This is a genomic window from Pseudomonas sp. UBA1879 (assembly GCF_002338065.1).
Taxonomy (GTDB): Bacteria; Pseudomonadota; Gammaproteobacteria; order Pseudomonadales; family Pseudomonadaceae; genus Aquipseudomonas.
This window is the reverse complement of record NZ_DDHJ01000014.1, coordinates 1-57,671: the sequence shown is the minus strand read 5'-3', so window position 1 is coordinate 57,671 and position 57,671 is coordinate 1. Positions and strand designations below refer to the sequence as shown.

Sequence of the window (57,671 nt, the reverse complement as noted above, 5' to 3'; positions counted from 1 at the left end):
TGTGGGTGATGGTCGCGTGTTTTTTGGCGCGGCGCAGTGCTGCCCGGCGGGTATGCTTTGCAATTGGCTCAAAGCGACCGTATCTTGCGTCGCTGCGCCATCCGTAGACACTTTCGAGGTTCTTGCAATGAGTTTGACCGAAGCCCGCTTTCACGACCTGGTCGATACGACCCAAGAAAAGCTCGAAGATATCTTCGACGAGACGGATCTGGACCTGGACGTCGAAAGTTCGGCCGGCGTGCTCACGGTAAAGTTCGAAAACGGCACACAGCTCATCATCAGCCGCCAAGAGCCGCTGCGTCAGTTGTGGCTGGCTGCGCCCGCTGGTGGTTTTCACTTCGACTACGACGAAGAAGAAAAACGCTGGGTTTGCGACAAGTCCGAAGAGCTGCTGGGTGAGATGTTGCATCGTCTAGTGTTGAAGCAAGCCGGTGTCGAGGTTGAGTTCGATGCGGTCGACGGTCACGAAGACGGGAACCGCCAGTGACCAACGCCGCACTCGTGAAAGCCCCCAAGCCGCTGTTCAGCAACGTCAGTCCGGCGGTGCCATCACCGTGCATCAGCGTGTGCCGACTCGATGAGCAGAAAGTCTGCACAGGCTGTCATCGTCACGTCGAAGACATTCGCGAATGGCGTGCGGCGACGGATGAGCGGCGGCGCGAGATTGTGCGCCAGGCGGATCAGCGTCGGGCACAGGGTTGAACTGATCGCCGCACCGGGGTTGCTCACGCCTCTTCCATCGCATCGTTCAGCGACTTTTCAAGCTCGGCCTTATAACGCAGGAACAGGATCGTCTGGCCCCGGGTGTCCGCCAAAATCGCTGACAAGTCCAGGTCTGTGATGTAGCAGCGATAGCGTTGCGGCTCCCGGCGCTGATCGAGAATCTGCCGCGCCACGACACTGAACAGCTGTTCGCCGAATTCCAGTTCTGAAAACTCCATCCCATCGCAATACAACGTGACGCTGACCTGTCCCGGCGAGGCTTCCTCGACAATGGCCTGCACATCGTAGAACGGCTTGTCCGTTGACAGGACCGGCCCGAGCCGTTGCTCGATCCGTCGCGCCCGCCCAGCCCCGTCCGGCGTCACGCGGTAATACAGGGTTTCGAGCAGGTGCGGATCGAGCGGGTTGTCTAACGGCACCAATGCGCCGCGCCGGAACATCAGCGAGTGCAGGAAGCGTTGCACCGGCATCAACAGGCTGGGCTCGTCGTGGTACGGCAGGCGCTGATGCCACAGCGCGTTGTGTTCATCCAGCACGTACAGATCGGCGTGGGGCTCGTTGACCCGGTAGAAGACCTGGATGCATTCCGGCTGACCATGGGGAATGATCAGCGAAAGATCGCTGTCGTCCAGCGCCTGCGGGTCCAGATGAATCGGGCTGTAACCGGGCAGCTCTTCGCCGAGGTAATCGTAGAGCGCGGGCAGATCGTTGAGTGTGACATGGGCGACTTGGCCGGGCTTCATCTCCATGACGTGATAGTGATGCTGAACTTGAATCAGGTACCGATGATTCAGGCCGCGAGCGAGCAACAGCTGCGCCGTCTGAATCAGCTCTTCGACACGCTGGGCAATGGCCGGAGCTCGGTTATGGCAGAAACAGCGGACGTTGATGACCGGTTTCGGCGACGTGGCGGGCAGGTTATTGAGCAGGTCGGTCAGGCAGTCGAGCAGGGCGTTCGGACCCTCGAAGCGGTTGACCAGTACTTCGTTCCAGCTGTTCAGGGTGATCTGGTCGAAGGTCAGCACCAGGTTTTCCCTGACCCCGGCGTAACTCAGGGAGTCCGTGCGCTCGGTGGTCATCAGGATGTTCAGGTCCTTGTGATGCTTGAGCGGATCGACGCCGACATTCACCAGCAGCAGGATTTCGCTCGGCGCGCTGGGCCGCAGCAGAACGTCTTCAGGCACTGTGCCCAAGGGCATGGGAATGCTGTGTTGCAGCGCGCTTTGCAGGTTGAACAGCTCGAATTCGGTCAGGTCGCTGGTACCGGGATGCAGGGCGAGGCGGGTGCTGCTGTCGATCACGTTATTACGATGGCACCAGGCGAGCAGCTCCAGCAGCTCGCGACTGCGCTTGATCGGGGCGAAAGACTCCCACTCGTGGGCACCCAGATTGCCGTTGTACAAGCCCCATTGATACTTGCCGGGCTCGCGCTTGTTCGGTGACTGCACCAGCGTCAGCGTGTCTTCGGCCAAATCCGGTGAAATTCCCGGATTGATGAACTCGACCTTGCCGGCCTTGCGTTCGAACGCGGCGTAGAGCCGACGACCCAGGATGTTTAGGTCGCGTCTGTTGATTGAATTGATCGTGTTTTGCGTGCGAGCGAACTGGGTCAGGAAGCGATAGCTGTAATTCAGCTCGCTGACCAGCGCACGGCGCTCGCTTGAAACCTGGCGCACTTTCCACTGACTGCGGCTGTCCAGCAACGCCAACTGGCGCTCATCCCACTTCCATTCTTTGGCCAGACGCTCCAACAGCAGCCGCTGCCAGCTCGTCGTACGCTGACGTCGCAGCCCGGTGAGCTTTTTGTTCACCTTCAGGTACAGACAGCGGCGTACGAGTTCGAGCCGTTCAGGTTCCCCCCGCGCCAGCAGGTATTCCTCGATCCGGCGATACACCATCATGTACGGATCAAGCTCGTCGAGATCCACGCGATTGGCAAAGACCTCCTTTTTCAGGCGCATGCTCAAGCACTGCACCTGGGGATGCTCGCTGGCATAGGCTTCGGTCAGCAGCAGTTTAAGGACGGATTTGTAGGGCGATTCAATGCCCTTGAACAGCTGCCAGAGCCCCGCACCGAGGAATTCTCCAGGGGGAATGTGGGACATGTTGCCCAGGTCCAGCACTTCATCCTCCCGAATGAAGCGTTTGGACAGCAGCGTATGGGTGTACTGCGCGTAGCGTGTCTCGTCGTAAACCGGCACCCGCCACCAAATAGGCGTTCGTCCGGCCAGCCAGATCGCAGTGCGGTAGAACTCGTCGAGCAACAAGTAATGCTGAGTCGTTCCACAGTCCTCACCACTGAGCTGCGCGTCCCGTTCGCCAAGGACAAAGCGCTCAGGGTCGATCAGGAAAAAATGCGCTTCGGCGCCCATCGTGGCGGCCCAGGCTTCCAGCGCTTGGCATTTTTTGCGCAGTTCCAGGATTTCGTCAGCCGAAAGCTGGCTGTCGTGGCAGATCCACACGTCCATGTCGCTGTGGTCGGCTTGCGCCAGCGTGCCGAGGCTGCCCATGAGAAAAATGCCGTGGATCGGCTGCGGTGGGTTACCTCGCCGCGGCTTGTAGGAAAACGAGCGTGTGAGCCGTTGTGCTTCGGCGAGTGCCAGGGTGTCGGGTTCGTAATGTGACACCCCAGCGGGCGTTGCGCTTGAGATGTAGCCGGGCAAAAGCGGGTGATTGACGTGGAAGAACAACGGCAACAGCGCTAACACCGATTGTTGGCGGGTGGACAGCCCTTCATTGGCGCGGCTGAGCCGCCCTTCATTGAGGGTCAGGAAACGGTTACGCAACTGGCTGAGGACCTTGCGGTCGATGCCCTCATCCAGATCAGGGCGGATCTCGAAACTACGGGTCATCGTGACTCAAAGCCGACGAACGGCACTGCTGGGGTGACGAGGATGGCGACGGCAAGAAGATCCAGCATAAGACGACGGCTGTGTTTTTTTTGGCGCCAGAATTTTATCGGCGCAGCATCTTACAAATGAAGGGTTCGCGAAACCTTTATTTGATGGGGTGGATAAAGGTTTCGCGACGGCGCGGTATCAGGCCGCTTCCTGTGCCGTGGAGAGGATGATCAGCAGCGATTGTGCGTGTTCGGCGGCATCCAGTCCCAGACTGGTGAGGTAGCCTCCGTCGACCTGAGTCGTCAGGCCTTTCTCGAAAAGACGTTTGGCGGCAGCCACGGCAGTCGGCGCGGCCACATGATGCACCTTCAGGCCCTCCTGTGTATTGCGCAGGTTAAAGAGGGACAGGATTTCCAGTTCGGCAACCAATTCAGGGGTAAACGACATAGAGGCTCCAGACTTTTTGTAATGGATGACCCGGCGAAGGAATCGCAAACGTGTTTGCCCCGAAGGTCAAGCGGCAGCGAGGCACCTGGAGTGTAGTTAGCGTCTGGACATTTTGCAGGAAGTATCTGGCCGGTCGTCAGGTGGGAGGGCTTAGCGAAATCTGTAGGAGCCGGCTTGCTGGCGAATGCGGTACATCTTTCAACATTGCAATGTCTGAAAGGACTCATTCGCCAGCAAGCCGGCTCCCACGGTCTTCAGCCAGAATCAAACCGTGATCGCCGGAAGAACAGTTGAGGGTTGTTTACTCGCCCTCGTCCAGCCTCACACCTGGCGGCATTTCAGGCAGAGCGCGCAGGGCTTTTTCGTACCATTCGGTGTTGAACGGGCGATCGTCTTCGAGAATGCCGTCGATCTCGACGGCCAGGACGTGGGCCATCATTTCGAGAATGTCGTCGCGCTCGTAACCCACCAGGGTCAGCTTGTTGAACGTGGCTTTGGCCGCAGGTGGGTTGTCACTTTCGATCTGGTTTTCGATGGCTTGGATCAGGGTCGATTCAGCGAACGCTTCGTCGTCATTGTCGATGTGGTCGCTCATGGCGGACTCCTCGGGAAAGGCTGGCAGTTTAACTGCAATCGCGGCTCAGGTGATCGTCCCGGCGCATGATGCACGTCAAGTTCAAAGGCGTAACAGGTTGTTAGGGTCTGCTCGCTCGCGCCTGGTACGCATGTCGGTCCGGGTTGAAATGACCGCTTCAAGAAAGGCCAAGGAGGCCTGTCAATGTTCAAGCTCTACGGATTCGCCTCAAGCAACTACTTCAACATGGTCAAGCTGGCATTGCTGGAGAAGCAACTGCCGTTCGATGTCGTGTCCATGCATGGCTGCCAAAACCCGGAAACCCTCGCAGTCAGTGCGCGGGGCAAGGTGCCGGTTTTGCAGACGGAAGAGGGATTCATCAGCGAAACCGACGTCATCCTGCGTTACCTCGAAGACACTCACCCTCAGATCCCGTTGCTGCCTGCCGACCCGTTCCGTCGCGCACAGGTGTGGACGACGGCGAAGGAAATCGAACTTTACATCGAGCTGCCTGCGCGACTGTGCTACGTCGAAGTGCTGTTCGGCGGGCGAGCAACGCCGGAAGCGCTCAAGGCGAAAGCCAGGCGCGACCTGATCAAGGGCTTCGCCGCGCTGGCGAGGCGGGCACGCTTCAGTCCCTTTCTCGCAGGCACTGAATTCACCTTGGCCGATATTTATTTCCTGTACAGCGCGGATCTGGCGCAACAGGTGGGCGAGCGCTTGTTTGGCTTGAACCTGATCGATGAGGTGAGCGGCGCGAGGGATTTACTGGAACGGCTGAACGAGCGGCCGAGCGCCCGCATCGTTGCGGCAGACCGGGAAGCGGACTATCCGGCGTTTCTGGAGAGGGTAAGGCCTGCAGGGAGCGCATGACTGCGCTTTTGTAGGCCTGCTTGCCCGCGATTGCGGCGTGTCACCAACGAACGGATGATGACACGCCCTCATCGCGGGCAAGCGCGCTCCTAAGATTCGAAATCAGCGGGTCGCGAGCAACTGCTTGCCGCGTCCCACCGCAGCCTTGACCTGCGCCGGTGCGGTGCCGCCGATGTGGTCCCGGGCGTTCACCGAGCCTTCCAGCGTCAGCACGGCGAACACATCCTGCTCGATCTGATCACTGAACTGACGCAGTTCTTCCAGCGTCATTTCTGCCAGGTCCTTGCCAGTCTCCACCCCGTATTTGACGGCGTGGCCGACGATCTCGTGGCAGTCACGGAATGGCAGGCCACGGCGCACCAGATAGTCAGCCAGGTCGGTCGCGGTCGAGAAACCGCGCAGGGCCGCTTCGCGCATGATCGCGTGTTTCGGTTTGATCGCAGGGATCATGTCCGCAAAGGCCCGCAGCGAATCGCGCAGGGTATCGGCGGCGTCGAACAGCGGCTCTTTGTCTTCCTGATTGTCCTTGTTGTACGCCAGCGGCTGACCCTTCATCAGCGTTAGCAGGCCCATCAGCGCGCCGAACACGCGGCCGCTCTTGCCACGGACCAGCTCCGGCACGTCAGGGTTTTTCTTTTGCGGCATGATCGAGCTGCCGGTGCAGAAACGGTCCGGCAGATCGATGAACTGGAATTGCGCGCTGGTCCATAGCACCAGCTCTTCGGAGAAGCGCGACAGGTGCATCATCGCCACGCTGGCAGCGGCGCAGAATTCGATGGCGAAATCGCGGTCGGACACGCTGTCCAGCGAATTGCCACCCACGGCTTCGAAGCCCAGCAGCTGGCAGGTCAGTTCGCGATCGATCGGGTACGTGGTGCCCGCCAGCGCTGCGCTGCCCAGCGGCATGCGGTTGGTGCGCTTGCGGCAGTCAACCAGACGCTCATAGTCGCGGCTCAGCATTTCGAACCAGGCGAGCATGTGATGCCCGAAGGTGACCGGCTGCGCGGTCTGCAGGTGAGTGAAGCCCGGCATGATGGTCTCGGCTTCGCGTTCGGCCAGGCCCAATAGACCTTCTTGCAGGCGCGTGATTTTGGCCAGGATCAGGTCGATTTCATCACGCAGCCAGAGGCGAATGTCAGTGGCCACCTGATCGTTACGGCTGCGACCGGTGTGCAGTTTTTTGCCGGTGATGCCGATGCGGTCGGTCAGACGCGCTTCGATGTTCATGTGCACGTCTTCCAGGTCCACGCGCCAATCGAAGGTGCCCGCTTCGATTTCACCCTGAATGGTCTTCAGGCCATCGATGATGGTGTCGCGCTCGGCGTCAGTCAGCACACCGACTTTCGCCAGCATCGTGGCGTGGGCGACGGAGCCCATGATGTCGTGGCGGTAAAGGCGCTGATCGAAGGTGACGGAGGCGGTGAAGCGTGCGACGAAGGCGTCGACGGGTTCACTGAAGCGGCCGCCCCAGGACTGGTTGGTCTTGTCGGTGCTCATGGTTTCGCTCGCTGCTCTGATGATGACGGTGCTGATTTAAAAGGCGCGGCGATGATAACAGCATTGCTGCTTTTTTATCCCGGACAGCTTGCCCGACAAGGGACGAGCGCAGAGACTGAGGCCATGCAAACCGAGCGCAATAAACCGGGTCAGAACGCTGCTCCCGGCAAAGAGTTCTTCCTTCCGGAACTGTGCCTGCCGCAGGCGCTGCTGGTGCTGATCGTGCTTGCCGAACTGTTGGTCTTGGTGCTGGTGTTGGTAGAGCCGATGCGCCCGGGCTTCGACTGGGTGCGACTGGCGCTGATTTCGCTGTTCGTGCAATGGATCGTGTTGCTGTCTGCGGCGTTGCTATGCGGTTTGCGCCCGTGGCTGGCGCGCCTCAAACCCGGGATGGCGGGCGCCATGGGCTGCCTGCTGGTGGTGGCGGTGACACTGGCCTGCACAGCCGTGACCGACTATTGCCAGCTGGACGGCGCGCTGCCAGTCGACAGCGACGTCCAGCGTTATCTTCGCTACGGTTTGATTGCGTTGATCATGTCGGCGCTGATGTTGCGCTACTTTTATCTGCAAAGTCAGTGGCGCAAGCAGCAACAGGCCGAGTTGCGAGCCCGTATCGAATCGCTGCAGGCGCGTATCCGGCCGCACTTTCTGTTCAACACGCTTAACAGCATCGCCAGTCTGGTCAGCAGCGACCCGGTCAAGGCTGAGCAGGCGGTGCTCGACCTCTCCGACCTGTTTCGCGCCAGCCTGGGCAAACCCGGCAGCCTGACGACATGGGGGGAAGAGCTGGAGTTGGCCCGACGTTATCTATCGATTGAGCAATATCGACTTGGCGAGCGTCTACAGTTGGACTGGGATGTCAGCGCAATTCCCGACGACTTGCCGATTCCCCAGCTAACCTTGCAGCCATTACTTGAGAACGCGTTGATCTACGGCATTGCGCCCCGTGTTGAAGGCGGCGTGGTCAGGGTCGAGGCGCACTACGAACGGGGAGTATTCATATTGCATGTCAGTAATCCCTACGAAGAAGTCGCCTCCCGGCAGACCTCAAATGGCACTCAGCAAGCCTTGGCAAACATAGGCGCCCGGATCACGGCACTTTTTGGACCTCTCGCGAGTCTGACCGTGGAGCGCCGTGACGGTCGTCACTTCACCTGTCTACGCTATCCTTGTGCGAGACTCACGCAGGAAGCCAGAGCAATATGAATGTCCTGATCGTTGATGACGAACCCCTAGCCCGCGATCGCCTGAGCCGTCTGGTTGGCGACCTCGAGGGTTATCGGGTCCTGGAACCCAGCGCCACCAATGGCGAAGAAGCCTTGACGCTGATCGATAGTCTGAAACCCGACGTGGTTTTACTCGATATCCGCATGCCGGGCCTTGATGGGCTGCAGGTTGCGGCCAAATTATGCGAACGCGACACACCACCTGCCGTGGTTTTCTGCACGGCCCACGATGAATTTGCGCTGGAAGCCTTTCAAGTCAGCGCCGTGGGGTATCTGGTCAAACCGGTGCGTCCTGAAAATCTGCTTGAAGCATTGCGCAAGGCCGAACGGCCAAATCGCGTGCAACTGGCGGCAATGACTCGCCCTGCCGCCGAAAGCGGAAACGGACCTCGTAGCCATATCAGTGCACGCACGCGCAAAGGCATTGAGCTAATCCCGCTGGACCACGTGATCTACTTCATCGCGGATCACAAGTACGTGACCTTGCGCCATGAAGATGGCGAAGTCCTGCTCGACGAGCCGTTGAAGGCACTGGAAGACGAGTTCGGGGATCGCTTCGTGCGCATCCATCGCAACGCCTTGGTAGCCCGTGACCGTATCGAGCGTTTGCAGCGCACGCCCTTGGGGCATTTCCAGCTCTTCCTGAAAGGGCTGAATGGCGACGCACTGATCGTCAGCCGCCGGCACGTAGCCGGGGTGCGCAAGATGATGCAGCACTTGTAGTTTTCAGTCGGGTCTAGCCTTTGTAGAAGTGAGCTTGCTCGCGATTCGATTTGTCAGCCGCCGAGGTCTGTGCCGGGTGCACCGGCCGCATTGCGAGCAAGCTCTCCTGCACAAGCAGGGTCTCGCACATGCCGCTGCCGGCAAGCCGTGCTGTTAAAACGATGTCCGGTTGTCACGAGCGACACGCCGTCGCATGGCCTCCGTGCATCGATTGAGAACATGATGCGCGCAGATTGATGACAGTCATTCGGCCCGATTGGGCCTAGCTGTTATCATCCGCCGCATTCACTCAGTACGGATCGATTCATGTCCACTCGCGAAATCCGCATCGCCACGCGCAAAAGCGCGTTGGCACTCTGGCAGGCCGAATACGTGAAGGCTCGCCTGCAAGACGCTCACCCCGGCCTTATTGTGACGCTGGTTCCGATGGTCAGCCGGGGCGACAAACTGCTGGATTCGCCGCTGTCGAAAATTGGTGGCAAGGGCCTGTTCGTCAAAGAGCTGGAAACCGCGCTGCTGGAAGACGAAGCGGACATCGCCGTGCATTCGATGAAAGACGTGCCGATGGATTTCCCACAGGGCCTGGGCCTGTTTTGCATCTGTGAGCGAGAAGACCCGCGCGACGCGTTCGTCTCAAACACGTTCGCCAGCCTCGAGGAGCTGCCAGCGGGCAGTGTCGTGGGCACGTCGAGCCTGCGTCGCCAGGCACAATTACTGGCGCTTCGCCCCGATCTGAACATTCACTTTCTGCGCGGCAACGTCAACACCCGTCTGGCCAAGCTCGATGCGGGCGAATACGACGCCATCATCCTTGCGGCGGCGGGCTTGATTCGTTTGGGCTTCGAAGACCGCATCACCTCGGCGATCAGTGTCGACCATAGTCTGCCTGCGGGCGGGCAGGGCGCGGTCGGTATCGAATGCCGCAGCCTCGACACCGAGCTGCACGCGCTGCTGGCCCCGCTTCATCACACCGACACCGCCCTGCGCGTTACGGCCGAGCGAGCGCTGAACAAACACCTCAATGGTGGTTGTCAGGTGCCGATCGCGTGTTACGCCGTTCTGGAGGATGACCAACTGTGGCTGCGCGGCCTGGTGGGAGATCCCACAGGTAGCGTGCTTCTGCACGCCGACGCCCGCGCGCCACACGCCGATGCTCAAGCGCTGGGCGTGCAAGTCGCTGAGGCGTTATTGGCGCAAGGCGCTGCGAAAATCCTCAAGGCGGTTTACGGCGAGGCGGACGAAGCGTGAAGGGGTGGCGTCTGCTGCTGACCCGCCCGGCCGAAGAATCCCGAGCCCTTGCCGAGACACTGGCGCAGGCGGGCGTGTTCAGCACCAGCTTGCCTCTGCTGGAAATCGAGCCGTTGCCGGTGTCCGAAGAGAGTCGCTCGATCATTTACGACCTTGCGGCCTATTGCGCCGTGATCGTCGTCAGCAAGCCTGCCGCGCGGTTGGGGCTGGAACGGGTCGACGAGGTCTGGCCGCAGCCGCCGATGCAGACCTGGTTCACCGTGGGCGCGGCCACTGCGCAGATTCTCGATGATTACGGCCTGCGCGTGTACTTCCCTGAACAAGCCGAAGACAGCGAAGCATTGCTCGAACTCCCCCAACTTCATGACGCCCTCCGCGGCTACGACCCCAAGGTGCTGATCATGCGCGGCGAAGACGGTCGCGAATTATTGGCCGAGCGCCTGCGCGAACAGGGCGTGACGGTCGATTATCTGCCGTTGTATCGCCGCAATCTGCCGCAGTATCCGGCTTTCGTCCTGCCGCAACGGGTGGCGGCGGAACGCTTGAACGGGCTGGTGGTCAGCAGTGGACAGGGTTTTCAACATCTGCGCGAGTTGGCTGGTGACGCGTGGCCGGAACTCGCACAGATGCCTATATTCGTACCGAGCCCGCGGGTCGCTGAACAGGCGCGTGAGGCCGGAGCTCTGACCGTAGTGGACTGCCGGGGCGCCAGCGCTTCGGCCTTGCTGGCAGCGCTGCAGGCTCATCCTGCACCTGCCTCTCAGGCGTAATGATCGACGGGTCGGATTACGCGATTACGCCCAAATGCATAGGATGGATACGTGAGCGAAACAGTCTTGCCTAATGATGGCGTTGAACCGGTACTGGCCAAATCCGAACCATTGCCGGATCCGGCGCGAAAAGAACCTTCCCCGCGCCGTTCCAGCAACGGATTGGCCATTCTGGCACTGCTGCTGGGCGCTGCGGGCGTGGCTATCGGCGGCTGGAGCGTGTGGCAATTGCGCGCAATACAGGTCGGCCATCAGCAGCAGTCCGGGCAGTTGGATGACCTCGGTTCGCAGACCCGCACCTTGCAGCAGAGCGAGCAGCAATTGGCCGCGCGGCTTGCGCAATTGCCCCCTGCTCAGGAGCTGGAAGACCGTCGTCGACTGGTCACGCAGTTGCAGGGCGATCAGCAACGTCTGAGCCAACGTCTGGAAACCGTGCTCGGCGCCAGTCGCAAAGACTGGCGTCTGGCCGAGGCAGAGCACCTCCTGCGGTTGGCAAGCCTTCGCCTGTCTGCGCTTCAGGACATCAACAGCGCACAAGCCCTGGTGCAGGGTGCCGATGAGATTCTGCGCGAACAGGACGATCCGGGCGCCTACGCTGCACGTGAGCAACTCGCCAAGAGCCTGGCAGCGCTGCACAGCGTCGATCAACCTGACCGCACCGGCCTGTTCCTGCAGCTGGCAGCCTTGCGCGATCAGGCGACTCAGCTGACGGCCCTGGCACCCGAATACAAAGACAAAGGCGAGTCCCTGCTGGGGCTGACTGATGGCCAGGAAGACAGCTACTGGGCAAAGTGGTGGGACAAAATCTCTCAATACATTCGCCTCGACTTCCACGCGGACAAAAATGTCCGCCCGTTGCTGGCTGGCCAGAGCCTGACTCAAGTACGCCTGGCGTTGAGTCTGGCGCTGGAACAAGCGCAGTGGGCCGCGCTCAACGGCGAACAGCCTGTCTATGCCAAGGCGGTGACCGAGGCGCGTAGTGTGCTGGACGCCAATTTCAATCAGGACAACCCCCAGAGCAAAGCGCTGGGCGAGCATCTGGACGAACTGGCCAAGCAGCCGGTGGCGGTGATCACACCTGATCTGACCCCGAGCCTGAGTGCAGTGCAAGCCTACCTGGAGCAGCGCCACACGCCGGTGGGCGGTGCGCTGGATAAACCCGCTGAAGGGGCCCAGGCAGGGAGCAAGCCATGAAGCGCGGCTACGTCATCGTCTTTTTCCTGATCGTGCTTGCAACGTTGTTGGGGCTGGCGATTTCTCGTCACACCGGCTACGTGCTGATCGCTTACGACTCGTTCCGCTATGAGTCCAGCCTCTGGGCAGCCCTGGCGTTGCTAGTGTTTGTCGCGTTTGTGCTTTGGCTGGTGCGGGGACTGATTCGGCTGCTGACGACCTCCGGCGGCGTGGTCAACCCCTGGTCCCGGCGCAACCGCAGCCGTCGTGCGCAGATCGCGATCGAGCGCGGCCAGCTAGACCTTGCAGAGGGCCGTTGGGCCAGCGCGCAGCGTTATCTGCACCGCGCCGCGGAGGCCGAGCGAGAACCGTTGCTCTACTACCTTGGAGCCGCTCGTGCTGCCAATGAGCAGGGCCGTTATGACGAGAGCGATAACTTGCTGGAGCGCGCACTTGAGCGTCAGCCTCATGCTGAATTGGCGATCGCGTTGAATCACGCCCAGCTCCAACTGGACCGCGGCGACAACGATGGCGCGCTGGAAACCTTGCACGCGATGCACGAGCGTCATCCGCACAATCCGCAAGTGCTGCGTCAGTTACAGCGGCTGTATCGCCAACGTGGACAGTGGCCTGAGCTTATCCGTCTCATGCCTGAACTGCGCAAGGACAAAGTCTTGCCTGCGCAGGAACTGGCTGAACTGGAAAAACGCGCCTGGGGCGAAAACCTCTCGTTAGTCGCCTATCAGGGTGCCGACAATGAATCGGGGCCTGCCGGCTTGCCTGCGTTGGAAACCGCATGGCAGCAACTGACCTCGGCGCAACGTCAAGAGCCAGCCTTGGTACTGGCCTACGCAGAGCAATTGCGGCGTCATGGGGCTGATGTGCAGGCCGAGGAGATCCTGCGTAACGCGATGAAACGCGATTACAACAGTCATCTCGCCAGACTTTACGGGCTGGTGCGCGGAAGTGATCCCGGCAAGCAATTGCAGACCGCCGAGGGCTGGCTCAAGCAGCATCCGGACGATCCGGGCCTGCTGCTGACATTGGGCCGTCTCTGCTTGCAGAGCAGCCTGTGGGGCAAAGCTCGCGATTACCTCGAAAGCAGCCTCAGACTGCAACGTAATCCTGAAGCCTGCGCAGAGCTTGCACGTTTGCTTGGTCAACTGGGTGAAACTGAACGCAGCAATCAGCTCTTCCAAGAGGGGCTCGGCTTGCTGGACGAGCGTTTACTCGCTCGTCCGCTGCCTGCGCTCGCCCGGGCCTGAAGCGCAGCAGCGTCATTGTGAAAAGGCCCTGAATACGGGCCTTTTTGCTGGGAAATCCATAACGCGCGTAAGACCGTTCCCAAAATTCGTACAGTTTCTGTCTCCATCACTGCCAGAAGAGCGCGATTTCCTACCTGTGCGGTCGGTGAATCCCTACTCACGCTAAGAAATATCCTCCTGCGGTCGCCTTGAAAGCGGGTCTCGCTTTCCTCTACCGTAACCGCCTTCGTCTTTTGTTACGGATTTTCCATGCATCTGGCTCGCACACGCTTTCTTTTCTTTCTGGCATTTTTCGCCTGTGCGCTGATTGTGGGTGCGACGTTTTATCTTGAGCGCGTGGTAGGTAACGCCCCATGCCCGCTTTGTCTTGCACAGCGAGGCCTTTTCCTCGCCTGTGCTGTCATCTGTTTAGCGGCGGTGCTGCACGCGCCGCGCATGTCGGGGTGGCGCGTTTATTCCGGGCTTTTGCTGCTGCCATCGCTCACGGGGGCTGCATTGGCAGGGCGGCAGGTCTGGCTACAAGCAGCGCCGCCGGAGAACCTGGCGGCTTGCCTCGTGAATCAACAGTATTTACTCGATACCCAGCCTTGGCTGAAGGTGCTGTGGATGATTCTTGCAGGCACTGCCGGGTGCTCTGAAATCACCTGGTCACTGTTTGGCATCAGTCTCCCGGAGTGGAGCCTGCTGGCGTTTGCAGCCGTTAGCCTATTCGCGATGTACCACCTGTTGATCGACTTTTGCCAATTCAGATCAATAGATATCGACGCCAGCGATTAAACACTTGTATGAACTTTATCGTCTGCGTACCTTGATGGCCTCGACGCACGGGCATAATCTGGCCCGCACGCGTTATCGGAATAATGCTGCTGTCGACGTATTTCAGAGCCGGTTTTTGCACGCATCCGGCCTTATCGCCAGTCGATCACCAGCAGCATGCCCCTGAAGGGAAGAGAGAACATCATGCTCGAAAGTTGTCAGAACGCTCAGGAACGCTGGGGTGGGGTTCACAAATTGATCGACCGTTGGTTGCTGGAACGCAACGAGCTGATCAAGGCGTACGATGTACTAGGCGCCGAGCCCGAAGCGTTGTCCGAGACCACCAAACAGCTGCAGGAATTTTGCGGCACGCTCGTCGACTACGTATCGGCAGGTCATTTTGAAATCTATGAGCAACTGACGGGCGAGGCCAAGGCATTCAACGATCAGCGCGGCCTGGAACTCGCCGATACGCTTTATCCCCGCATCGATGTGATCACCGAGAAGCTGCTGGCCTTCAATGATCTGTGTGACGAAGGTAAATGCGTGGCGGAGAAGTTCAAGGAGCTGGGCTGTTTGCTGCACGAGCGTTTCGAGCTGGAGGATTGCCTGATCGAAGTCCTGCATAACGCGCACAAAGAGCAAGATGCCGTGCAGGCCTGAGTCGGTTCAGGCTTCAAGAAGGGCGCCATTGCGGCGCCCTTTTTGTTGTACCAGCATTTTTACTGCGACACCGCCAGCAGCTCGATTTCGAACACCAGCGGGGTGTACGGGTCGATCAGGTCGCCTGCGCCTTCCGCGCCATAGGCCTGCGCGGACGGGATCACCAGGCGCCATTTGGCACCCACTGGCATGTCCACGAGTGCGGTGGTCCAGCCGGCGATCACGCTGTCGAGGCGGAACCATTGTGGCTGCTGGCTTTGGTCGAAGATCGTGCCGTCAGGCAGGCGGCCAACGTATTTCACTTGAACACGGCCATTGATATCAGGTTTGGCGCCACTGCCCGGGGTCAATTCGGTCATCAGGATACCGTCGGCAAGCTGGCGAACACCGGGCTTGGCTTTTTCGGCGTCCATGAACTTGCGCTCTTCCTTCAGCGCGGCTTCGGTCTGTGGTTCGGATTGGCCGGCGTTTTCCGCTTGCGCAAGCGCTGCATCATGATCGCTGAGGATTTGCTCCATGCGTTCCTGTTTGATGGCGAGCGGTTTGTTTTGATACGCCTGTTGCAGGCCTTCGATCAGGGCAGGCAATTGCAAATCTGGGGCTTCCTGGCGCAACCGTTCACCCAGGCTTGCACCCAGGCTGTAGGACAGATCATGGGTGTTGTTAGAAGGTGCAGCATCGGTCGCGTGTGCAAGGTTTACCAAGAGGAACAACGACATTAAGAAGTAGCGCGACATGAATGCTCTCCGGCCTGGGAAGACGCGATTATGCCAGCGCCCGGCAGCAAATGTGATGACGATGTGAAGGGATTTTGGCCGACGTGCAACAGCGCGCGATTTGCAGTGTCAAGTGGAAAGGGTTACAGCCCCTAGCGGCAGTGCGGGCAGAGGTCTAGTATGAGCCGCATTCAAATCAGCCAGGAGGTAAATCATGTCGGCCAACAAGAAGCCAGTAAACACTCCCTTGCATTTGCTCCAACAGCTTTCGAGCAGCTTGCTCGAACACCTTGAAGATGCCTGCTCGACAGCGCTGGCTGATGCCGAAAAGTTGCTCGCCAAGCTTGAAAAGCAACGCGGCAAGGCACAGGAAAAACTGCACAAGTCCCGCACTAAATTGCAGGATGCCGCCACTGCCGGCAAAGCCAAGGCCCAGACCAAGGCTAAAGACGCAATCGCTGAACTTGAAGCGTTGCTGGACGCGTTGAAAGACCGTCAGACCGAAACCCGCACATACATTCTCAACCTTAAGCGCGACGCTCAGGAAAGCCTGAAGCTGGCGCAGGGCATTGGTCGTGTCAAAGAGGCCGTGGGCAAAGCGCTGAGCGATCGCGCAACCAAGGCGCCGACCAAAGTGGCCAAGCCTGCTGCTAAAGCGGCGACCAAGCCCGCTGTAAAGGCACCGGCGAAAGCACCTGCCAAGTCTGCCGCTGCCAAGCCCGCCGTTGCCAAACCTGCTGCGAAAGCCCCTGCTTCCAAACCTGCTGCTGCCAAAGCGCCGGTGAAAGCCGCTGCGGCCAAGCCGGCCGCCAGAACCACCGCCGCTAAGTCCGCCGCCGTCAACGCGCCGGTCGCGGCCAAGACTGCGGCTAAGCCTGCCGCCAAAGCGGCCAGCAAACCCGCCGCAAAACCTGTCGCGAGCACATCGGCCGCTGCGAAGGCACCTGCGAAAACTGCCGCTGCAAAACCTGCTGCCAAGCCAGTGAGTTCTGCTGCGAAGCCAGCCGCTAAACCGGGCCCCAAGCCATCGGCTGCCAAGCCAGCCGCCGCTAAACCTGCGGCTAAACCTGCCGCTGCGAAACCCGTGACTGCCGCCGCTAAACCCGCAGCATCGAAAGCTGCCAAGCCAGCGGCTGCTAAACCTGCCGCTGCAAAGCCGGCCGCTAAATCCGCCGCTGCCAAGCCAGCCGTGAAGCGTGCTGCGAAACCCGCTGCCGCCAAACCTGCTAGTCAATCGACTGCCAAACCTGCCGCTCCGGCAGCTGCTGCCAAGCCTGCAACGCCAGCGCCAGCGTCGTCCACTTCGACTACGCCTGCCCCAGCCGCTCCTGCTGCGCCAGCTGCTACGCCAGCGACCGGTTCGTCGTCTAACAGCGCTTCCTAAATAAGATCGACCCCGACCCGTTGCAGGACCTGCAGCGCGTCGGGGGCTTTCTCTGCCGCTTCGCCTGCGAGCGCTCCTAGCCACACCCCTGAATGCTCAGCCGCGTGCTCAGGCCAATCCTGAATCAAGCGCTGCAACCGCACTAACAGCTCCCGCTCGGCGTCCAATTCCAAGCCCTTCACCCGCTCACGTAGCGCGCTGAGTTCTTCGTCTGTCGCTGCGGCGGCCTTCCATTGTGTGCGCACTGCGCGGAGCGGCCCGACGACCTGGTCGTGCCAAGGCGTGGCCAATTGTCTGATTTCCTCGGCGCGCTGCGGGTTGAACGGGATGTTGCGCTGATCAAGCCAGACGCCGCATAACAAGGCGCAGACGTTGCCGCCTTTGGCCTGCAACGTCAGGCAGGCTTGCTCCACGCCTGGTCGAGCGTAGAAATCGAGGGTGAAACTCCAGAGGTCGGAAGCCATAGTCATCTACCTGTTTTGGACGAAGCTGGTAGACTCCGCCGCCATTATGATCAGACTTCAAAGCCTTACCTTACAGCGTGGTCCGCAACGTCTGCTAGAAGACGCCGAGCTGACCCTGCACGCTGGCCAGAAAGCCGGCCTGATCGGCGCCAATGGCGCCGGCAAATCCAGCCTGTTCGCCTTGCTGCGGGGTGAACTGTCCCCCGATAACGGCGATTGCTCGCTGCCTGCCGATTGGCGCATCGCCCACATGCGCCAGGAGGTCGATACCCTCGAACGCCTGGCTGTGGACTACGTGCTCGATGGCGACGTGCGTCTGCGTCAGGTCCAACAAGACCTGGCGGCCGCCGAAGCGGCTCACGACGGTGCTGCCCAAGCCCGTCTGCATTCGGAACTCGACAGCGCCGACGGCTATACCGCCGACGCCCGCGCGCGCAAATTGCTCGCCGGACTGGGCTTCACCAACGAGCAGATGGAACGTCAAGTCGGCAGTTTCTCCGGTGGCTGGCGGATGCGCCTGAACCTGGCGCAGGCCCTGATGTGCCCGTCGGACCTGTTGCTGCTCGACGAGCCCACCAACCACTTGGACCTCGATGCCATTCTCTGGCTCGAAGACTGGCTGAAAGGGTATCCGGGCACGCTGCTGTTGATTTCCCACGACCGGGATTTTCTCGACGCCGTGGTTGACCATATCGCTCACGTCGACCAGAAAAAGATCACGCTCTATCGTGGCGGCTACAGTGCGTTCGAGCGGGCCCGCGCCGAACGTCTGGCCCAGCAGCAACAAGCCTACGAGAAGCAGCAGGCCCAGCGTGCGCACATGGAAAAATACATTGCGCGGTTCAAGGCTCAAGCGACCAAGGCGCGTCAGGCGCAGAGCCGGATCAAAGCCCTGGAGCGGATGGAAGAACTCTCCGCTGCCCATGTCGATTCCCCTTTCAACTTCACCTTCCGTGAGTCCGACAAGATTTCCAGTCCGTTGCTGGACCTGTCCGATGCGCGTTTGGGCTATGGCGACAAGGCCGTGCTGCAGAAGGTCAAGTTGCAACTGACGCCGGGTGCGCGGATCGGGCTGCTCGGGCCGAACGGCGCGGGTAAATCCACCCTGATCAAAAACCTCTCCGGTGAGCTTGAGCCGTTGAGCGGGCGCTTGCTGCGCGGCGAGAACACAGTCGTCGGCTACTTCGCCCAGCATCAGTTGGATTCGCTCGATGCCAAGGCCAGTCCGCTGCTGCACCTGCAGCGCATCGCGCCAACCGAGCGCGAGCAGACGCTGCGTGACTTTCTCGGTGGTTTCGACTTCCGGGGTGCGCGTCTGGAAGAGCCCGTACTGAATTTCTCCGGGGGTGAAAAGGCGCGTCTGGCGCTGGCCTTGATCGCCTGGGACAAGCCAAACCTGCTGCTGCTCGACGAACCGACCAACCACCTGGATCTGGAGATGCGCCTGGCCCTGACCATGGCCCTGCAAGAATTCAGTGGCGCGGTGTTGGTGGTGTCTCACGACCGTCATCTGCTCAAAAGCACCACTGATAATTTCCTGCTGGTCGCGGATGGCGTGGTCGAAGAGTTCGATGGCGATCTGGACGACTACACTCGCTGGCTGGCTGATTATCGGCAACGTAATGCCCCGGTCAGCAACACGTCGGTCAACGCCGACAAAACCGACAAAAAGGCCCAGCGCCAGCAGGCAGCAGCTTTGCGTCAGCAGCTTGCGCCGCACAAACGTGAAGCCGAGAAGCTGGAAAAGGAACTCGGCACGGTTCATGAAAAGCTGGCCAAGATCGAGACAGCGTTGGGCGATAGCGCCATCTACGAAGCCGCGAACAAAGACAAGCTGCGCGACGTGTTAGCGGATCAGGCCAAGCTGAAGGCGCGTGAATCCGAGCTGGAAGAGGCGTGGATGGAAGCGCTGGAACTGCTGGAGTCGATGCAGGCCGAGCTGGAAGCGTTGTCCTGATGGAATCGCTGGCGTTACCGGTTCCGGCGTATTGGATCGAGCCGATCCTCATTGGGTTGCAGATTCTGTTGATCCTACTGATCGGCTACACCTTGCAACGGTTCGTGGCGCGGTTCCTGAACCGAATGGCCGAACGTTATCCGTTGTTACCGCCCGAGTTGTTGGTAATGGTTCGTGGCGGGTTGCGCTGGCTGATCATGGGCACGGCGTTCGTGGCCGTGCTGGGGCGTCTGGGTGTTTCCGCGTCGGTGCTGTGGGCGGCGCTCTCGGGGTTCGTGGCCGTGGCGGCGGTGGCGTTTTTCGCCATGTGGAGCGTGCTCTCAAACCTGCTGTGCGCCGTGTTCATCTTCACCATGGGGCCGTTTCGCATCGGCGACGTGGTCGAACTGGTGGACACTACAGACAAGCCTGGCATCAAGGGCCGCGTCACGGCCATCAACCTGATGTTCACCACGCTGGTCGAACCGGCCGAGTTGGGCGGCACGCTGGTGCAAGTGCCCAACAGCCAGTTCTTCCAAAAGTCGATTCGCCGCTGGCGCGGCAACGATGGCATGGCAATCATTTCCGGCGAGAAGCGCGCCGACGATCCCGCGTCGAAATAGCCTCACAGTTGCGAGCGAAGGCAGCGTAACAGTTAGAAATAATTGGTCTTTCCCCTGAGCAAACATTAGGTTAGACACAGTTCCCGTTCTGCCTGAGGTGTGTCATGTCGCTCGAAACGTGGCTGGCGTTTTTCGCTGCCTGTTGGGTCATCAGTCTTTCGCCTGGCGCCGGTGCCATTGCATCGATGTCCAGCGGTCTGCAATACGGATTCTGGCGCGGCTACTGGAATGCGTTGGGCCTGCAAGTGGCGTTGGTCGTCCAGATCGCGATCGTCGCCGCAGGCCTCGGTGCGGTGCTGGCCACTTCGGCGCTGGCCTTCACGATAATCAAGTGGTTTGGCGTCGCCTACCTGGTGTACCTCGGTATCAAACAGTGGCGGGCGATGCCGAGCGATCTGTCTGACGACGCGGCCATCCGCCCGGTCGGCAAGCCGCTGGCGTTGGTCACACGCGGTTTTCTGGTGAACATTAGCAACCCCAAGGCTCTGGTGTTCATGCTCGCGATCCTGCCGCAGTTCATCGACACTCATCTGCCGCAATTCCCTCAATACATGACGATCGGCGTGACGATGGTCTGCGTGGATCTGATCGTGATGGCGGGCTATACCGGGCTGGCGTCGAAAGTGCTTCGAGCACTCAAATCGCCCAAGCAGCAACGCCGTATGAACCGCACGTTTGCCGGTTTGTTCGTCAGTGCGGCGGCGTTCCTTGCAACATTGCACCGCGCTTGATGCCGGGCCAAGGCTGGTTGATGTGCAAACTGTGGGAATGAGCTTGCTCACGAAGGCAATCAGGCAGTCACATCGACAGTGACTGATACAACGTTTTCGTGAGCACGCTCCCTCCCACAATTGATTTGCCAAGGCCTTAAAGCTCAACGCAAGATTTTCGGCGCTTCGTCACGCGGCAGGTTGTGCCGAGGCGCAGGTGGTGCCTGATACTCGACTTCACCCCTTAGTTGTTCCCCCAACTGCCGCGCCACATCCAGTCCAATGGACTTCGACACATCTTTCACCACCCGACCCCGGTTCGGCGTGACGCGCAAGTCATTGCCGTTGACCAGCTTGGTGTCCTGACCTTCGCCCATTGCTGTGAACGCCGACGTGATTGCGAACGTGCGGGTGTTGATCAGACTGAATCGGCCACCAGTGCCAAGCCCAGCACCGAAGAGTGGGCATGGGTGTTGGCGATTTCATTGATGTCCTGGCGAAAGTCGATGTCCGACACCGTGCCGAACAGCACGTAATCAGCCCCTTTAAAGTCGCCATTCTTGATGCGCGCGATGACGTCGTACACGTCTTCGTTCGTGCTGGCCCTATACGGCGTGCCCTGCACCAACTGGAACATTCCCGACTTGAGGATCTCGCCTTTGATGTCCCCGCTGAATTTGCGCAGCTCGCCCTGCTCGATGTAAGTGGTACGGGCTTCGTACTCGTTGTAGCTGGCGGAGCCGCTGGCGCTGTAGGCGTTGGCCTGAGAGCGGCTTTGCGCTGACACCGTGTGGATGTATTCCTCCACCTGCCGCTCGAACGCCATGTCGGTGACCGCGATTTTCGGCGCGGCCTGGGCGCCAAATGCGCACACCAGCCCGAAGATGCTGATCCATGCACGCATTGTTAGCGCTCCGTGGTTTTGCGGATTTCTTTTTCGTCCATCCATTCGGCCAGTCCGCTTTCGACGTCGATCAATTGCAGGCTGAATTTGTAGAAGACGTCCTTGTAGTCGCTGCTGCGCTTGACGATCGAACTGATCGAACCTTCAAGGCGGTATTTGGCGGCGACCATGTTGCCGGTCTTGCTCACCGTGGACTGTCTGTACAGGCCGCTCTGGTTTTGCAGCTTCAACTGCTCGACCTGACTCTGCATGTCGGTGTTGTCGCTGGCGAAGCGCGCAGTACCGGACTTCATTAACTGGGTTTTGATCGACGTTGTGATTTCGCGGGTATCGATGTACTCGCTGGTTTTGTTCTTCACGTCATAGACCTGAACCACCGGGCGGCCCTGCAAACTGCCGGACTGGGCCAGAGAGCGGGTCATGCTTTCGGCGATCAGTTGCAGATCAGTAGAACCGAACTCGTTGGTCACGGTTTCCACGGCCTTGGTGTCGCCGTAGCGGATATTTTTGCTGCCCAGCGTGGGCGAGTTGTTGGCGCATCCGGTGGCCAGCAGGGCAACGGCGGCGAGCAGGGAGAGGCGAAAGAAAGGCATGCAAGGGGTCTCGTTTGCTGAGCGAACAGGGCACATCAAGGGGTTTTGACTTCGAGGCGCAAGTCTGTGGCTTTGGCCACAGGCGCGATGGCGGGCAGGAAACTGCGTTGCGAGCCATACACCATCAGGCTTTTCCAGGCTTCGGGCTCGGCCACCGGAAAGCCGTCATCGCCCAGCCAGGCGAAGCGGTAATACATCGTTTTGGTGTAACGGCTGGTGTTGTTCAGCGAGACGTTGACCGTCATGAGGCCGTTTTCCCGGGCGACCCGCATTGGGCCGATTTCGATATGTTTCAGGTCACCAAGGGCGACCACCTTGCTGGCGGCACTGCCCGGTGCGGGAGGCGGTGGGGTGGTGCAACCGGCCAGCATGGCCACGGCCATCAGGGCGCACATAGTACGAAGCATGTCGTGTCTCGGTTAGGGGGTGTTGATCGCCACGGCCTGCGACGGATTCGACGGCATCACCTGAGCCGCAAGGCCGCTGGTGAACACCTGATTGCCGAGGGCACGCAGGGTGACGACTTGGTAAGGACGGTCAATCTTGAGTTGCACGTGGGTGCCGCCCAGTGAAGAAGGCAGTGTGACGTAATGCTCGCCCGGCTTGAGGCGTATACGGGCCACCAGCGTGTTGTCCGGCAGCGTGCGCCACGTACGTGTGTCAGCGCCCTCGGTCACGGCGGAAGCGATGCCGACGGCCAATCCTGCGAGCGGGTTGACCTCATTGAGCTTCTTCTGCGCCACGCCTCGACTGATGGCGCGCACGGTGGTACGCAGCAGAATGCCGGGCATGTCGTCACGCAGCGCGCGGCGGGACATGGCGTTGGTGCTGTTGAGAGCAGTCAGATTAATTGGCTGACCGTCCACACCCACCTGGTTGAAGAACGGCGTCGAGTCGTCGGCCTTGATCACCGGAAACGAAAGGGTGGTGATGATCAGGTTGTTGTCGATCGGCAGTGGCAGCGGGATCCGGATCGAATCACGTGCCGGTGCGAGGCCGGTCTGGACCACCAGCAGTACATCGCTACCCTCAGTGGTGCTTTTGCTGCCCGAGGCGTCGAGGTCGAGCAATGCCTGGTCCAGCAGTGGGGTGTTCGGACGCAATTCTGCCGCCTGGCGATAGCCCGGCGCGGCCAAGTCTTTTTCGCCCAGTGCCTCGTACACGAAACCCGCGAGGTAATGGCTGAATGCACTTTGATAGCTGTTCTTCAGGTTCACGACTTCCGGGGCATCGAGGGTTTCGACCGGATAGCCCTGAAGGTCCTTGTACTGAAACATCATGCCCTGGCTTCGGGCATCGTCTTCGCTCTTGAGGTATTGCTTGTCGCGCAGCTCGGCGATCACGGCTTCGCGTTCATGGGTTCTCTTGATCTCGGTGCGGGCACCGTCGAAATCGTTTTGAGCCAGCCGGTTGAGCGCCATCTGCGTGGTCAGCATGACTTTTTCGTAGTCATAGCCTTCGTAGCGGCGCACTTTGTCGTTCACCATATAGCTGCCGAACTGGGCCAGGTACTTATCGCTGTCCAACCTGACCGCGTCTTCCCAGGCAATAACGGTTTGATCGGCGCGACCCCACGCCGCCTGGCTTCCGGCCAAGTCGCCTTTGGAGCGCAGCAGTTCACCCTTCTCGAAGTAGTAGAGAAGATCCTTGTCGTCGCCGGTGTTGTGTTTTTCCAGCAGCATGAGTGCGCCGTCGACATTCCCGGCGGTAAGTTGCTGGTTGGTTTGTCGCAGCTCGGTGTCGTAGCTGCGGAATACGGCACAGCCGGTCAGTTGCACAGCCACGATCAGCAGGAGCGTGCCGAGGGCGCGAGGTCGCATCGAATCTGTCCTTGAGAGCGTCAGCCGGTGCCACGGCATCGGGCTGTGCAATTCCATTTGGAGGAAAGCGGGCCGCTTTCACTCGTTCAACCATCGCGTGATGGCCGGGTGCTACTTATGGGCGGCGAGGATTATCGAGGATTATGAGGACCGAGGCGGGTGAAACAATGGCTTTTTGATGTCGCACGGTGTTTTCAGAAGCGTCCGACATAAGGATTTATATTTTTCTGAATGGCCAGGCCTGAGCGTTTGGACAATCGAGGAAGAAGTGATCAACTGTCGCCAAGTGAGAGGTGTTGATGTCGATTTTGATGAGGGAGTTTTGTTGATGCGGGTCTGGATCGATGCTGACGCTTGCCCGAAGGCAGCGCGGGATCAGGTGGTCAAATTCGCCCTCAAGCGCGAGTTCGAGGTTGTGCTGGTAGCGGGGCAAGCCGTGCCCCGGCCTGCGTTTGCGCGGGTCAAGCTGATCGTTGTCCCCAGTGGGCCCGACGCGGCTGATGATTATCTGGTGGAGCATGCCGTGCCCGGTGAGCTGGTGGTCTGCAGCGACGTGCCGTTGGCCGACCGATTGGTCAAGAAAGGCGTTGCTGCACTGGATCCGCGGGGCAAGGAGTTCGATGCGCAGAACATGGGCGAACGGCTGGCGGTGCGCAATCTGTTCACCGACCTGCGCGAGCAGGGCCAAGCCGGCGGCGGTCAAGGGACTTATGGTGATCGCGAGAAGCAGGCATTTGCCAATTCGCTGGACCGGATATTGACCCGGCTGGCTCGCAGTTAGGGCGTCGTTGCTTGCGCGTCGTTTTCTTGCACCAACTCCAACACCCGATCCACCAACTTGTTGATCCCCGAAGCTGCTTCGCCGATGGATGAGGCCAGCATGTACGCCGGGGTGCTGACCAGTTTGCGGGCCTTGTCCTCAACGATGTCGGCCACCTCGCATGCTTCGTGCCTGCCACCCATCTTGGTGATTTTGGCAGCGGTTTCGGAGCAGTTACCGATGGTGCAGGTCACGCCAGGGCCATAGATTTTGGCGGCCAATGCCGGGGACACACAGATCAGTCCGATCGGTTTGCCGGCGCTGGCGAAAGCTTCGGCCATGGCCAGCACTTCTGCCTGAATCTGGCAATCGGGCCCCTGCGTCGCGAAGTTCGACAGATTTTTTGCAGCGCCAAATCCGCCGGGAATGATCAATGCGTCAAATTCAGTGACGTCGGCTTCGCGAATGTCCTCGATGGCGCCGCGAGCGATGCGCGCCGATTCCACCAGCACATTGCGGGTTTCGGGCATTTCTTCGCCCGTGAGGTGATTGATGACGTGGTGTTGGGAGATGTTCGGTGCAAAGCATTTCACGTGCGCGCCGCGCTGATCCAGGCGCAGCAGGGTGAGCACGCTTTCATGAATTTCCGCGCCGTCCTGGACGCCACAACCGGAAAGAATAACGGCCACTTTTTTGCTCATGCCTGTGCTCCCTCTTGAGCGCTCCAAAACCGGGGTGATCACTTGGAGCGCTAACTCAATGTGCGTTGGGCAGCAAAGTAGCGGGGCAGGTTCATTCGTCCGGCTGGTTCTTGGCCTCGGCCTCTGCAGTTGCAGGCAGCGTCTTGGCCTGTTTGGCCTCTCGCTCGAGGCGAGCAGATTTGATGCGGCGCCAGATCCACAGCAAACCGCCGATCACCAGTAGCGCACCTAGCACCCAGAGCTCGTATTTCTTGACGTTGCCCAGCAAACCTTCCAGTACGGCACCGAATTTATAGGCCGCTGCGCCTAGCGCCGCTGCCCAGATCGCGGCGCCGATGCCGTTGAGTAATAGGTAGCGTCCCGGCGGGTACCCGGAAAGACCAATGGCTACGGGCATGACCGTCCGCAAACCGTAGACGAAACGAAAGCTCAACACCCAGATGTCCGGATGCTTGCGAATGTGTTCCAGCGCACGATCACCGAGCATTTGCCAGCGCGGTTTGCGTGCCAGAAGCTTGCGGCCATGCTTGCGCCCCATGAAATACCAGAGCTGATCGCCTGCGTAGCTGCCAAAGAAGGCAACCACCACGACCAGGTTGATGTCCATGTAGCCTCGGAACGCTAAAAATCCAGCGAGGACCAAAATGGTCTCACCTTCAAAGAAGGTTCCGAGGAAGAGGGCGAAGTAGCCAAATTCTTGTAAAAAATGCTGGAGCATCATATGGGTGCTGGCGAAATGAACGCGCAGCCTAACGCGCCGGACACATTCAGGAAAGTGTCCAAATGTGTCACTACGTTAAAGTTTCTTACGTTTCACGCGGAAATGCCGTCTAGAGAGCGTGTTTAAGTCCTACGGCGTATGGTGGACACACAACTGTCATGCGCGAGTCACAATGCTGGCTTATAACTGTCACGTTTGCCCGCACGCACGGGCTCGCAGGTGTCCGGTGTGACTGCTCTGCGCTGCTGATCGTCCTTTCTGTTGTCGTGAAGGGACTGACAGACCGATCTCTTCGGCCGTCCTACCGGCCCAACTGTTACAGGGCAAAAGCCTTACAGGATTATTCATGAGTACCGAAGGAAGCACCGAAGCCTCAATTGAACTTGAACCCCAGGCCATTTCCCAAGAAGTCACGTCCGTGGTTGAGCCGACCATCGAAGTACTGCCTGCCGCTGAGCCGCAGCCTGTCGTCGCACCGACGATCGTGATTCCCAACCTGGATGACAGCAGCCTTTATATCCATCGCGAGTTATCGCAGCTGCAGTTCAATATTCGCGTACTCGAGCAGGCGCTGGATGAGTCCTATCCGCTGCTCGAACGCCTCAAGTTTCTGCTGATCTTCTCCAGTAACCTGGACGAATTCTTCGAAATCCGCGTCGCCGGTCTCAAAAAGCAAATCACCTTCGCCCGCGAACAGGCGGGTGCCGACGGCCTGCAGCCTCATCAGGCGCTGGCACGCATCAGCGAATTGGTTCACGGCCATGTGGACCGCCAGTACGCCATTCTTAACGACATTCTGCTGCCCGAGCTCGAAAAGCATCAGGTGCGCTTCATTCGCCGTCGTTACTGGACCACCAAGCTGAAAACCTGGGTGCGTCGTTATTTCCGCGACGAAATCGCGCCGATCATCACCCCTATCGGCCTGGACCCGACGCACCCGTTTCCGTTGCTGGTCAACAAATCCCTGAACTTCATTGTCGAGCTGGAAGGCATCGACGCCTTCGGTCGTGATTCGGGTCTGGCGATCATCCCGGCGCCGCGTCTGTTGCCGCGCGTCATCAAGGTGCCGGAAGACGTGGGCGGCCCTGGCGACAACTATGTGTTTCTGTCCTCCATGATCCACGCGCATGCCGATGACCTGTTCCAGGGCATGAAGGTCAAGGGCTGCTACCAGTTCCGCCTGACCCGTAACGCCGATTTGGCGCTGGATTCCGAAGACGTCGAAGACTTGGCCCGCGCGCTGCGGGGTGAGTTGTTCTCCCGTCGCTACGGCGATGCGGTGCGTCTGGAAGTGGCTGACACTTGCCCGAAACACTTGTCCGACTACTTGCTCAAGCAATTCAACCTGAGCGAGAGCGAGCTGTATCAGGTCAACGGCCCCGTCAACCTGACGCGCCTGTTCAGCATTACCAGCCTGGACAGCCACCCGGAGCTGCAATATCTGCCGTTCACCCCGGCGATTCCGAAGCTTTTGCAGAACAGCGAAAACATCTTCAACGTGATCAGCAAGCAGGACATTCTGCTGCTGCACCCCTTTGAATCCTTCACGCCGGTGGTGGATTTGCTGCGTCAGGCCGCGAAAGACCCGCACGTGCTGGCCGTGCGTCAGACGCTGTACCGCAGCGGGGCCAACTCGGAAATCGTCGACGCCTTGGTCGATGCCGCGCGCAACGGCAAGGAAGTGACGGCGGTCATCGAACTGCGGGCGCGGTTTGACGAAGAGTCCAACCTGCAACTCGCCAGCCGCCTGCAAGCGGCGGGGGCGGTGGTGATCTACGGCGTGGTCGGCTTCAAGACCCACGCCAAGATGATGCTGATCCTGCGTCGCGAGGCGGGGGAGATCGTGCGTTACGCGCACCTCGGCACGGGTAACTATCACGCCGGTAATGCGCGGCTTTACACCGACTACAGCCTGCTGACTTCCGACGACGCCTTGTGCGAAGACGTCGGCAAGCTGTTCAGCCAGTTGATCGGCATGGGCAAGACGCTGCGCATGAAGAAGCTGCTGCACGCGCCGTTCACGCTCAAAAAAGGCATGCTCGACATGATCGCCCGCGAGACGCAATTCGCGACCGACGGCAAGCCCGCGCACATCATCGCCAAGTTCAACTCGCTGACCGATCCGAAGATTATCCGCGCGCTGTACAAAGCCAGTCAGATGGGCGTGAAGATTGACCTCGTCGTGCGCGGCATGTGCTGCTTGCGCCCTGGCGTTGCGGGGGTGTCCCACAACATTCAGGTGCGTTCGATTGTGGGCCGCTTCCTGGAGCACACCCGCGTGTTCTATTTCCTCAACGGCGGCGACGAGCAGATGTTTCTGTCCAGCGCCGACTGGATGGAGCGCAACCTCGACAAGCGTGTCGAGACCTGCTTCCCGGTGGAAGGCAAAAAGCTGATTCTGCGCGTGAAGAAGGAGTTGGAGGGGTATCTCACCGACAACACTCATGCCTGGTTGCTACAGCCGGATGGGCGCTACATCCGCAGCACCCCGACCGGCAACCAGAACGCCCGCAATGTGCAGGCGTCACTTCTGGAGAAGTTAAGCAACCCGGTCCTCAGCGTACGCTGAGGACGATGCCGACTCGGGTCAGCCACTCCGCTTCGAGCGCGAAGTCGGCCTGAGTCAGCTGGTTGTTTTCCAGCCAGCCATCGGGGAAGAGGATGTCGAGGTTGTTGCCATCCGCTTTCAGCACAGGTTGCGGCATCTCTTGGGTGCCGCGAATGTGATGAAACAGGATCGCGAAGCGCAGTAGCACGCACAGACGAATCAGCTTTACGCCTTCATCGCCGAATTCGGCGAACTTGTCCTTGGGAATGTTCCGACGATGACCGCGCACCAGCAGCGCGAGCATCTGTTGGTCTGCCCGCGAAAAGCCCGCCAAGTCCGAGTGCTCGATCAAATACGCGCCGTGCTTGTGGTAGTGATAATGGGCGATGTCCAAGCCTACTTCATGCACCTTCGCGGCCCAACTGAGCAGCTCGCGATACAGATCGTCTTCCAACCCCCACGCCGTTGCGACCTGCTCCAGCGCTGACAGCGCTTTGCGCTCGACCCGTGCGGCCTGTTCCAGATCGACGTGATACCGGTCCATCAACGAGCCAAGGGTGCGCTCGCGGACGTCTTCGTGGTGATGACGACCCAGCAGGTCATACAGCACCCCCTCACGCAAGGCACCGTCGCAGTGATCCATGCGTTGCAGATCGAGGGCGTCGAAGATCGCTTCGAGAATCGCCAGACCCGCCGGGAAGATCGCGCGTCGGTCAGGCTTGATGCCGTCGAAGTCGATCTTGTCGACTTCGCCGAGCTTCATCAGTTTGCGTTTGAGCCAGGCGAGGCCTTCGGCATTCACCTCGCCGTTGCCATGGCCGCCCGCTTTCAAGGCCAGGCCGATGGCGCGGATGGTGCCGGACGAGCCAATGGCTTCATCCCACGTCAGACGATGCAGGGCGTGTTCGATGCTCATGATCTCTAACCGCGCAGCCGTGTACGCCTGAGCGTAGCGTGCGGGGGTGATCTTGCCGTCTTTGAAATAGCGCTGGGTGAAGCTCACGCAGCCCATTTGCAGGCTCTCGCGCAGCAGCGGCTCGAAGCGCTGGCCGATGATGAACTCGGTACTGCCGCCGCCGATGTCCGCCACCAAACGTTTGCCCGGCGTATCGGCGAGGGTGTGAGAAACGCCCAGGTAAATGAGGCGTGCTTCTTCGCGACCGGAAATCACTTCAACGGGGTGTCCGAGAATGGCTTCGGCACGGTGGATGAATTCGTTGCGATTGCGTGCTTCGCGCAGGGCGTTGGTACCCACGATACGCACGGCGCCCGATGGCATGCCGTTGATCAGTTGCGCGAAACGCTTGAGGCAGTCGAGCCCGCGCTGCATGGATTCTTCGTTGAGCTTGCGCTCGTCGTCGATCCCGGCGGCCAACTGCACTTTCTCGCCGAGCCGCTCAAGGATGCGGATTTCACCTTGATGCGCTTTAGCGACCACCATGTGGAAGCTGTTGGAGCCCAGGTCGATCGCGGCGATCAGCGAAAGGTTTTTGGCTGTGGATGGCGACATGATCAAAAGGTCTCGGTCGATAACCCCGCCATCGTGCCACGAACCGCCATCGTCGCCAAACACGACGACACATTTGCGCTACGGACATTGTGGGAGCCGCCTTGGTGGCGAAGGCAGGTCAGCCCTGAAGATGTTGACTGACACTCCGCTTTCGCCACCAAGGCGGCTCCCACTGATAAGCATGCGACAACGAGTGACCGGTCAGGCGTGCTCGACCGAGCCAATGAAGTTCGCCAGTTCAGGCGTTTTCGGGTTGGCCATCAATTCTCGCGGATCGCCCACCTCATGCACTTTGCCCTGATGCATGAACACCAGTTTGTCGCCGACTTCCCGGGCAAAACGCATTTCGTGGGTCACCATGATCAGGGTCATGCCGTCTTTGGCCAGTTCCCGCACCACGCTAAGCACTTCATTGACCAGTTCCGGGTCCAGCGCCGAGGTGATTTCGTCGCACAGCAACACTTTTGGCGACATCGCCAGGGCCCGAGCAATCGCCACGCGCTGTTGTTGCCCGCCTGACAAACGATCGGGAAACGCGTCGAACTTCTCGCCCAGGCCCACCCGGTTGAGCATCTCTTTGGCCAGTTTGGTCGCTTCGGCCTTGGAGGTCTTCTTCACCACCTGCGGCGCAAGCATGACGTTTTCACCCACGGTCAGGTGCGGGAACAGGTTGAACTGCTGAAACACCATGCCGACCTTCTGCCGCAGGCTGCGCAGGTCGGCGCGTGCGGCGTCGAGGTATTCGCCATCGACTTCGATCACGCCGTCGTTGATCGACTCCAGCCCGTTGAGGGTGCGCAACAACGTGCTTTTGCCCGAGCCACTGCGACCGATGATCGCCACGACCTGACCCTCCTCGACGCTGAGGTCGATGCCTTTGAGTACATGGTGATCACCGTAGTACTTGTGCAGGGCGGAAATTCTAAGCAGAGGCATGCAGTCTCCTTTCCAGATAGCGGGCGCTGAGCGACAGCGGGTAACACAGCAGGAAGTAGCCCAGCGCAACAAAGCCGTAAACCATGAACGGCTGGAACGTCGCGTTGGCGAGCATCCCGCCGGTCTTGGTCAGTTCGGTGAAGCCGATGATCGATGTCACGGCGGTGCCTTTGACGACCTGCACTGAAAAGCCCACGGTGGGGGCCACAGCGATGCGCAGCGCCTGAGGCAAAATCACGTAACGCAGCTGTTCGAAAGGGGTGAGGGCCAGGCTCGCCGAGGCTTCCCACTGACCGCTGGAAATCGACTCCACGCAGCCTCGCCAGATTTCGGCGAGGTAGGCGCTGGTGAACAACGTCAGGGCGAGAGCGGCCGCGACCCAGGGCGAAATGTCCACCCCCATCAGCGCCACACCGAAGAACACCAGAAACAGCTGCATCAACAACGGCGTGCCTTGAAACAGCTCGATGTAGCAACGGGCGAGCCTGCGCCAGAACGCTTTTTCAGAGATGCGCATCGTCATCACGATCAGGCCGATCACCCCGCCGCCAATGAACGCCACCAGCGACAACGCCAGCGTCCATTGCAGCCCGGTGAGCAGATTGCGCACGATGTCCCAAAGCGTGAAATCCATCAGCGACTCCTCGCGATGTAGCGACGACCAACCCACGCCAGCAACTGGCGAATCATCAGCGCCATGAACAGGTAAATCAGCGTGGTGATGATGTACGTCTCGAACGCGCGGAAATTGCGTGACTGAATGAAGTTCGCGGCAAAGCTCAGCTCCTCGGTCGCGATCTGTGAACAGACCGCCGAGCCGAGCATCACGATGATGATCTGGCTGCTCAGGGCCGGCCAGACTTTGCCCAGCGCGGGAATCAGCACCACGTGGCGAAAGGTTTCGAAACGCGTCATCGCCAGCGCTGCGGAGGCTTCCAGCTGACCACGGGGGATCGCCTGGACGCCTGCGCGAATGATTTCGGTCGAGTACGCGCCCAGATTGATCACCATCGCCAACACAGCCGCCTGCCATTCGGAAATCTGCACGCCCAGCGACGGCAGGCCGAAGAAGATGAAGAACAGTTGCACCAGAAACGGCGTATTGCGGATCAGCTCGACATAGACCCCGAACAGCGCTGAGAACGGCTGAATCTTCCATGCCCTGACGATGGCCCCGACAATGCCGACACTGACGCCTAGCAAGGTGCCGATGGCCGTGAGTTCAAGGGTGAACAGCGCGCCACGCAGCAGCAGGTCGGCGTTTTGCAGGACCGGAATGAAGTCGAATTTATAGGCCATCTGAAAACCCCAGCAGACGCGATGACTGAAAAGCCGCCATCAGAGATCGGCAGGCAGCGGCTGCTTCAGCCAGGTCTGTGAGTTCTTCTCTAGCGCGCCGTCTTGCTTGGCCGCGTCGAGGATTTCGTTGACCTTGGCCAACAGCTCCGGCTGGCCCTTGTTCACGCCGACGTAGACCGGCGAATCCTTGAGCTTCACTTTCAGCGACGGGATGCGTTTCGGGTTTTTCTCGCTGATCGCGACCATCACCACGTTGCCGCTGGCGATCAAGTCGGTCTGGTTGGCGAGGTAGGCGGCGATGGTCGAGTTGTTGTCCTCGAAGCGCTTGATGGTGGCCTCTTTCGGCGCAACGGCGGTCAGCTCGATGTCTTCGATGGCGCCACGGGTCACGCTGATGGTTTTGCCCTTGAGGTCGTCCACGCCGCTGATGGCCGCGTCAGGTGGGCCAAATACCGCGAGGTAGAAGGGGGCGTAGGCACGTGAGAAATCGATGACCTTCTCGCGATCCGGGTTTTTGCCGAGGCTGGAAATCACCAGATCGACCTTGCCCGTGGTCAGGAACGGGATGCGGTTGGTGCTGTTGACGGGGGTGAGTTCGAGTTTGACGTTGAGTTTGTCGGCGATCAGCTGCGCTGTGTCGATGTCCAGACCGCGCGGCTTCATGTCTGGTCCGATGGAACCGAACGGCGGGAAGTCTTGCGGTACGGCGACTTTCAACGTGCCGCGGGCAGTCACATCATCCAGCCCGTTGGCATGGGCAGGAGCCTGGCCGAGAAGGAAGCTGGCAAACAGGGCGGCAAGCAGAGCGCTGTAACGCTGGGTCATGTGACGTCTCCAAATCAAACGAATAGGCAGGTGAGGCCTGTGTGATGGTTCATGGCCAGTGCACAGCCCATGCCATCGCTGAAGGCTTGACCATGGAATGCGGGCTGGCGCTGCAATCCGGTCTAACTGGTCTGAACAGTGAGCACCGCGCTCGCCCTGCTTTGGCGCGCCTGAAAGCCTCGTCGCCCCTTGCCTGGGCGTCGCTTGCCGAATTCACAGGATGACTATAAAAGAAGGTTTTCTCCGGTCACTGCGCCTGAAAACCCATGCACCCAAGTCCGATTGCTGTACCCGAAGCTGCCTTCCAGGCGATCCGCAAACTGATCGCCGAGCAGGGCTATGGTCCCGGCGACAGCCTGCCTTCGCAGCGGGATCTGGCGGTTCGTCTGGGCGTCAGCCGGGCTTCGTTGCGCGAAGCACTGTCGTCGCTCAGCGCATTGGGGGTGGTCAGCGTGCAGCCGGGCAAAGGGGTGTTCGTCCAGGCCGTTTCTGAACCACAACAGCGCACGAGCGGCTTTTCATGGCCTTTCGCGGCTCACGCCTCGCCGTCGGAGACGTTCCAGTTGCGATACGCGCTGGAAGGGTTTGCGGCAGGCCTTGCAGCGGTAACCTTGACCGCTGATGAGCGTGATGTGCTGGAAGATAACGTCGAAGCCATGCGACTTGAATTGAAGGCCGGGGATTTCGACAGTGCCGCCAAGCTGGATTTCGACTTCCATCGACGCATCCTGGTGGCCAGCGGCAATCAGGCAATTCTGGGGATCATCACTGCCAGCGCCGACATCTTTCTGGAGAGTCAGAAGTTGCCATTCATTCGCGCGGGCAGAGCGATGGAAACCTGGCAGGAACACCGCAAGATCCTCCGCGCCCTCGCACGCAACGCCTCCGGTCCGGCGCAGAAGGCCATGCAGGAGCATATAAGAGGCGCAGCGTTGAGGACCGGTATCGTGTTCGTCGCGCCTTCGGCCTGATGCCTGCCGTTCGCACAGGTATGTTTGTGAGGCAAATGGGTCACTTCGATATAGCTAGTCAGCCAAACCCATAGCAAGAGACAATCGCCCCCGCCTTCCTGTCACGACCTGACACAGTTATGATGGGGCACGTTTTTTTGCCTATGACCTCGGAGAAATCTCATGAGTAGCGACCTTATCAAACACGTCAGCGACGCGAGCTTCGAAGCCGATGTCCTGAAGGCACAAGGCCCTGTGCTGGTGGATTACTGGGCTGAGTGGTGTGGCCCGTGCAAAATGATCGCCCCGGTTCTGGACGATATCGCTGGCACCTACGAAGGCAAACTGACCATCGCCAAGCTGAACATCGACGAAAACCAGGAGACTCCAGCCAAGCACGGCGTCCGTGGTATTCCGACCCTGATGCTGTTCAAGGACGGTGAAGTCGCTGCCACCAAGGTTGGCGCGCTGTCCAAGTCCCAGTTGCAGGCGTTCCTCGACGCCAACATCTGATGGCGCAAAAGCCCCGCAAATCGCGGGGCTTTTTTCTGGCGTTGCACTAGACGCTTGGAAAATCAAGTGGTACATTCGGCCCCGCAACGGCTTCTCCGTTGCCCCCTGCTAGCCGTCGCCGACGCTCTCCTTTCGATTTGTACGCGATCCTGTCGCCTTCTCTGCGGCGCGGCCTCATTAAGCCAAAAGCTTAATTTCCCCCTCATACACGATTACGTCATTCCTATATGAACCTGACTGAACTCAAGCAAAAGCCTATTACCGATCTGCTCGAAATGGCCGAACAGATGGGCATAGAAAATATGGCCCGTTCGCGCAAGCAGGATGTGATCTTCTCCCTGCTGAAAAAGCACGCTAAAAGCGGCGAGGAAATCTCGGGTGATGGCGTGCTGGAGATCCTCCAGGACGGCTTCGGCTTCCTCCGCTCTGCAGACGCCTCTTACCTTGCTGGCCCGGACGACATCTACGTCTCGCCGAGCCAGATCCGCCGCTTCAACCTTCGCACCGGCGACACCATCGTTGGCAAGATCCGCCCACCGAAGGAAGGCGAGCGTTACTTCGCACTGCTCAAGGTCGACACCATCAACTTCGACCGTCCGGAAAACGCGAAGAACAAGATTCTCTTCGAAAACCTGACGCCGCTGTTTCCGACCATTCGCATGAAGATGGAAGCCGGTAACGGTTCCACCGAAGACCTCACCGGTCGCGTCATCGACCTGTGTGCCCCTATCGGCAAAGGTCAACGGGGCTTGATCGTCGCGCCGCCAAAAGCGGGCAAGACCATCATGCTGCAGAACATTGCGTCGAACATCACTCGTAACAACCCAGAGGTTCATCTGATCGTTCTGCTGATCGATGAGCGTCCGGAAGAAGTGACCGAAATGCAGCGCACCGTGCGTGGCGAAGTGGTTGCCTCAACATTCGACGAACCTCCGACCCGTCACGTGCAAGTCGCTGAAATGGTCATCGAGAAGGCCAAGCGCCTGGTCGAGCACAAGAAGGACGTGGTCATCCTGCTCGACTCCATCACCCGCCTGGCTCGCGCCTACAACACCGTCATTCCGAGCTCCGGCAAGGTGCTGACCGGTGGTGTCGATGCTCACGCGCTGGAAAAACCGAAGCGCTTCTTCGGTGCCGCTCGTAACATCGAAGAAGGCGGGTCGCTGACCATCATCGCCACCGCGCTGGTTGAAACCGGTTCGAAGATGGACGAAGTGATCTACGAAGAATTCAAAGGCACCGGCAACATGGAACTGCCTCTGGATCGCAAGATCGCGGAGAAGCGCGTCTTCCCGGCCATCAACATCAACCGTTCCGGCACGCGCCGCGAAGAGTTGCTGACGGCCGACGACGAGCTGCAACGCATGTGGATTCTGCGCAAGTTGCTGCACCCGATGGACGAAGTCGCTGCCATCGAGTTCCTGGTCGACAAGCTGAAACAGACCAAGACCAACGATGAGTTCTTCCTGTCGATGAAGCGCAAGTAACGCGCTCCACGGCACGGGCTGAACGGCGGTAGAAAAGTGGTGTCCCTTTGGGGCACCATTTTTTTTGACTTTTTTCTTACACGAGAACGCGGACAAGGAGCGTCATGCATACGTTTGGTAATCGTCGGGATATCGACGGACTGAGAGCTTTGGCCGTCATTCCAGTGGTGCTTTACCACTTCGGATTTGGCGTGTTCAGCGGCGGGTTCGTGGGCGTCGATGTATTCTTCGTCATCTCCGGTTTCCTGATCACCTCTATCATCTTTCGGGAAATCAGCGCGGGACGCTTCAGCTTTGTCGATTTTTGGGCCCGCCGCGCCCGACGCATCATTCCCGCGCTAAGCATCATGATGCTTGCCGCCCTGCTGGTAGGCTGGGTGCTGATGCCCGCCAACGACTATTCGCAGTTAGGCCGCGCTGTGCGGTATCAGGCGATGTTCGTCTCCAACATCCTGTTCATGCGCCAGGACGGCTATTTCAACCCGGCTTCCGATTTCAAACCGCTGCTGCATACATGGTCGCTCTCGGTGGAGGAGCAGTACTACATACTGTTTCCGCTGTTGATGGTGCTGCTGACTCGCTACCTGCGGCAGTGGCGCTGGGTGCTTTTCGGCCTGTTAGTGGTGTCGTTCGCGCTGAATGTCTGGGTGATCAAACGCAACCCTGACGAAGCATTCTTCCTGCTGCCCATGCGTGCGTGGGAGTTGTTGTGCGGGGCGATGTTGGCGGTGCTTCCAGTCTCGGATCGCCAGCGCTCGCCCTGGGTTTATCAAAGTGTCAGCCTGGCAGGGCTGCTGGCCGTGCTGTACGCCATTTTCGGGTTCGACAAGTACACGCTGTTCCCCGGCTGGGCGGCGTTGTTCCCGGTGCTGGGCGCCACGGCGATGATCTGGGCAAACGGACAGGCGCCCACATTTGTCGGGCGAGTGTTGAGCGTGAAAGGAATGGTCGGTGTCGGGCTGATCTCCTATTCCTGGTATCTGTGGCATTGGCCGGTGTACGTTTACGCCAATGCGATTTCCATTGATGGCATGCAAGCGCTGGAAGCTGCAAGCTGGGTCGTTCTGACGTTGATACTGGCGTGGCTGAGTTGGCGTTTGATCGAGCTGCCATTCCGTGACAAGCGCGTGTTGGCTGGGCGCAAGCCCGTGTTGTTCGCCGGTTTGGCGACGCTGCTGGTTATCGGCGTGGCAGGGCAACTGGTGCGAGTGAGCGATGGCGTGCCGCAACGCCTGTCCGGGCAAGCGCGACAATATGCCGAGGCGCGTGACTGGCAGCGCGGGCAGATGGAGTGCCTGCTGCAACGGGACAGCCAAGACATCAGCAAAGTCTGCCGTTTTGGGGGCGATGCGCAGACCCCGCCCGTGCAATTGGTCTGGGGCGACAGCCATGCAGCGGCCTTGTTGCCTGCGATCGAAGCGGATGCACAGCGGTATGACATTCCGGTGTGGCTGGCGAGTCTGTCAGGGTGTCTGCCGATCCTCGGGCACGAAACGCGACCTCAGTGTCAGGACTTCAATCAAGCCACGCTGCAATCCATTCGCAAGTACAAGATTCGCGACGTCGTGCTGGCGGCACGTTGGAGCCTGTATCTGTACGGCGAAGAGGACGGCGACAGGCAGCACGTCCTGTATCCGGGTGACAGCCTACCGGTCGCTGAGCAGAAACTGGCCAAAGACCTTACCGCAATGGTTCGTGACCTGCGCGAAGCCGGGGCGCAGGTGTGGATCTTCAAGGAAGTCCCGCTGCAACGGCAAGGCACGGTGGCACGCCTGGCAAGTCTGGCAATGGTCGGGCGCTCGGCCGAGCGCTTGGGCCGACCGCTCGCCGAACACCTCGCGCGGCAGCAGTTTTTGAACGCGTTGTTCACTCAACTGGGCCAGCAAGATCCACACGTGCACGTCATCGATCCTGCGCCTTTGATGTGCCCCGATGGCATTTGCCGCGCTGAATTTGACGGTTATTCGCAATACATGGACGAAAATCATCTGTCGGACAAGGGCGGTGAACGCATGAAGCCTTTGCTGGCGCCTGTTTATCTGAGTGAAAACGCCGCTCAGGGCAGATGAATCAGCGTTCGGCTGCTGCCGTTGAGTGTCAGAGCAGGTAGGATGTGCATCTATTTGTTAAGTGGCCGGGTTAATGAAATTCAAGGATCTACGGGATTTCGTGCAGCAGCTTGAGCAGCGCGGAGAGTTGAAACGCATCCAGGTGCCCATTTCCCCGGTGCTGGAGATGACCGAAGTCTGCGACCGGACCCTGCGTAATAAAGGCCCGGCCTTACTGTTCGAGAAGCCAACGGGTTTTGACATCCCGGTACTCGGCAACTTGTTCGGCACGCCAGAGCGCGTGGCCATGGGCATGGGCGCGGAGTCCACCGAGGAGCTGCGAGAAATCGGCAAGCTGCTGGCCTTTCTCAAGGAACCTGAGCCGCCGAAAGGTCTGAAAGACGCGTGGTCGAAGCTACCCATCTTCAAAAAAGTGATCTCCATGGCGCCGAAAGTCGTCAAGGATGCGCCTTGCCAGGAAGTGGTCATCGAAGGCGATGACGTCGACCTGAGCATGCTTCCGGTCCAGACCTGCTGGCCCGGCGACGTCGGCCCTTTGATCACCTGGGGCCTGACCGTCACCAAAGGCCCCAACAAGGAGCGCCAGAACCTCGGCATCTATCGCCAGCAAGTCATCGGTCGCAACAAAGTCATCATGCGCTGGCTCAGCCATCGCGGCGGCGCGCTGGACTTCAAAGAGTGGTGCGACAAGCATCCCGGCCAGCCTTTCCCGGTTTCCGTGGCATTGGGCGCAGACCCCGCGACGATTCTCGGCGCCGTCACCCCGGTGCCGGACAGCTTGTCCGAATACGCCTTCGCCGGTCTTTTACGGGGCAATCGCACCGAATTGATCAAATGCCGGGGCAACGATCTGCAAGTGCCGTCGAGCGCGGAAATCGTCCTGGAAGGGGTGATTCATCCCGGCGAAATGGCCGATGAAGGCCCTTATGGGGATCACACCGGCTACTACAACGAAGTCGATCGTTTCCCGGTATTTACCGTTCAGCGCATCACTCACCGTATCAAGCCGATCTACCACAGCACCTACACCGGACGTCCGCCGGATGAGCCGGCGATTCTAGGCGTGGCGCTGAATGAAGTGTTCGTGCCGATCCTGCAGAAGCAGTTCCCGGAGATCACCGACTTCTACCTGCCGCCGGAAGGCTGCTCGTACCGCATGGCGGTGGTGACCATGAAGAAGCAATACCCCGGCCACGCCAAGCGCGTGATGTTGGGCGTCTGGTCGTTTTTGCGACAGTTCATGTACACCAAGTTCGTTATCGTTACCGACGACGACATCAACGCTCGGGACTGGAACGACGTCATCTGGGCGATCACCACGCGTATGGACCCCAAGCGCGATACGGTGATGATTGACAACACGCCGATCGATTACCTCGATTTCGCCTCGCCGGTCTCCGGGCTGGGCTCGAAAATGGGGCTCGATGCCACGCATAAATGGCCGGGCGAGACCACTCGTGAATGGGGTCGCGCCATCGTCAAAGACGAAGCCGTCACCCGCCGGATCGATGACATCTGGAATCAGCTGGGAATAGATTGATGCGCGTAACTTTGCAGCCATCGGGCGCAGTGCTTGAAACCTTGCCTGGCGAGCGAATTCTCGACGCCGCTCAGCGGCTCGGCTACGAATGCCCCCAGAGCTGTCGCAACGGCAACTGCCATATCTGCTCCGCGCTGCTGGTCGAAGGCCGCGTCGAGCAAGGCGGCGAAGTGCTTGGGCACGGCGAGATCTATACCTGCCTGGCCGTGCCGCAGGAAGACTGCGTAGTGCTGTGGGACAGCGTGTTGCCCTTGGGAGAACTGTCGGTGCGAACGTTCGCGTGTCAGGTCACCGAGTGCGTTGAGGTGGGCGGTGATGTCTGGCGAGTGATGCTTCGTGCTCCCGCGGGCAAGCCGCCGCGTTATCACGCCGGTCAGTACCTGATGATCGCCCGCGACGATGGCGAGAAGTCTGCGTTTTCCATGGCGTCCGCGCCGGAAAGCGGCCGGGATCTTGAAATCCACGTGCTGGCCCGCGAGGCAAGCGCGCAAAATCTGATCAAGCAACTCCAGCGCGATGGCATGGCCCGCGTCGAACTGCCGTTTGGCGACACGCATCTCGGCGAGCTGCCGGACGGCCCGCTGGTGCTGATCGCCGCTGGCACGGGCATGGGGCAGATTCAGAGCCTGATCGAGCATTGCCGTTCCAAGGGTTTCCCCTATCCAGTGCACGTCTATTGGGGGATGCGCCGTCCTGAGGATTTCTACGCACTCAAACATTGGGATGAGTGGAAGACCCTGCCGAATCTGCATTTGCACAAAGTCGTCAGCGATCTGTGCGGTTGGGAAGGGCGCTGCGGCATGCTGCACGAAGCTGTGTGCGAAGATTTCGAAGACCTCAAATCCATTCAGGTTTATGCCAGCGGGTCGCCTGCAATGGTTTATTCCACGCTCGATGCGCTGGTTCTCGCAGGCATGGACCCCCATCAGATGCGTGCTGACGTTTTCGCTTACGCCCCTCGCCCCTGACCGTCCGCCCGGTGGCGGCTGCCGTGGAGAGCTAATTGCATCAGAATGTGTACCAGGCCAATTTAAGGCGTTACGGCCTGTAGATCGCTCGCAGCAGTGAAAGCGTGTTGATTCGCTGTTGTTTGAGCCGCTTCGACGTTGTTCAGCACTGCACTGGCCATATATTTGCCAGTGAGGGAGCCAGATGGAGAATCAAATCAATAGCTTGGTGGAGGCCGTACATGACGGTCTTGGGCTGTCTTACCCACCTGTTATCGACCTCGGGCCGAAGCTGACCCGCGAACAACTTCTCGCTTCCATGCATGCCACCATGAGCCGACACAAAGGCGGACCTGTCTGGCTGTTCGCGTATGGCTCACTGATCTGGCGCCCCGAATGCTCCGCCGTGGAGCGCATGCGCGGTCGCGTGCATGGCTACCATCGCGGTTTGTACCTGTGGTCTCACGAACACCGCGGCACGCCTGAGCAGCCTGGCCTGGTATTCGGCCTCGATCGCGGCGGGTCTTGTAGCGGTTTCGCCTATCGACTTCCCGAAGAAAATATCGAAGCGTCGTTGCTGGCGCTATGGGAACGCGAAATGCCGTTCCCGTCCTACCGTCCCCATTGGCTCAGCTGTCGCCTCGAAAATGGCACCAAGGTCCAGGCGTTGGGCTTCGTACTTGAAAGGCACCTGCCCAGTTACGCGGGCAACCTTCCCGACAGCGTACTGACCCAAGTGTTGGCAAGCGCCAGCGGACGTTACGGCACGACATGGGACTACGTGGAGCAGACCATCCACGCACTCCGAAACCATGCGATGCCGGACGTGACACTGGAAGAGCGGTTCAAGCGGTGCAAACCGATTTTGTTGGCGATATAACATCCAGTTGCCATGTTGCTGTCGTCTGCTGCCCGCGAAGCGTTAGACTTCGCTGACTTACACAGGAGGTATCCCGTGAACGCTCAACTTTCTCCGATCGTTTCCGAGTTTGAATCCGAAGAACAGGCCGCGAGCTACGATGCTTGGTTCCGCGCAAAGGTACAGGCGTCTCTGGACGATGAGCGACCTAGCATCTCTCATGACGAAGTGATGGCCGAGATGAAAATGAGGTTGGCCGCCAAGCGCGAAAAGCGTCGTAATGATCGTTGATTGGCGACCGAAAGGACGCGAGGACCTCTGGGAGATCCTCGAATACATTGATGAGCGAAACCCGAAAGCCGCTGATGCGCTACAGGCGGAAATAGAAAGAGCGACTTCCGCCCTTCCTGAACATCCTTATCTTTACCGAATAGGGCGAGCACCGATGACCCGGGAGATAATTGTTCATCCGAATTATTTGGTCGTTTATCAAATCACTGATCGGATTGAAATCGTGAGCGTCCTCCATGCTCGTCAGGAGTATCCCTGAGCCGAGTTCGGCTCGATAGGCCCAGGACCTACCGCGCCGAAGCTCTGGAACACTAAGCTGCTGTCTCACGCGACTGACTTGCCACTTGCGTGTGACGCAGCGTCGGTGCCAGGAACGCCATCGCCAATACGCACGAAGCCACGAGAATCACGAAGCCGCCATCCCAACCGAAATGGTCCACGGTGTAGCCCATTAGCGCACTGGCCGCGACCGACCCACCCAAGTACCCGAACAGTCCCGTAAAGCCCGCCGCGGTGCCGGCTGCCTTCTTCGGCGCGAGCTCAAGGGCTTGCAGACCGACCAACATCACCGGCCCGTAGATCAGGAAGCCAATCGAGACCAACGCGATCATGTCGATGGTCGGGTTGCCTGGCGGGTTGAGCCAATACACGAGGGTCGCCACGGTCACCAATGCCATGAACACGATGCCGGTCAGGCCGCGGTTGCCGCGGAAGATCTTGTCCGACATCCAGCCGCACAGCAGCGTCCCCGGAATGCCTGCCCACTCATAGAAAAAATAGGCCCACGACGTCTTGTCCACATCGAAGTGCTTGGCTTCTTTCAAGTAAGTCGGCGCCCAATCCAGCACGCCATAGCGCAGCAGGTAAACGAACACGTTCGCCAGCGCGATGTACCAGAGCATTTTGTTGCGCAACACGTATTTGACGAAGATTTCCTTGGCGCTGAATTCTTCCTCATGGCTTGCGTCGTAGCCTTCCGGGTAATCGTTCTTGTACTCCTCGACCGGCGGCAGGCCCACGGATTGAGGAGTGTCGCGCATGGTGATGAACGCGAACAAGGCGACGAACAAGGCGACCGCTGCAGGCACGTAAAACGCCGCGTGCCAATCGTTGGTCCAGCCCAGGCCGAGCAGGAACAGCGGGCCGATCAAGCCACCGCCCACGTTGTGCGCCACGTTCCACACCGACACCACGCCGCCGCGTTCTTTCTGCGACCACCAGTGCACCATCGTGCGACCGCTTGGCGGCCAGCCCATGCCCTGCGCCCAGCCGTTGATAAACAGCAGAATAAACATGATCGCCACGCTCGACGTCGCCCAAGGTGCGAACCCGAATATGAACATCGTCGCTGCAGACACCAGTAGCCCAAACGGCAGGAAATAACGCGGGTTAGAGCGGTCCGACACCAGTCCCATTAAAAACTTCGACAAGCCGTACGCAATGGCAATCGCCGAAATCGCGAGTCCCAGTTCACCTCGCGTGTAGCCCTGATCGATGAGATACGGCATGGCCAGGGAGAAGTTCTTGCGCAGCAGGTAGTAGCCCGCATAACCGAAGAAAATCCCGGCGAAAATCTGCCAGCGCAGCCGACGGTAGGTGCTATCAACGCGCTCGGCAGGCAACGGGGCCTGATGCGCGGCAGGTTTGAAAAAGGCAAACATCGAGACTCTCCGACTTTTTGTTTTGTTATGCGAATTCGAATATTACATTTTCGTTACAGAAAATAGGAAGGTTTCTCGTCAGTTGATGGGCCGAAGTTCGGGCGTTTGGCGTGTTGGAATATGAACATGACGCAACGTGGATACCCCGCGTCAGTCTCTCGGATTCGTCCTACTTGAGAACCGGAATCGATCACCTTACTGGCGTGCACGCCGCGCCCTACCATCCGCGCCATCTGCGAGAGGCGTTCAGGGACGAGGTAAAGGTGAAATCACGATGGAAGGTGCTGTTCATTTTGGGCGGCTGTGCGTTGCTGCACTGTATGGGATCGCACGCGCGTTCGATGGACCCGCAGTTCGAGCGTTACGTCTCCCCGACGTATCCCTCAGCGTTGCGTGGCGGGAAGCTGTTTTCCAGCGTCCGGGTCAACTACGACATCCGCCACGACGGTACCGTCACCGACATAAAGATCACCGAGCAGACCGACCAAAAATCAGCGAATTCTGCGCTGTCGGCCGTTAAACGCTGGCAGTTCAAGCCTTGGGATGTGACCGAAGAAATGCCCGCGCGCATCGGTGAAACCGTGCATTTCGTGTTTGACCAGGAGCGGCTAGAGAGGCGCCTGAGGATGGTGGTCTCCTGGGAGCGGAGGGAGACGCCATGAAACGCTTGAGGCAAGTAGGGCGGTGGCTTCTGTGGTTTTCATTGCTGATATCAACATCATTGCAGGCTAGCCAAACGCCCGAGTATGAATATCAAACGCCTCTACTTCCCGGTGAACAGGATTTCATTCGTGATCGTCAGGATCGTTTGCTTCAAGAACAGCAAAAGCGCCTCGAAGAACTCAAGAGTCTGCCGGGCAAGGCAGTCGAGACAGTCTTGCCGACCGCGCCTGTTGACGCGCGTTGTTTTGTCATCGATAGCATTGAATTTAAAGGCGCCGACTCACTGACCGAGTCCAATCGGGAGCAACTGACGCAACCCTATCAGGGGCAATGCCTGGGCGTTTCTCAACTCAATGAGTTGCTCAGGAACATCACCAACCTTCATATCGCCAAAGGGCTGGTCACCAGCCGTGCCTATCTGCCTCAGCAGGATTTATCCAAAGGGCATTTGCAGATACTGGTCATCGAAGGCCGGCTGGAAAAACTTGGCAGCAACGCTGCAAGCGGGTTGTCGGATCGCGAGTTGGCGATGGCGTTTCCGGGACGCGAAGGGCAACTGGTTAACTTGCGCGAAATCGAACAAATGGTCGATCAGCTCAATCGCTTGCCATCCAACCAGACGCAGATGGAGCTGACGCCGGGCCAAGACGTCGGTGGCAGTGATGTGCTGGTCAAGAACACCAGGCAAAAGCCATGGCGCGTGAGTCTGTCTCGTAACAACGATGGTCAACGCAGCACAGGCGAGCAGCAGTGGAATACCGGTTTCGAATGGGACAGCCCCTTGGGTCTGGCCGATCAGCTCAGCCTACGCGGCGGCCACGATGCGGTATCCGATCATCAGCAAGGTTCGCGCAACGCTGCGCTGACCTACAGCCTGCCATGGGGCTGGTGGAATTTCAGTTACAGCTACGCCGAAAGCGACTACCGCTCGCTGATACAGGGCAATGGTTTTGATTTCAAACAGACCGGTGACGGCCAGACGCATCAATTGCGCGCCGAGCGTGTGATTCATCGCGATGCTCTCAGCAAAACATCGCTGAATGCCGGTCTGTCCCACCTGCGCACTAATAATTACATCGAAGACAGTCGCTTGGGCAACAGCAGCAATCGCCTCAGCGAAGTGCAATACGGCATCAACCATGGACGGCGTGTCGGCGGGGCGTTCCTCAATATTGACCTGGGCATGCAGCAAGGTATCAGTGCGTTCAGCGCACAGGACAATAGCCGTTCTAGCCCCAAATCCAGTCTCGACCAGCCCGATGCGCGTTACCGCAAATACACCAGTACCGTCAGTTACCTGCATCCATTCAAGGTACTCGGCGCAAGTCTGACCTTCACCAGTCTGGCGACCGGTCAACGCACTGACGACATGCTTTACAGCCCGCAGCGCATCAGCCTCGGTGGTTCGTCTTCGGTGCGGGGTTACAAGGATCAGTTTCTCTCTGGCAACAGCGGCGGCTATTGGCGCAACGAACTGAGGCTGACCCGCCCGATCATGGTCGGGTGGCTGCAGCCAGTGTTCGCCGAATACGGCACTGCCGTCGGATATGACCAAGGCGTGATCAGCAATGATCATCACAACGAAGACCGCCGTGGGCGCCTGTCCAGCGCCTCCTTCGAACTCTTTGCGCGGGGGAAGCACATCGCTGCGGCGGCCACTTTTGCCCATTCTCTGGAACGTCCGTCAGATTTGATTGATCGCGAATCGCCGATCTATTTCCGCCTGGACTTTTTCCTCTAACGCTTCACCGGAATTTCTGACATGGACGTTCGTCACTTCAATTTTCTCACCCGTCAGCCCTCTGCGAAGCTGCTAGAGCGCTCGCGTTTCTGTGGCATGCCCAAGAGGGGTTTGGCATTCATTCTGGCCAATGCGATGTTCTGGCAACCGCTGCTTGCCCAGGCGGACGGTATCGCAGTAAATGGCACCACTCAAACCACGATGGGGCAGGCGGGTAATGGCGTGCCCATCGTCAACATCGCCGCCCCCAATGCCAGTGGCCTGTCGCATAACCAGTTCCAGCAATTCAACGTTGGGTCGCAAGGGGTGATCCTCAACAACGCCACCGACCGCACCCAAAATACGCAGCTCGGCGGCATCATCGTTGGCAACCCGAACCTCAATGGCCGCGCTGCCGGCATCATTCTCAACGAAGTCGTCGGGGCCAATGCCAGTCAGCTCAATGGCTACACCGAAGTGGCCGGGCAATCGGCACGCGTGATCGTCGCCAACCCGTACGGTATTTCCTGCAACGGCTGCGGTTTCATCAATACCCCGAGAGTGACTTTGACGACCGGCAGACCAGTGCTCGACAACGGCCGCCTCGATCGTTTTCGTGTAGAAGGCGGCAGTGTATCCATCGACGGCGTCGGGCTGAATGCCGACAACGTCGATCAGTTCGACATCATTACCCGCAGCACGAAAATCAATGCTGAGTTGCACGCCAAAAATCTCGATATCGTCACGGGCCGTAATGACGTTGATGCACAGTCCCTCACTCCGACCGTTCTGGCCAACGATGGCAGCGCAAAGCCGCAACTGGCTATCGATAGCTCGGCGTTGGGTGGCATGTATGCAGGTGCTATTCGTCTGGTGGGGACCGAAGCCGGCGTCGGCGTAAAGCTGGCTGGGAACATGGCCGCCAGTGGTGGTGACATCCAGATCGACGTCAATGGCCATTTGGCGATGGCCCAGGCTGCGTCCGGCAATGCAATCAACGTCAAGGCCGCCAGTGCCGACCTGCGGGGCAAGGTGTATGGCACCAGCGTCAATGTGCAGGCCCGCGATGCCCTGAACGTCCAGCAAAACATTGCTGCCCGTGATCGCATCAACTTGAGCAGTGACGGCCAGTTGACCAATAGCGCTGTCGTCGAAGCAGGGGTGAATGCCGATAATAGCCGCAATGCAACCGGCGATACGGCGATCAATGCGCAGAGTGTGCGCAACAGCGGCAGCGTGATCGCCAGTCGGGCGTTGCAGGTCAGTGCTTCGCAAGCGTTGAACAACCAGGGCGGTACGCTGAGTGGACAGGCAAGTACCCAAGTCACGACGGTCAGTCTCGACAATCGGCAAGTCGGCCGGATTTTGGGTCAAGGCAACGTGTCGGTCTCGAGCGGGCAGATTTTGAATGCCCAAGGCGGCTTGATAGCCAGTGCCGGCAGCCTGTCTATCGACGCAGGGCTTTTCGATAACAGTCAGCGTGGCAAGGTGTCCAGCGCTGCGGCGTTGTCTGCAGTTATTACGAAACAATTGCTCAATGGAATGGGACTGTTCAGCGCCAGCGGAAACCTGTCGATCAACGCTGCGAATCTGGAAAACCGCAACGGTGAAATTTCCAGCCTGAGTGATATGGCCCTCTCGGGGCGCCAGGCCGACAACGGCAACGCAGGGCGTCTGCTCGCTAATGGTGGGCTGTCTGTCACGTATGACGGCCTGTCCAATTGGAATGGCGGAATAATCTCCGGCCAACGCAACGTCAGCCTGAATCTCGGCCAATTGTCCAATGACGCGCAGGGCAGCGTGTATGCGAAGGGCAATCTGGATATCGCAACCATGGGCTTGCTGGACAACCGACAGGGCGCGCTGCGCAGTGACGCCGCACTCACTTTACGTAGCGCCAGCGTTGCCAACGATGGCGGCAGTCTGACCAGCGCCGGCCCTCTCACGCTGACGGCTTCCGGGGCATTGCTCAACAAGGGTGGGGCACTGCTGTCCGATTCAGGCCTTGCGGTCACTAGCGCATCCTTGGACAACAGCCAGAACGGTCGCATTGCCGGTGCAGGCGTCACGGTAGACACGGGTGCATTCAACAACCAGCGGGCCAGTCTGACCAGCACCGCCGCGCTTAAACTGACCGCTCAGCAGGTGAACAACAGCGACGCCGGGCGTATCGCCAGTGCCATGGCGCTGACAGCCTCTGTTGCCGGACTGGATCAGCATAACGGCGGTCGTTTTTACGGAAACACCGACGTCAGCCTAGACCTGAACGGCGGGCAGCTCAATAACGATGGCGGCTTGATCACCTCGCCGGGTCAGCTGCTGCTGAAAAACCTGAGTACCCTAAACAACCGCGGCGGTGAAATCTCCAGCGCCCATGCCTTTGCCGTGACAGCGAACGCTGTACAGAACGATGAGGGTTCGCTGATCAGCGATGGATCGCTGACAGTGCGCGTCGATCGCCAATTCAGCAACGTTCGTGGGTCTGTTTCCGCCACAGGACTCGATCTGCGCGCCGATACGTTGAACAACGATAACGGCAGCTTGAACAGCGATACGGACCTTCAGGTCACGGCAGGGTCGGTCGTCTCAAATCAGGTCGGTGAACTGTCAGCGGCGGGCAATACCTCGCTGACGACCGGGCGCTTGAACAACAAAGACGGTCAGATCACGGCTGACCAATTTCTGACGCTCGTAGTTGCCGAGGCTGTCGATAATCGTGGTGGTACCTTGGGAGCAGCCAAGGGCCTCGGAATTCTGGCCGGGAGTCTGGACAACCGGCAATCAGGTATCTTGGTTTCCGACGGGGACGTGAGGATCGCGCTCGGCGGTGCGCTGGACAACCGAGGTGGCCGTGTGACGGCGCAGGATACGCTGACCTTGCGCAGCGACAGCGTCGACAACCGTGCGGGCGTCGTGCGCGCCACCGAAGACATGCAGCTGTTTATTGGCGCGCTGGACAACAGTCAGCAAGGCTGGGTGGTCGGAGCCAGCGGCGTCACGTTTTTCGGTCAGCACCTGAACAATCAAAACGGTTTGTTCAGTGCCGTCGGCCCGCTTCAGCTACAGGGTGATAGCGTCCAGAACAGTGCAGGACGTATCGCCAGTCAGGGCGATGTGAGCGCAGACGTCGATCATTTCAACCAGCGAGACGGAGAACTGGTCGCTCAGGGCACCCTGACGTTGACCGGCAATACCCTGGCAAACAAAGCAGGCGGCCTGATCGGTGCAACAAAGGCGCTAAGCATCAAGGCAGTGGACATCGATAACCGTGGCGGTGAGATGTCCAGTCAGACCGACGTCACGATCAACACCAGACAGTTGGACAACAGCGACGCAGGCAAGGTTATCGCCGGAAAAGCGTTGCAGGTGACGGCAGACCTACTGCTCAACCGAACCAAGGGCATGCTGTTCGGTGACACCTTGCGGCTCAATGGCAATGGCCTGGATAACACCGCTGGTACGCTTGCCAGTCGTAACAACCTGAGCATCGATCTTTCGGGTGACCTGATTAACAGCATGGGTCTGCTCAGTAGCGAGTCGCACCTGAACCTGAATGCCGCTTCGCTGGAAAATACATCCGGAGCGGTTTCCAGTGCCGGGTCGCTGAATATCTCCAGCGCAAGCAAGGTTGCTAACCAACAGGGTTCGATCAGTACCGACGACGAGCTGAAGCTCACCAGCGCGAGCCTCGACAACAGCAACCGAGGCAATGTTTCCGGCAAGGGCGTAACGGTGTTGAAGACCGGTGCTGTCGACAACAGTCATCAGGGCCAACTCAAAAGCGCTGACCGCCTGACGCTCACCGCAAAGCAAGTGACCAATCGGGACGGTGGCCTAATCGCTGCGGTAAAAGACTTGACGGTCAGTGCGACGAGCCTTGATCAACAAGGCGGCGAGTTGTTCAGCAAGGGTTCGTTGAGCCTCGACCTGAACAACGGCCAGCTCAACAATCAGAACGGTTTGATCAATGCTCCAGGCACGTTGCTGCTAAAGAATCTCAAGGTCGTCAATAACCAGAGTGGGGAGATCTCCAGCGGACTGGGATTTGAATTCAGCGCGGATACCCTCGACAACGCCAACGGCAAACTGCTGAGCGATCAGGCGTTGATCGTACGTGTAGCGCAAGCGTTGGCGAACGTCAAAGGCGCTATATCCGCCGCGACGCTCCATGCGAAGGCAGGCAGCCTGAATAACGCCGAAGGCCTGTTGAGCAGCCGTGGTGTACTGAACCTTGATGTCGATAGCAATCTGATCAACCGCGACGGTGCGCTGATCGCCGACGGCAATGTGGTGCTCAACGCGGCAAGCGTCGATAACGGCAGCGGACAGATCGCCAGCAAGCAAGACCTGACTGCCCGCATTGGCAACCTGCAACAACAGGGCGGCTACCTCACTGCGTTGGGCAGCCTGGACCTCACGGGCGCGAGCCTCTACAACCGTCTGAAGGGTCTGGTAAGTGCCAACGGTCCACTCACGCTGAACGTCGGCAATGTTGATAACCGAAGCGGGGAAGTGTCCAGCCAGGCTGGCATTGCCTTCGTCGGACAACACCTGGACAACAGCGATTCAGGTCGGATCGTCAGTCAGAAAGCTCTGACGTTGACGGTCGATCATTCGGTTAACCGTAACGGCGGCATGCTCTCTGGCAACACCGGACTGATCCTGACCGGTGCAACGCTGGACAACGGCGGCGGCAGCCTTCTCAGTCAGCAGAGTGCTGATCTGGACTTGCGCAGCGACTTGCTGAACGACCTTGGCGGACTCAGCAGTGAGGGCGCGCTCAACGTTAGTGCAGCCTCGCTGAGCAACAACGGCGGCAGCCTTTCCAGCGCAGGCCCATTGAGGGTTCAGAGCGCCGGGGCGGTCAGCAATCAAAGCGGAAAACTAGTCACCGATGGCAGCCTGGACGTCACCAGCGCCAGCCTCGATAACTCATTCAACGGCAACATCAGCAGCAAAGGCCCGGGGTCGATTCACACCGGGGATTTCGACAATAGTCACAACGGCAGTGTCAGCAGCGCCGATACCCTCGTGCTGAGCGCTGCGCAACTCACCAATGCCGGTGGCGGAAGTATTGGCAGTAATCGGGCATTGATAGCCAGCGTCAGCGGGCTCGATCAACAAGGCGGGACGTTGTTCAGCAACACGAGCCTGACCCTGGACCTCAATCATGGTCAGCTTAATAACCAAGGTGGTTTGATCAATGCGCCCGGCGCCTTGTTACTGAAAAATCTTGCGGGAGTCGACAACCGCAATGGTGAAATCTCCAGCCTGCAAGGCTTCGAGTTTAATGCGGAAAACTTCGATAACAACAGTGGCAAGCTGCTGGGCGATCAAGCGCTGGTGGTGCGCGTTACGCGGGCGCTGACCAACGTCAAAGGCATGATCGCCGCCGCCAGTCTCGACACCCGGGCTGGATCGCTGGACAACGGCGGCGGCAGCCTGGCCAGTCGCGCCGACCTGACGCTCGACGTCACCGGTCTGCTAACCAATAAAAACGAGGGTTTGATCAACGCGGCCAATCGTCTCAAGGTCTCCTCGGTCAATCTCGACAACCGCGGCGGCCTGATGCTCGGTGGTTCTGCATTGGTGCTGCGCGCAGGTGAAATCGACAACCGTGCAAGCGGTCTGATCAATAGTCAAGGCACGCTGGAGTTGTCCGCTGTGTCGCTCAACTCCAGCGACGCAGGCGAGCTGTCCGCCAAGGGCACGATGGCTCTTTCCCTCGACAGCCTGCTGCAGAATGGTGGACGTTTGTTGGGATACGACGCGGTCGCCTTGAACCTCAACGGCGGTGACCTGAGCAACCAACAAGGGTTGATCCGTGCCAAAGGACTGCTCACGCTGGGTCCGTTGCGCGACGTGAATAACCAGTCCGGCGAAATCTCCAGTAGCCAGAGTTTCACCCTCGGCGCGCGCATGCTCGATAACGGCAGCGGCAAGCTGATCAGCAGCCAAGTGCTGACGCTCAATGCGGATTCCCTGCTTAACCAGGGGGGCCTGCTCTCCGGCTGGGAAGGATTGAGCGTCAGTGGTGGCAGCCTCGACAACCGAAACAGCGGCACGCTGTCCAGCCGCAACGGTGACGTGGGTGCCAGCTTCACAGGTGCCTTGCTCAACGGCACCAATGGTGCGCTCGTCAGCCAGAATGCGCTGAGCGTGACCGCAGCGAGCCTGGATAACCGGGGCGGAATTCTTTCCAGTGGAGCAGGGCAGGCCTATAACATCAGCGGCCTGCTGGACAATAGTCAGAGCGGCCTGATCGACAGCGGCACAACCTTGACGATCAACATTGCGAGGCTCGGCAACGCGTCGGGCACGATCACCGCGCAGCAGGCGCTTAGCTTTACCGGCACCGATCTAGACAACAGCGCAGGCAACATCACGGGCAACGCCTCGATCACCCTTGACCTGCTCGGCAGTTTGACCAACATCAACGGCAAACTCGCAAGTGCCGGTGACCTGCTGATCGCCCGCGGTGTACAGATCGACAACGGCGGCGGCCAACTCGTCAGCCAACGAGCGCTGACGCTCACCACCGGCAGTCTCGATAACCGCAATCGCGGCACCGTCGCTGCCAACGACTCATTGCGGATCAACGCAAACGGACTTATCCAGAACAGCGATGACGGCTTGATCTACAGCAAGAACGCCGGGCTCACGCTTCAGGCCGCAAGCCTGAAAAACGGTCAGGGTACGCTGCAAAGCCAGGCTGCGATGGATGTACTCGTCACAGGCAACATCGACAACCAGAGCGGCAAGATTATCGCTCAGGATGGCAGCCTGAATGCCACCGCCAATACTTTCGATAACCGAGGCGGCGTGCTGTCCAGCCTGCGCAACGCACTCACTGCACGCATCGACGGCATCATGCGAAACGGGAATGACGTCAATCGCACAGGAGGCGTCGTTCAAGCGCAAAACCTAGATATGCGTGCGCTGGCGGGCATCGACAACTATGGAGGTCGCATCTCCGCGCGATCCGGCGATACGCTGATCAACACCGGCAACGGTAACTTCGACAACCGCAACGGCGGCCTCTACGCCAAGCAACGAATCAGCGTCACCGGCAACGATTTCGACAACAGCGGCGATAACGACGGCCAGATCGCCGGCCAGCGCATCGACCTGAACCTGACTGGCGCATTGAATAACCGGCTGGGGATCATCGAAAGCGACAGCATGCTCACGATCACTGCCGCCAGTCTCGACAACCAGAGCGGCAGGCTGCGTGCACTGGGCACGAGTGGCGTGACACGTTTTCAGATTGGCGGTCTGCTCGACAACCGCAACGGCACGCTTGAAACCGCGAACACCGATCTCGCACTGGGCGTCGGCGGTTTGCTCAACGGCGGCGGTAATATCCTGCACGTTGGCGGCGGCACATTTGGCGTCGCGACCAACGACGTAATGAACGCGGGTGGCAGTCTGATCACCCGAGGCGTTCTGAATCTGAATGCCGACAGCTGGACGAACAGCAGCGTTTTGCAAGCCGGGACGTTGAACGTCAACGTCAACAACTTCACTCAGACTTCCGCTGGGCAATTGCTGGCCTCGGACGCGTTCGTGGGCACGGGCGGCAACTGGACGAATGATGGATTGATTGCCAGTGACGGGACGTTAAGTCTGTCGCTGGGCGGGCAGTATTCGGGTAATGGGCGCCTGAGCAGTCTTGGCAATCTTGGGCTCAGTGCCGGTCAGCTTTCGCTCGGCAGCGTTGGCAGCATTGCGGGTGGCGGGCGTACCGACATCAACGTCGCTGGTGCGCTCACCCACTATGGTCGGGTGACGTCGAGTACCGACTTGTTCGTCACTGCCGGGAGCGTCGGCAACTACGGAACCTTTGGGGCTGCCCAGTCGCTGACCCTCAGCACACCCTCCATGACCAATGCTCAGGGCCTGATCTTCAGCGGCGCTGACATGCAACTCAACACCGCTTCGTTGAGCAACCTGAAAGGTGATTTCTACAGCCTTCGCGATCTCACCATCGGCGGGTATGGCATCGCTCGCGCCCATCAGGTTTCGAACGTATCCGGCTCAATGGAAAGCGGTGGCAGGTTCGCCATGAATGCCACCACGTTCGAAAACCGTACCGAAGGTTCCGACGGGGCACAGGGCTTCGCGGTAGGCCGCACGCTGGTCAAGGGTCTGATTGCCGTGCAGTGCCTGGACTGCACGGGCGATCACTATTCGTTGAATTACGTGGCGCGCGAAACCTACAACGCAGGCGAGGACAACGACACCAGCGCCTCCGCATTGTTAACGGCAGGGAGCGACTTCACGTTCACCGGCGGCAGGTTTCTAAACAGCAAAAGTACCGTGAGTGCCAGCGGGAACATTTCCATTCAGGCAGACAATTTCAAGAACATCGGGGCGGTGAGCGGGACAATCGAGCGTACGCGTACGTATTTTCAAGGCGGAGCAACAGACGGTACCGTCAAGCGTTTCATGCCCTTAATCGTTGAGTACAACCAGCGTAATAATCCCGACTTTCCGAAGAACTACTACGTTGCACCCGACGGTGAACTCCGGCTAGGTGTCGTTTCGTATTCCACCGCCCGCGAGCCGGGTCATGATGGTGGGCTGATCAAGGTGACCTCGGTCAACGACGACGTGACCAAAGCCAATGTCACCAACCTCACGCTTTCCGGGTACGCATACGGCTCCCAGCCCGTCTCGCAATATGACCCGGCGAACCTGGTGCAATTGCCCGCCGCACTCGGCGACCTGACATTGGTCAGCACCATGGAAGTTGCCAAGGATGGCTCGGGCAATGCTGGCCGCAGCGCCGTCATTCAAGCAGGCGGCAACGTTTCCATCGCAGCCATCCAAGACCTGCAGAATAGCGTCATTCATCAAGACTACGCGTCTGCTGGCGGCGCTAGCAAAGTGGCTGACACGCGAGCCAATGGAACCGGCAAAACCGTTGTCGTTCGCCTAAGCGCGCAGTTGCCCCCTGACCTCGCTCAGCAGCAGATCGACCCTACAGCGTTGCCTGGCTTCAGCCTCCCGACCGGTCAGAACGGTTTGTTTCGCTTGAGCGCTCAAGGTGGCAGCGCTGTCACGTCCACCGATAAAAGCCCAGCGCCGCAAAACTGGTCCATCACAGGCGCCAGTATCGTAGCAACGCAGCGTGATCAGGCGGCCCCCGTCACTCAAGTTAGCGACATCCGAATCGCCGCCCTGGGCCCGATTACGACTGAAACACGTCAACTCACCGTCACGGGCCGGGAACGCTCGGCTATCGACAGCAACGCTAAATCGCTGAATACCGCGGCACCTGTGGATGCGGGCAACGGCGGTCTCTTCGTTCCCCTGTACCGAGGCGATGTCACGAGCGTGGTCAGCGTCGACAAAGTGGTCGGCGTTACCGCAGGCCAACCACTGGCTGCGACCCTGCCTTCGGAACAGACCACGGCCATCCAGAACATCGGGAAGGTGCAGGGGCTGCCGGTCAGCATAGCTACGCCGAACGCCCACAAATACCTGATCGAAACCAACCCCGTGCTCACCGACCTCAAGCAATTCATGAGCTCGGACTACCTGCTTGGAGCCCTTGGCTACGATCCGGATGCCAGTACCAAACGCCTGGGCGATGGTTTTTACGAACAGCGTCTGGTGCAGCAAGCGGTCATTGCCCGCACCGGTCAGGCCTTCATCGATGGCCAGACCTCCAATCAGGATCAGTTCAAGTACCTGATGAACAACGCCATCGCCAGCAAGGACGCGCTCAACCTCGCCGTCGGCGTGTCGTTGACGCCCCAGCAGGTCGCTGCGCTGACTCACGACATCGTCTGGCTCGAAGAGCGTGAAGTGAATGGCGAGAAGGTGCTGGTGCCGGTGCTCTATCTGGCTCAGGCCGACAACCGTCTTGCACCTAACGGCGCGCTGATCGCAGGCAGGGACGTCTCCCTGATTGCCGGTCAAAACCTCGACAACGTCGGCACCCTCAAATCCACCCACAATCTCTCGGCCACTGCGGGCCAGGATCTGGTCAACAGCGGACTGATTCAAGCGGGCAACCGCCTGGACCTGCTGGCGGGCAACGACATTGTCAACAAGGCGGGCGGCATCATCGCCGGTCGTGACATGACCATGACAGCCATCGGCGGCAACGTGATCAACGAACGCACGATCACCTCCCTCGACAGCGATGCACGCGGACAACGCCATCAGGACTACGTCGACAACGCTGCCCGCATAGAAGCTGTTAACAACCTGAGCATCTCCGCAGGTCGCGATATCAACAACATCGGCAGCGTTTTGCAGGCCGGTCGCGACCTGACCCTCAACGCAGGCCGCGACGTCAACATCGCCTCCACCCAAGCCATCGACAGCCTGATTCTCGACAGCAAACATACGCGCGGCGACATCACTCAGATCGGCTCGACCGTCAGCGCTGGCCGCAATCTTTCCGTACAGGCGGGGCGCGACATCAACGCAATCGCCAGCCAGATCGATGCCAGGCGCGACATCGCCTTGGCCGCGACCCAAAACATCAACATAAGCTCGGCGGCCGACGAAGATCACTACCTGTCCAAGAGCAAGAAACTGACGGTTAAGGAAGACCACGTCAGCCAGGTATCCACGGACATCATGGCCGGCAGCAGCGTCGCCATCAACGCCGGCAAGAACCTTGCCGTCATCTCCAGCCGCATCACCGCCGGCGACGAGGCTTATCTGGTCGCAGGCGACAGACTCGACATCCTCGCCGCGCAAGACAGCGACTACTCGCTTTACGACAAAAAAAGCAAAGGCTCCTTCGGCGCCAAAAAAAACAAACGTGATGAAGAAACCCAAATCACCCATATTGGTAGCGAAATCACCACGGGCGGTGACCTGCTGCTGGTCAGCGGGGGCAACCAACGCTACGAAATCGCCAAGCTCGACAGCGGCAACGACCTGCTCATCGACAGCGGCGGCGCGATCACGTTCGAAGGCGTGAAAGACCTGCATCAGGAGAGTCATCAGAAGAGCAATTTCAGCCTGTCGTGGAACTCGATGTCGGGCAAAGGCAATACCGACGAAACGCTGCGCCAGAGCGAACTGCTCGCTAAAGGCAACCTGGCGATCAACGCTGTGGATGGCTTGCACATCGACGTGAAGCAGGTGAATCAGCAGAGCGTCAGTCAAGCCATCGATGCGATGGTCAAGGCGGATCCTAATCTTGGCTGGTTGAAAGAGGCTGAGAAGCGGGGGGACGTTGATTGGCGGCAGGTCAAGGAGTTTCACGACTCTTATAAATACAGCAACTCTGGACTCGGTCAAGGTGCGATGTTGGCAATTGCGATCGTCGTTACTTATCTGACATGGGGAGCAGGTAGCTCTCTCGCCGGAGTCGCCGCGAACAGCGCTGGCGGTGTTGCCGCCGACTCGGTCGCTGCATCTGTAATTAGCAACGCTGCTACCAGCACTATCAATAATCGTGGGAATTTAGGGGCTGTCGCTAAAGATGTCACGTCCAGCGATAGCCTCAAACGCTATGCGATCGCCGGTGTTAGCGGTGGTGTCGGTAACTACAGTATAGGACTACAACTGGCGGTCAACTCAGCGCTCAAAAGCGTCCTACAGGGGGGCAAGTTCAAAGATAACTTGACTGAGGCAGCGGTAATGATGGCTGCTAACGTGGTGAGTGGCTACCTCTACGAAAACGCCGGCAATGCGTTGAATGGCAGTGGTTTAGCGACCAAGGCCGCGGTGCACGCCATCGTCGGTGGATTGATAGGGGAGGCCGCAGGGGGGG

Annotated in this window: 46 protein-coding genes and 1 pseudogene; 29 read left to right on the top strand and 18 right to left on the bottom strand. The window is 59.3% G+C overall.

What is annotated here, in order from left to right; translation table 11 throughout:
* The first annotated feature begins 127 nt into the window (after nucleotides 1-127).
* Together cyaY and B3N48_RS13710 are read left to right on the top strand one after the other, a co-directional pair.
* Entirely contained in the window at nucleotides 128-487 is a 360-nt protein-coding gene (cyaY, locus tag B3N48_RS13715) for an iron donor protein CyaY (protein ID WP_296184578.1), read from the top strand.
* Nucleotides 484-702, top strand: a complete 219-nt coding sequence (locus tag B3N48_RS13710; protein WP_296184576.1) for a DUF1289 domain-containing protein — start codon at nucleotides 484-486, stop codon at nucleotides 700-702. The genes cyaY and B3N48_RS13710 overlap by 4 nt, the downstream gene beginning before the upstream one ends.
* 23 nt (nucleotides 703-725) lie before the next feature.
* Here B3N48_RS13710 and B3N48_RS13705 read toward each other — a convergent pair whose 3' ends face one another.
* The 3 genes from B3N48_RS13705 to B3N48_RS13695 all read right to left on the bottom strand — a co-directional run bounded on the left by B3N48_RS13705 (nucleotide 726) and on the right by B3N48_RS13695 (nucleotide 4,605).
* The gene (locus B3N48_RS13705; protein WP_296184575.1) at nucleotides 726-3,575 is read right to left on the bottom strand and encodes a class I adenylate cyclase; all 2,850 of its coding nucleotides are present in this window, start codon (nucleotides 3,573-3,575) and stop codon (nucleotides 726-728) included.
* 186 nt (nucleotides 3,576-3,761) lie between these two features.
* On the bottom strand, nucleotides 3,762-4,010 hold the full coding sequence (locus tag B3N48_RS13700; protein WP_296184571.1) for a TIGR02647 family protein: 249 nt from the start codon (nucleotides 4,008-4,010) through the stop codon (nucleotides 3,762-3,764).
* 301 nt (nucleotides 4,011-4,311) lie between these two features.
* Complete coding sequence (locus tag B3N48_RS13695; RefSeq protein ID WP_296184568.1) at nucleotides 4,312-4,605, bottom strand: hypothetical protein; 294 nt, start codon at nucleotides 4,603-4,605, stop codon at nucleotides 4,312-4,314.
* 183 nt (nucleotides 4,606-4,788) lie between these two features.
* Here B3N48_RS13695 and B3N48_RS13690 point away from each other — a divergent pair, with 183 nt between their 5' ends.
* The gene (locus B3N48_RS13690) at nucleotides 4,789-5,457 is read left to right on the top strand and encodes a glutathione S-transferase family protein (RefSeq protein ID WP_296184566.1); all 669 of its coding nucleotides are present in this window, start codon (nucleotides 4,789-4,791) and stop codon (nucleotides 5,455-5,457) included.
* Between the two features lie 102 nt (nucleotides 5,458-5,559).
* Here the strand turns inward: B3N48_RS13690 and argH are convergent, their stop codons facing one another.
* Nucleotides 5,560-6,954: an argininosuccinate lyase gene (gene argH / locus B3N48_RS13685; protein WP_296184563.1), complete on the bottom strand. Its 1,395-nt coding sequence runs from the start codon at nucleotides 6,952-6,954 to the stop codon at nucleotides 5,560-5,562.
* A 123-nt stretch (nucleotides 6,955-7,077) separates the two neighbouring features.
* Here argH and B3N48_RS13680 point away from each other — a divergent pair, with 123 nt between their 5' ends.
* The 8 genes from B3N48_RS13680 (at nucleotide 7,078) to rsd (ending at nucleotide 14,778) form a co-directional block, all read left to right on the top strand.
* Nucleotides 7,078-8,160: a sensor histidine kinase gene (locus B3N48_RS13680; RefSeq protein WP_296184562.1), complete on the top strand. Its 1,083-nt coding sequence runs from the start codon at nucleotides 7,078-7,080 to the stop codon at nucleotides 8,158-8,160.
* Nucleotides 8,157-8,903, top strand: a complete 747-nt coding sequence (locus B3N48_RS13675) for a LytR/AlgR family response regulator transcription factor (protein WP_296184561.1) — start codon at nucleotides 8,157-8,159, stop codon at nucleotides 8,901-8,903. The genes B3N48_RS13680 and B3N48_RS13675 overlap by 4 nt, the downstream gene beginning before the upstream one ends.
* A gap of 306 nt (nucleotides 8,904-9,209) precedes the next feature.
* Entirely contained in the window at nucleotides 9,210-10,151 is a 942-nt protein-coding gene (gene hemC / locus B3N48_RS13670) for a hydroxymethylbilane synthase (protein WP_296184559.1), read from the top strand.
* The gene (locus tag B3N48_RS13665) at nucleotides 10,148-10,921 is read left to right on the top strand and encodes a uroporphyrinogen-III synthase (protein ID WP_296184557.1); all 774 of its coding nucleotides are present in this window, start codon (nucleotides 10,148-10,150) and stop codon (nucleotides 10,919-10,921) included. The genes hemC and B3N48_RS13665 overlap by 4 nt, the downstream gene beginning before the upstream one ends.
* Nucleotides 10,922-10,972: 51 nt before the next feature.
* Nucleotides 10,973-12,115 carry a uroporphyrinogen-III C-methyltransferase gene (locus tag B3N48_RS13660; RefSeq protein WP_296184556.1) on the top strand — a complete coding sequence of 381 codons (1,143 nt, stop codon included), beginning with the start codon at nucleotides 10,973-10,975 and terminating at the stop codon, nucleotides 12,113-12,115.
* Complete coding sequence (locus B3N48_RS13655) at nucleotides 12,112-13,359, top strand: heme biosynthesis protein HemY (RefSeq protein ID WP_296184554.1); 1,248 nt, start codon at nucleotides 12,112-12,114, stop codon at nucleotides 13,357-13,359. Before B3N48_RS13660 ends, B3N48_RS13655 begins: the two co-directional genes overlap by 4 nt.
* A gap of 249 nt (nucleotides 13,360-13,608) precedes the next feature.
* Nucleotides 13,609-14,136: a disulfide bond formation protein B gene (locus B3N48_RS13650; RefSeq protein WP_296184552.1), complete on the top strand. Its 528-nt coding sequence runs from the start codon at nucleotides 13,609-13,611 to the stop codon at nucleotides 14,134-14,136.
* Between the two features lie 183 nt (nucleotides 14,137-14,319).
* A complete protein-coding gene (rsd, locus tag B3N48_RS13645; protein WP_296184551.1) occupies nucleotides 14,320-14,778 on the top strand; it encodes a sigma D regulator in 459 nt (152 codons plus the stop codon).
* Nucleotides 14,779-14,837: 59 nt separating this feature from the next.
* On the opposite strand, the gene B3N48_RS13640 is transcribed toward rsd, so the two are convergent.
* A complete protein-coding gene (locus B3N48_RS13640; RefSeq protein ID WP_296184550.1) occupies nucleotides 14,838-15,515 on the bottom strand; it encodes an FKBP-type peptidyl-prolyl cis-trans isomerase in 678 nt (225 codons plus the stop codon).
* A gap of 193 nt (nucleotides 15,516-15,708) precedes the next feature.
* Here B3N48_RS13640 and B3N48_RS13635 point away from each other — a divergent pair, with 193 nt between their 5' ends.
* The gene (locus B3N48_RS13635) at nucleotides 15,709-16,878 is read left to right on the top strand and encodes an AlgP family protein (protein WP_296184548.1); all 1,170 of its coding nucleotides are present in this window, start codon (nucleotides 15,709-15,711) and stop codon (nucleotides 16,876-16,878) included.
* Here B3N48_RS13635 and B3N48_RS13630 read toward each other — a convergent pair.
* Complete coding sequence (locus B3N48_RS13630; protein WP_296184546.1) at nucleotides 16,875-17,342, bottom strand: TIGR02444 family protein; 468 nt, start codon at nucleotides 17,340-17,342, stop codon at nucleotides 16,875-16,877. The genes B3N48_RS13635 and B3N48_RS13630 overlap by 4 nt on opposite strands.
* A gap of 46 nt (nucleotides 17,343-17,388) precedes the next feature.
* On the opposite strand from B3N48_RS13630, the gene abc-f reads away from it, so the two are divergent.
* The 3 genes from abc-f (at nucleotide 17,389) to B3N48_RS13615 (ending at nucleotide 20,632) form a co-directional block, all read left to right on the top strand.
* Entirely contained in the window at nucleotides 17,389-19,299 is a 1,911-nt protein-coding gene (gene abc-f / locus B3N48_RS13625; protein WP_296184545.1) for a ribosomal protection-like ABC-F family protein, read from the top strand.
* Nucleotides 19,299-19,901: a mechanosensitive ion channel family protein gene (locus B3N48_RS13620; protein ID WP_296184544.1), complete on the top strand. Its 603-nt coding sequence runs from the start codon at nucleotides 19,299-19,301 to the stop codon at nucleotides 19,899-19,901. The genes abc-f and B3N48_RS13620 overlap by 1 nt, the downstream gene beginning before the upstream one ends.
* Nucleotides 19,902-20,005: 104 nt before the next feature.
* Nucleotides 20,006-20,632: a LysE family transporter gene (locus B3N48_RS13615; RefSeq protein WP_296184542.1), complete on the top strand. Its 627-nt coding sequence runs from the start codon at nucleotides 20,006-20,008 to the stop codon at nucleotides 20,630-20,632.
* 143 nt (nucleotides 20,633-20,775) lie between these two features.
* Here B3N48_RS13615 and B3N48_RS13610 read toward each other — a convergent pair.
* From B3N48_RS13610 to B3N48_RS13595, 4 genes and pseudogenes are all read right to left on the bottom strand, one after another.
* A pseudogene (locus B3N48_RS13610) lies at nucleotides 20,776-21,515 on the bottom strand (penicillin-binding protein activator LpoB).
* Nucleotides 21,516-21,517: 2 nt separating this feature from the next.
* A complete protein-coding gene (lpoB, locus tag B3N48_RS13605) occupies nucleotides 21,518-22,108 on the bottom strand; it encodes a penicillin-binding protein activator LpoB (RefSeq protein ID WP_296184540.1) in 591 nt (196 codons plus the stop codon).
* Between the two features lie 35 nt (nucleotides 22,109-22,143).
* Nucleotides 22,144-22,515, bottom strand: a complete 372-nt coding sequence (locus B3N48_RS13600) for a YcfL family protein (RefSeq protein WP_296184538.1) — start codon at nucleotides 22,513-22,515, stop codon at nucleotides 22,144-22,146.
* 12 nt (nucleotides 22,516-22,527) lie between these two features.
* A complete protein-coding gene (locus B3N48_RS13595; RefSeq protein WP_296184536.1) occupies nucleotides 22,528-23,928 on the bottom strand; it encodes a COG3014 family protein in 1,401 nt (466 codons plus the stop codon).
* 328 nt (nucleotides 23,929-24,256) lie between these two features.
* On the opposite strand from B3N48_RS13595, the gene B3N48_RS13590 reads away from it, so the two are divergent.
* Nucleotides 24,257-24,709, top strand: a complete 453-nt coding sequence (locus tag B3N48_RS13590) for a YaiI/YqxD family protein (RefSeq protein ID WP_296184534.1) — start codon at nucleotides 24,257-24,259, stop codon at nucleotides 24,707-24,709.
* Here the strand turns inward: B3N48_RS13590 and elbB are convergent.
* Nucleotides 24,706-25,389, bottom strand: a complete 684-nt coding sequence (gene elbB, locus B3N48_RS13585) for an isoprenoid biosynthesis glyoxalase ElbB (RefSeq protein ID WP_296184533.1) — start codon at nucleotides 25,387-25,389, stop codon at nucleotides 24,706-24,708. The genes B3N48_RS13590 and elbB overlap by 4 nt on opposite strands.
* A gap of 91 nt (nucleotides 25,390-25,480) precedes the next feature.
* The gene (locus tag B3N48_RS13580) at nucleotides 25,481-26,110 is read right to left on the bottom strand and encodes a DedA family protein (RefSeq protein ID WP_296184530.1); all 630 of its coding nucleotides are present in this window, start codon (nucleotides 26,108-26,110) and stop codon (nucleotides 25,481-25,483) included.
* 346 nt (nucleotides 26,111-26,456) lie between these two features.
* Here B3N48_RS13580 and ppk1 point away from each other — a divergent pair, with 346 nt between their 5' ends.
* Nucleotides 26,457-28,679, top strand: a complete 2,223-nt coding sequence (gene ppk1 / locus B3N48_RS13575; RefSeq protein WP_296184527.1) for a polyphosphate kinase 1 — start codon at nucleotides 26,457-26,459, stop codon at nucleotides 28,677-28,679.
* Here ppk1 and ppx read toward each other — a convergent pair.
* From ppx to B3N48_RS13550, 5 genes are all read right to left on the bottom strand, one after another.
* Nucleotides 28,666-30,168 carry an exopolyphosphatase gene (ppx, locus tag B3N48_RS13570; protein ID WP_296184525.1) on the bottom strand — a complete coding sequence of 501 codons (1,503 nt, stop codon included), beginning with the start codon at nucleotides 30,166-30,168 and terminating at the stop codon, nucleotides 28,666-28,668. The two genes, ppk1 and ppx, sit on opposite strands and share 14 nt — an antisense overlap.
* Before the next feature lie 201 nt (nucleotides 30,169-30,369).
* The gene (locus B3N48_RS13565) at nucleotides 30,370-31,104 is read right to left on the bottom strand and encodes an amino acid ABC transporter ATP-binding protein (RefSeq protein ID WP_296184524.1); all 735 of its coding nucleotides are present in this window, start codon (nucleotides 31,102-31,104) and stop codon (nucleotides 30,370-30,372) included.
* Nucleotides 31,091-31,741 carry an amino acid ABC transporter permease gene (locus B3N48_RS13560; protein WP_296185005.1) on the bottom strand — a complete coding sequence of 217 codons (651 nt, stop codon included), beginning with the start codon at nucleotides 31,739-31,741 and terminating at the stop codon, nucleotides 31,091-31,093. The genes B3N48_RS13565 and B3N48_RS13560 overlap by 14 nt, the downstream gene beginning before the upstream one ends.
* Complete coding sequence (locus tag B3N48_RS13555) at nucleotides 31,738-32,403, bottom strand: amino acid ABC transporter permease (RefSeq protein ID WP_296184523.1); 666 nt, start codon at nucleotides 32,401-32,403, stop codon at nucleotides 31,738-31,740. The genes B3N48_RS13560 and B3N48_RS13555 overlap by 4 nt, the downstream gene beginning before the upstream one ends.
* Nucleotides 32,404-32,442: 39 nt before the next feature.
* On the bottom strand, nucleotides 32,443-33,228 hold the full coding sequence (locus B3N48_RS13550; protein ID WP_296184521.1) for a transporter substrate-binding domain-containing protein: 786 nt from the start codon (nucleotides 33,226-33,228) through the stop codon (nucleotides 32,443-32,445).
* A gap of 266 nt (nucleotides 33,229-33,494) precedes the next feature.
* On the opposite strand from B3N48_RS13550, the gene B3N48_RS13545 reads away from it, so the two are divergent.
* From B3N48_RS13545 to B3N48_RS13505, 9 genes are all read left to right on the top strand, one after another.
* Nucleotides 33,495-34,199 (top strand): FadR/GntR family transcriptional regulator, encoded by a 705-nt coding sequence (locus tag B3N48_RS13545; RefSeq protein ID WP_296184518.1) that lies wholly within the window; start codon nucleotides 33,495-33,497, stop codon nucleotides 34,197-34,199.
* Nucleotides 34,200-34,361: 162 nt separating this feature from the next.
* Nucleotides 34,362-34,691 (top strand): thioredoxin TrxA, encoded by a 330-nt coding sequence (gene trxA, locus B3N48_RS13540; protein WP_166594126.1) that lies wholly within the window; start codon nucleotides 34,362-34,364, stop codon nucleotides 34,689-34,691.
* Nucleotides 34,692-34,918: 227 nt separating this feature from the next.
* Nucleotides 34,919-36,178 carry a transcription termination factor Rho gene (rho, locus tag B3N48_RS13535; RefSeq protein WP_110948772.1) on the top strand — a complete coding sequence of 420 codons (1,260 nt, stop codon included), beginning with the start codon at nucleotides 34,919-34,921 and terminating at the stop codon, nucleotides 36,176-36,178.
* A 104-nt stretch (nucleotides 36,179-36,282) separates the two neighbouring features.
* Nucleotides 36,283-38,247 (top strand): acyltransferase family protein, encoded by a 1,965-nt coding sequence (locus B3N48_RS13530; RefSeq protein ID WP_296184510.1) that lies wholly within the window; start codon nucleotides 36,283-36,285, stop codon nucleotides 38,245-38,247.
* 73 nt (nucleotides 38,248-38,320) lie between these two features.
* Nucleotides 38,321-39,787, top strand: a complete 1,467-nt coding sequence (gene ubiD / locus B3N48_RS13525; RefSeq protein WP_296184509.1) for a 4-hydroxy-3-polyprenylbenzoate decarboxylase — start codon at nucleotides 38,321-38,323, stop codon at nucleotides 39,785-39,787.
* On the top strand, nucleotides 39,787-40,755 hold the full coding sequence (locus B3N48_RS13520) for a CDP-6-deoxy-delta-3,4-glucoseen reductase (RefSeq protein ID WP_296184505.1): 969 nt from the start codon (nucleotides 39,787-39,789) through the stop codon (nucleotides 40,753-40,755). The genes ubiD and B3N48_RS13520 overlap by 1 nt, the downstream gene beginning before the upstream one ends.
* A 184-nt stretch (nucleotides 40,756-40,939) precedes the next feature.
* On the top strand, nucleotides 40,940-41,614 hold the full coding sequence (locus tag B3N48_RS13515; RefSeq protein ID WP_296184503.1) for a gamma-glutamylcyclotransferase: 675 nt from the start codon (nucleotides 40,940-40,942) through the stop codon (nucleotides 41,612-41,614).
* Between the two features lie 75 nt (nucleotides 41,615-41,689).
* A complete protein-coding gene (locus B3N48_RS13510; RefSeq protein ID WP_296184501.1) occupies nucleotides 41,690-41,884 on the top strand; it encodes an antitoxin in 195 nt (64 codons plus the stop codon).
* Nucleotides 41,874-42,143, top strand: a complete 270-nt coding sequence (locus tag B3N48_RS13505) for a type II toxin-antitoxin system RelE/ParE family toxin (RefSeq protein ID WP_296184500.1) — start codon at nucleotides 41,874-41,876, stop codon at nucleotides 42,141-42,143. Before B3N48_RS13510 ends, B3N48_RS13505 begins: the two co-directional genes overlap by 11 nt.
* A 52-nt stretch (nucleotides 42,144-42,195) precedes the next feature.
* On the opposite strand, the gene glpT is transcribed toward B3N48_RS13505, so the two are convergent.
* Nucleotides 42,196-43,545, bottom strand: coding sequence for a glycerol-3-phosphate transporter (gene glpT / locus B3N48_RS13500; RefSeq protein WP_296184499.1), 1,350 nt, complete (start codon nucleotides 43,543-43,545; stop codon nucleotides 42,196-42,198).
* 173 nt (nucleotides 43,546-43,718) lie between these two features.
* Here glpT and B3N48_RS13495 point away from each other — a divergent pair, with 173 nt between their 5' ends.
* The 3 genes from B3N48_RS13495 to B3N48_RS13485 form a co-directional block, all read left to right on the top strand.
* Nucleotides 43,719-44,207, top strand: coding sequence for a TonB family protein (locus B3N48_RS13495; RefSeq protein ID WP_296184497.1), 489 nt, complete (start codon nucleotides 43,719-43,721; stop codon nucleotides 44,205-44,207).
* Complete coding sequence (locus B3N48_RS13490) at nucleotides 44,204-45,949, top strand: ShlB/FhaC/HecB family hemolysin secretion/activation protein (protein ID WP_296184495.1); 1,746 nt, start codon at nucleotides 44,204-44,206, stop codon at nucleotides 45,947-45,949. Before B3N48_RS13495 ends, B3N48_RS13490 begins: the two co-directional genes overlap by 4 nt.
* Before the next feature lie 21 nt (nucleotides 45,950-45,970).
* Nucleotides 45,971-57,671, top strand: an 11,701-nt coding sequence (locus B3N48_RS13485; RefSeq protein ID WP_296184493.1) for a filamentous hemagglutinin N-terminal domain-containing protein, incomplete at its 3' end; no start/stop codon positions are given.

Coding starts and splice junctions, on each gene's coding strand:
- cyaY (WP_296184578.1), top strand. CDS start 128: ATGAGTTTGACCGAAGCCCGCTTTCACGACCTGGTCGATACGACCCAA.
- B3N48_RS13705 (WP_296184575.1), bottom strand. CDS start 3,575: ATGACCCGTAGTTTCGAGATCCGCCCTGATCTGGATGAGGGCATCGAC.
- B3N48_RS13700 (WP_296184571.1), bottom strand. CDS start 4,010: ATGTCGTTTACCCCTGAATTGGTTGCCGAACTGGAAATCCTGTCCCTC.
- B3N48_RS13695 (WP_296184568.1), bottom strand. CDS start 4,605: ATGAGCGACCACATCGACAATGACGACGAAGCGTTCGCTGAATCGACC.
- B3N48_RS13690 (WP_296184566.1), top strand. CDS start 4,789: ATGTTCAAGCTCTACGGATTCGCCTCAAGCAACTACTTCAACATGGTC.
- argH (WP_296184563.1), bottom strand. CDS start 6,954: ATGAGCACCGACAAGACCAACCAGTCCTGGGGCGGCCGCTTCAGTGAA.
- B3N48_RS13680 (WP_296184562.1), top strand. CDS start 7,078: ATGCAAACCGAGCGCAATAAACCGGGTCAGAACGCTGCTCCCGGCAAA.
- B3N48_RS13675 (WP_296184561.1), top strand. CDS start 8,157: ATGAATGTCCTGATCGTTGATGACGAACCCCTAGCCCGCGATCGCCTG.
- hemC (WP_296184559.1), top strand. CDS start 9,210: ATGTCCACTCGCGAAATCCGCATCGCCACGCGCAAAAGCGCGTTGGCA.
- B3N48_RS13655 (WP_296184554.1), top strand. CDS start 12,112: ATGAAGCGCGGCTACGTCATCGTCTTTTTCCTGATCGTGCTTGCAACG.
- B3N48_RS13650 (WP_296184552.1), top strand. CDS start 13,609: ATGCATCTGGCTCGCACACGCTTTCTTTTCTTTCTGGCATTTTTCGCC.
- rsd (WP_296184551.1), top strand. CDS start 14,320: ATGCTCGAAAGTTGTCAGAACGCTCAGGAACGCTGGGGTGGGGTTCAC.
- B3N48_RS13640 (WP_296184550.1), bottom strand. CDS start 15,515: ATGTCGCGCTACTTCTTAATGTCGTTGTTCCTCTTGGTAAACCTTGCA.
- B3N48_RS13635 (WP_296184548.1), top strand. CDS start 15,709: ATGTCGGCCAACAAGAAGCCAGTAAACACTCCCTTGCATTTGCTCCAA.
- B3N48_RS13630 (WP_296184546.1), bottom strand. CDS start 17,342: ATGGCTTCCGACCTCTGGAGTTTCACCCTCGATTTCTACGCTCGACCA.
- abc-f (WP_296184545.1), top strand. CDS start 17,389: ATGATCAGACTTCAAAGCCTTACCTTACAGCGTGGTCCGCAACGTCTG.
- B3N48_RS13620 (WP_296184544.1), top strand. CDS start 19,299: ATGGAATCGCTGGCGTTACCGGTTCCGGCGTATTGGATCGAGCCGATC.
- B3N48_RS13615 (WP_296184542.1), top strand. CDS start 20,006: ATGTCGCTCGAAACGTGGCTGGCGTTTTTCGCTGCCTGTTGGGTCATC.
- lpoB (WP_296184540.1), bottom strand. CDS start 22,108: ATGCCTTTCTTTCGCCTCTCCCTGCTCGCCGCCGTTGCCCTGCTGGCC.
- B3N48_RS13600 (WP_296184538.1), bottom strand. CDS start 22,515: ATGCTTCGTACTATGTGCGCCCTGATGGCCGTGGCCATGCTGGCCGGT.
- B3N48_RS13595 (WP_296184536.1), bottom strand. CDS start 23,928: ATGCGACCTCGCGCCCTCGGCACGCTCCTGCTGATCGTGGCTGTGCAA.
- B3N48_RS13590 (WP_296184534.1), top strand. CDS start 24,257: ATGCGGGTCTGGATCGATGCTGACGCTTGCCCGAAGGCAGCGCGGGAT.
- elbB (WP_296184533.1), bottom strand. CDS start 25,389: ATGAGCAAAAAAGTGGCCGTTATTCTTTCCGGTTGTGGCGTCCAGGAC.
- B3N48_RS13580 (WP_296184530.1), bottom strand. CDS start 26,110: ATGATGCTCCAGCATTTTTTACAAGAATTTGGCTACTTCGCCCTCTTC.
- ppk1 (WP_296184527.1), top strand. CDS start 26,457: ATGAGTACCGAAGGAAGCACCGAAGCCTCAATTGAACTTGAACCCCAG.
- ppx (WP_296184525.1), bottom strand. CDS start 30,168: ATGTCGCCATCCACAGCCAAAAACCTTTCGCTGATCGCCGCGATCGAC.
- B3N48_RS13565 (WP_296184524.1), bottom strand. CDS start 31,104: ATGCCTCTGCTTAGAATTTCCGCCCTGCACAAGTACTACGGTGATCAC.
- B3N48_RS13555 (WP_296184523.1), bottom strand. CDS start 32,403: ATGGCCTATAAATTCGACTTCATTCCGGTCCTGCAAAACGCCGACCTG.
- B3N48_RS13550 (WP_296184521.1), bottom strand. CDS start 33,228: ATGACCCAGCGTTACAGCGCTCTGCTTGCCGCCCTGTTTGCCAGCTTC.
- B3N48_RS13545 (WP_296184518.1), top strand. CDS start 33,495: ATGCACCCAAGTCCGATTGCTGTACCCGAAGCTGCCTTCCAGGCGATC.
- trxA (WP_166594126.1), top strand. CDS start 34,362: ATGAGTAGCGACCTTATCAAACACGTCAGCGACGCGAGCTTCGAAGCC.
- rho (WP_110948772.1), top strand. CDS start 34,919: ATGAACCTGACTGAACTCAAGCAAAAGCCTATTACCGATCTGCTCGAA.
- B3N48_RS13530 (WP_296184510.1), top strand. CDS start 36,283: ATGCATACGTTTGGTAATCGTCGGGATATCGACGGACTGAGAGCTTTG.
- ubiD (WP_296184509.1), top strand. CDS start 38,321: ATGAAATTCAAGGATCTACGGGATTTCGTGCAGCAGCTTGAGCAGCGC.
- B3N48_RS13520 (WP_296184505.1), top strand. CDS start 39,787: ATGCGCGTAACTTTGCAGCCATCGGGCGCAGTGCTTGAAACCTTGCCT.
- B3N48_RS13515 (WP_296184503.1), top strand. CDS start 40,940: ATGGAGAATCAAATCAATAGCTTGGTGGAGGCCGTACATGACGGTCTT.
- B3N48_RS13505 (WP_296184500.1), top strand. CDS start 41,874: ATGATCGTTGATTGGCGACCGAAAGGACGCGAGGACCTCTGGGAGATC.
- glpT (WP_296184499.1), bottom strand. CDS start 43,545: ATGTTTGCCTTTTTCAAACCTGCCGCGCATCAGGCCCCGTTGCCTGCC.
- B3N48_RS13490 (WP_296184495.1), top strand. CDS start 44,204: ATGAAACGCTTGAGGCAAGTAGGGCGGTGGCTTCTGTGGTTTTCATTG.